Source organism: Anaerobacterium chartisolvens (assembly GCF_003337415.1).
Taxonomy (GTDB): Bacteria; Bacillota; Clostridia; order Acetivibrionales; family DSM-27016; genus Anaerobacterium; species Anaerobacterium chartisolvens.
The window spans coordinates 10,102-60,326 of sequence record NZ_QPJT01000025.1; the positions used below are offsets into that span (position 1 = coordinate 10,102).

38 protein-coding genes are annotated in these 50,225 nt (G+C 45.8%); 29 read left to right on the forward strand and 9 right to left on the reverse strand.

Going from position 1 to position 50,225, the window contains the following annotated elements:
• The 13 genes from DFR58_RS21955 to DFR58_RS17390 form a co-directional block, all read left to right on the forward strand.
• Window positions 1-2,615 (forward strand): hypothetical protein (locus DFR58_RS21955; protein ID WP_170138206.1); only part of this gene is annotated, 2,615 nt, incomplete at its 5' end.
• A 12-nt stretch (window positions 2,616-2,627) separates the two neighbouring features.
• On the forward strand, window positions 2,628-3,314 hold the full coding sequence (locus tag DFR58_RS17335) for a CIS tube protein (protein ID WP_114299120.1): 687 nt from the start codon (window positions 2,628-2,630) through the stop codon (window positions 3,312-3,314).
• A 39-nt stretch (window positions 3,315-3,353) separates the two neighbouring features.
• Window positions 3,354-4,442, forward strand: coding sequence for a phage late control D family protein (locus tag DFR58_RS17340; RefSeq protein ID WP_147273202.1), 1,089 nt, complete (start codon window positions 3,354-3,356; stop codon window positions 4,440-4,442).
• Window positions 4,442-5,233 (forward strand): phage baseplate assembly protein V, encoded by a 792-nt coding sequence (locus DFR58_RS17345; protein ID WP_114299122.1) that lies wholly within the window; start codon window positions 4,442-4,444, stop codon window positions 5,231-5,233. The genes DFR58_RS17340 and DFR58_RS17345 overlap by 1 nt, the downstream gene beginning before the upstream one ends.
• A 24-nt stretch (window positions 5,234-5,257) precedes the next feature.
• A complete protein-coding gene (locus DFR58_RS17350) occupies window positions 5,258-5,671 on the forward strand; it encodes a GPW/gp25 family protein (RefSeq protein ID WP_114299123.1) in 414 nt (137 codons plus the stop codon).
• A gap of 13 nt (window positions 5,672-5,684) precedes the next feature.
• On the forward strand, window positions 5,685-8,702 hold the full coding sequence (locus DFR58_RS17355) for a baseplate J/gp47 family protein (protein WP_114299124.1): 3,018 nt from the start codon (window positions 5,685-5,687) through the stop codon (window positions 8,700-8,702).
• 28 nt (window positions 8,703-8,730) lie between these two features.
• Window positions 8,731-10,893, forward strand: a complete 2,163-nt coding sequence (locus DFR58_RS17360; RefSeq protein WP_170138207.1) for a baseplate J/gp47 family protein — start codon at window positions 8,731-8,733, stop codon at window positions 10,891-10,893.
• 11 nt (window positions 10,894-10,904) lie between these two features.
• On the forward strand, window positions 10,905-12,050 hold the full coding sequence (locus DFR58_RS17365; RefSeq protein WP_114299126.1) for a phage tail protein: 1,146 nt from the start codon (window positions 10,905-10,907) through the stop codon (window positions 12,048-12,050).
• Between the two features lie 290 nt (window positions 12,051-12,340).
• Complete coding sequence (locus tag DFR58_RS17370; protein ID WP_114299127.1) at window positions 12,341-13,171, forward strand: eCIS core domain-containing protein; 831 nt, start codon at window positions 12,341-12,343, stop codon at window positions 13,169-13,171.
• 20 nt (window positions 13,172-13,191) lie between these two features.
• Window positions 13,192-13,437 (forward strand): CPCC family cysteine-rich protein, encoded by a 246-nt coding sequence (locus tag DFR58_RS17375; RefSeq protein WP_114299128.1) that lies wholly within the window; start codon window positions 13,192-13,194, stop codon window positions 13,435-13,437.
• A 22-nt stretch (window positions 13,438-13,459) separates the two neighbouring features.
• Entirely contained in the window at window positions 13,460-15,538 is a 2,079-nt protein-coding gene (locus DFR58_RS22430) for an ATP-binding protein (RefSeq protein ID WP_114299129.1), read from the forward strand.
• 285 nt (window positions 15,539-15,823) lie between these two features.
• A complete protein-coding gene (locus tag DFR58_RS17385; RefSeq protein ID WP_114299130.1) occupies window positions 15,824-17,731 on the forward strand; it encodes a DUF4135 domain-containing protein in 1,908 nt (635 codons plus the stop codon).
• A gap of 297 nt (window positions 17,732-18,028) precedes the next feature.
• A complete protein-coding gene (locus DFR58_RS17390; RefSeq protein ID WP_114299131.1) occupies window positions 18,029-18,895 on the forward strand; it encodes a hypothetical protein in 867 nt (288 codons plus the stop codon).
• Window positions 18,896-18,903: 8 nt separating this feature from the next.
• Here the strand turns inward: DFR58_RS17390 and DFR58_RS17395 are convergent, their stop codons facing one another.
• The 9 genes from DFR58_RS17395 to DFR58_RS17435 form a co-directional block, all read right to left on the reverse strand.
• Window positions 18,904-19,290, reverse strand: a complete 387-nt coding sequence (locus tag DFR58_RS17395) for a DUF4280 domain-containing protein (RefSeq protein ID WP_114299132.1) — start codon at window positions 19,288-19,290, stop codon at window positions 18,904-18,906.
• 29 nt (window positions 19,291-19,319) lie between these two features.
• Window positions 19,320-20,150, reverse strand: coding sequence for a hypothetical protein (locus DFR58_RS17400; protein ID WP_114299133.1), 831 nt, complete (start codon window positions 20,148-20,150; stop codon window positions 19,320-19,322).
• On the reverse strand, window positions 20,110-20,712 hold the full coding sequence (locus tag DFR58_RS17405) for a Pvc16 family protein (RefSeq protein WP_114299134.1): 603 nt from the start codon (window positions 20,710-20,712) through the stop codon (window positions 20,110-20,112). The genes DFR58_RS17400 and DFR58_RS17405 overlap by 41 nt, the downstream gene beginning before the upstream one ends.
• Window positions 20,713-20,737: 25 nt before the next feature.
• The gene (locus DFR58_RS17410) at window positions 20,738-23,593 is read right to left on the reverse strand and encodes a copper amine oxidase N-terminal domain-containing protein (RefSeq protein ID WP_170138208.1); all 2,856 of its coding nucleotides are present in this window, start codon (window positions 23,591-23,593) and stop codon (window positions 20,738-20,740) included.
• A 32-nt stretch (window positions 23,594-23,625) separates the two neighbouring features.
• Window positions 23,626-25,677: a TolC family protein gene (locus DFR58_RS17415; protein WP_114299136.1), complete on the reverse strand. Its 2,052-nt coding sequence runs from the start codon at window positions 25,675-25,677 to the stop codon at window positions 23,626-23,628.
• Window positions 25,678-25,691: 14 nt separating this feature from the next.
• Window positions 25,692-27,260, reverse strand: a complete 1,569-nt coding sequence (locus DFR58_RS17420) for an MORN repeat-containing protein (RefSeq protein WP_114299137.1) — start codon at window positions 27,258-27,260, stop codon at window positions 25,692-25,694.
• A gap of 240 nt (window positions 27,261-27,500) precedes the next feature.
• Window positions 27,501-30,296, reverse strand: a complete 2,796-nt coding sequence (locus tag DFR58_RS17425) for a HAMP domain-containing protein (protein ID WP_114299138.1) — start codon at window positions 30,294-30,296, stop codon at window positions 27,501-27,503.
• 18 nt (window positions 30,297-30,314) lie between these two features.
• On the reverse strand, window positions 30,315-31,220 hold the full coding sequence (locus DFR58_RS17430; protein ID WP_114299139.1) for a hypothetical protein: 906 nt from the start codon (window positions 31,218-31,220) through the stop codon (window positions 30,315-30,317).
• 2 nt (window positions 31,221-31,222) lie between these two features.
• The gene (locus tag DFR58_RS17435; protein ID WP_147273204.1) at window positions 31,223-33,031 is read right to left on the reverse strand and encodes a hypothetical protein; all 1,809 of its coding nucleotides are present in this window, start codon (window positions 33,029-33,031) and stop codon (window positions 31,223-31,225) included.
• Window positions 33,032-33,369: 338 nt separating this feature from the next.
• Here DFR58_RS17435 and rpsB point away from each other — a divergent pair, with 338 nt between their 5' ends.
• The 16 genes from rpsB (at window position 33,370) to DFR58_RS22625 (ending at window position 50,010) form a co-directional block, all read left to right on the forward strand.
• Entirely contained in the window at window positions 33,370-34,203 is an 834-nt protein-coding gene (rpsB, locus tag DFR58_RS17440; RefSeq protein ID WP_114299141.1) for a 30S ribosomal protein S2, read from the forward strand.
• 156 nt (window positions 34,204-34,359) lie between these two features.
• Window positions 34,360-35,007: a translation elongation factor Ts gene (gene tsf, locus DFR58_RS17445; RefSeq protein ID WP_114299142.1), complete on the forward strand. Its 648-nt coding sequence runs from the start codon at window positions 34,360-34,362 to the stop codon at window positions 35,005-35,007.
• Window positions 35,008-35,137: 130 nt separating this feature from the next.
• The gene (gene pyrH / locus DFR58_RS17450; protein ID WP_207659267.1) at window positions 35,138-35,857 is read left to right on the forward strand and encodes a UMP kinase; all 720 of its coding nucleotides are present in this window, start codon (window positions 35,138-35,140) and stop codon (window positions 35,855-35,857) included.
• A 15-nt stretch (window positions 35,858-35,872) separates the two neighbouring features.
• Window positions 35,873-36,430 (forward strand): ribosome recycling factor, encoded by a 558-nt coding sequence (gene frr, locus DFR58_RS17455; protein WP_114299143.1) that lies wholly within the window; start codon window positions 35,873-35,875, stop codon window positions 36,428-36,430.
• A 22-nt stretch (window positions 36,431-36,452) separates the two neighbouring features.
• Window positions 36,453-36,653, forward strand: coding sequence for a hypothetical protein (locus DFR58_RS17460; RefSeq protein WP_114299144.1), 201 nt, complete (start codon window positions 36,453-36,455; stop codon window positions 36,651-36,653).
• A gap of 123 nt (window positions 36,654-36,776) precedes the next feature.
• Window positions 36,777-37,526, forward strand: coding sequence for an isoprenyl transferase (locus DFR58_RS17465; protein ID WP_114299145.1), 750 nt, complete (start codon window positions 36,777-36,779; stop codon window positions 37,524-37,526).
• 1 nt (window position 37,527) lies between these two features.
• Window positions 37,528-38,373 carry a phosphatidate cytidylyltransferase gene (locus tag DFR58_RS17470; protein ID WP_114299146.1) on the forward strand — a complete coding sequence of 282 codons (846 nt, stop codon included), beginning with the start codon at window positions 37,528-37,530 and terminating at the stop codon, window positions 38,371-38,373.
• Window positions 38,374-38,431: 58 nt separating this feature from the next.
• Entirely contained in the window at window positions 38,432-39,580 is a 1,149-nt protein-coding gene (locus tag DFR58_RS17475) for a 1-deoxy-D-xylulose-5-phosphate reductoisomerase (protein WP_114299147.1), read from the forward strand.
• Between the two features lie 17 nt (window positions 39,581-39,597).
• Window positions 39,598-40,887: an RIP metalloprotease RseP gene (gene rseP, locus DFR58_RS17480; RefSeq protein WP_114299148.1), complete on the forward strand. Its 1,290-nt coding sequence runs from the start codon at window positions 39,598-39,600 to the stop codon at window positions 40,885-40,887.
• 70 nt (window positions 40,888-40,957) lie between these two features.
• Entirely contained in the window at window positions 40,958-42,007 is a 1,050-nt protein-coding gene (gene ispG / locus DFR58_RS17485) for a flavodoxin-dependent (E)-4-hydroxy-3-methylbut-2-enyl-diphosphate synthase (RefSeq protein WP_479722750.1), read from the forward strand.
• A gap of 32 nt (window positions 42,008-42,039) precedes the next feature.
• Complete coding sequence (locus DFR58_RS17490; RefSeq protein ID WP_114299150.1) at window positions 42,040-46,368, forward strand: PolC-type DNA polymerase III; 4,329 nt, start codon at window positions 42,040-42,042, stop codon at window positions 46,366-46,368.
• A gap of 242 nt (window positions 46,369-46,610) precedes the next feature.
• Entirely contained in the window at window positions 46,611-47,075 is a 465-nt protein-coding gene (gene rimP, locus DFR58_RS17495) for a ribosome maturation factor RimP (protein ID WP_114299151.1), read from the forward strand.
• Window positions 47,076-47,126: 51 nt separating this feature from the next.
• A complete protein-coding gene (gene nusA, locus DFR58_RS17500; RefSeq protein ID WP_114299152.1) occupies window positions 47,127-48,347 on the forward strand; it encodes a transcription termination factor NusA in 1,221 nt (406 codons plus the stop codon).
• Between the two features lie 41 nt (window positions 48,348-48,388).
• Window positions 48,389-48,664 (forward strand): RNase P modulator RnpM, encoded by a 276-nt coding sequence (gene rnpM, locus DFR58_RS17505; protein WP_114299159.1) that lies wholly within the window; start codon window positions 48,389-48,391, stop codon window positions 48,662-48,664.
• On the forward strand, window positions 48,654-48,980 hold the full coding sequence (locus DFR58_RS17510; protein WP_114299153.1) for a L7Ae/L30e/S12e/Gadd45 family ribosomal protein: 327 nt from the start codon (window positions 48,654-48,656) through the stop codon (window positions 48,978-48,980). The genes rnpM and DFR58_RS17510 overlap by 11 nt, the downstream gene beginning before the upstream one ends.
• A 1-nt stretch (window position 48,981) precedes the next feature.
• Window positions 48,982-50,010 carry a translation initiation factor IF-2 N-terminal domain-containing protein gene (locus DFR58_RS22625; protein WP_423230844.1) on the forward strand — a complete coding sequence of 343 codons (1,029 nt, stop codon included), beginning with the start codon at window positions 48,982-48,984 and terminating at the stop codon, window positions 50,008-50,010.
• Window positions 50,011-50,225 lie beyond the last annotated feature (215 nt).

Here is a 50,225-nt window from a genome sequence, read left to right on the forward strand (position 1 = left end):
GAGGACATTCATATACTCACGAATTGTCGGGTAAGTATTGGACATTTGCACAGCATGACGAAATGCTTTTAAGGCGGCATAATGCAGGTGAAGCATGGGAAGTGTATCAAGCTGGGTACGAGGCCGGGCTCATACGGACGGCAGAGGCGGCTTCGGTTGTTTTTAAGGAGCGTCCCCACTTTGGGGCACGCTCTGGAGTCGGAACGCCACGGGGGGCGTTCCCTACAAATAGAATGGGGATGCTCCTTCATTTGATAACACCACAAGGTAAGGTTGCTGCCAACAAATCAGGCTTTGTAAAGGGCATTTTAAGTAAGATGGTAACCCTTGACGCTTATAAAAAAATCGGCGGAGTGAGTCTGGGGATGCGTTCCTCTGCTGCAATAGTGCAGCGAAAGAACGCAGGTAAAGCAGAGGATGAGAGGTACAGCGTGCTTCCGCAGCAGACGGTGGCCGCAGCCTTAACGGGTACTGTAGATCTGATAGATACCATGGCTCTGACGAGTGACGCAGCTTACCCGGCAGTTCAAGGACATTCATATACTCACGAATTGTCGGGTAAGTATTGGACATTTGCACAGCATGACGAAATGCTTTTAAGGCGGCATAATGCAGGTGAAGCATGGGAAGTGTATCAATCTGGGCACGAGGCCGGGCGCATACGGACGGCAGAGGCGGATTTGGTTGTTGTTGAGGAGCGTCCCCACTTTGTGGGGGACTGTCCCCGCTTTGGGGCACGCTCCGAGGTCGGAACGCCACGGGGGGCGTTCCCTACAAATAGAATGGGGACGCTTCTTCACTTGATAAAACCGCAGGGGGATGTTGCTGCCAATAAATCAGGCCTTGTGAAGGGCATTTTAAGTAAGCTGGTAGCTCTTGGCGCTTATGCAAAAACCAGTGGAGGAAGTCTGGGAATGCACTCCTCTGCTGCAATAGTGCAGAGAAGCACTGCAGGAAAAGCAGAGGCGGAGCGGTACAGCGTGCTTCCGCAGCGGAAGGCAGAGACGGATTTGGTTGTTGTTGAGGACCGTCCCCACTTTGGGGCACGCTCCGAGGTCGGAACGCCACGGGGGGCGTTCCCTACAAATAGAATGGGGACGCTTCTTCACTTGATAACACCACAAGGGGATGTTGCTGCCAACAAATCAGGCTTTGTAAAGCGCATTTTAAGTAAGCTGGTAACCCTTGACACTTACCCCAAAACCAGCGGAGCAAGACTTCGGATGCGTTCCTCTGCTGCAATAGTGCAGCGAAGGAACGCAGGTAAAGCAGATGAGGAGAGGTACAGCGTGCTTCCGCAGCAGACGGTGGCTGCAGCCTTAACGGGTACTGTAGATCTGATAGATACCATGGCTCTGACGAGTGATGCAGCTTACCCGGCAGTTCAAGGACATTTACACACTCAGGCATTGTCTGGTAAGTATTGGCCCTTTGCACGGCATGGCGGAATGCTTTTAAGGCAGCATAACGCAGGTGAAGCATGGAAAATGTACGAATCGGGTCACGAGGACGGGGGCATACGGAAGGCAGAGACGGATTTGGTTGTTGTTGAGGAGCGTCCCCACTTTGTGGGGGACCGTTCCCGCTTTGGGGCACGCTCCGGAGTCGGGACGCCACGGGGGGCGTTCCCTACAAATAGAATGGGGACGCATCTTCACTTGATAACACCGCAAGGGGATGTTGCTGCCAACAAATCAGGCTTTGTGAAGGGCATTTTAAGTAAGCTGGTAACTCTTGACGCTTATAAAAAAATCGACGGAGGAAGTCTGAGGATGGGTTCCTCTGCTGCAATAGCGCAGAGAAGGAACACAGGGAAAGCAGAGGAGAGGTACACCATGCTTCCTCAGCGGACGGCAGCCACGGCTTTAACGGGCACTATAGATCTGACAGATACCATGGCTCTTACGAGTGACGCAGCTCTCCCAGAAGTTCAAGGACATTCACACATTCAGGCATTGTCGGGTAAGTATTGGCCCTTTGTACGGCATGGAGGAATGCTTTTAAGGCAGCATAACGCGGGTGAAGCATGGGAAGTGTACGAATCGGGGCACATGCGGACGGCAGAGGCGGATTTGGTTGTTGTGAAGGAGCGTCCCCACTTTGCCCGCTTTGGGGCACGCTCCGATGTCGGAACGCCACAGGGGGCGTTCCCTGCCAATAAATCAGGCTTTGTGAAGGGCGTTTTAAGTAAGTTCGTAACCCTTGACGCTTATAAAAAAATTGGCGGAGGCAGTGCGGGGACGCGTTCCTCTGCCGCAATAGTGCAGAGGATAAACCAACGCGGGTCAGCTCCCGTTAAAGCTAATGAGCAAGCGCCTTCTGAGCTTGTTTTAAGGAGCAGCCCGCTGCCCATAGAAAAAGCAGGCGCTAAAAATGATAATGCTTTTATAAGCTCAAGGACTGAGGAAAATTCTCCCGGAGAGCTGAAGCATTCCAAAGAGGCAGGTACTACTAAAATAAAGGTTATCAACGAAAGCCGGGAGGATCTTGTAAGAGCAGGCGAAATTGAAATACAGAGTGATAAGCCCGATATTTCAAAATTGGCGGATCAGATTTATAAAAGACTTGAGGAAAGACTGAGAATTGAAAGACAGAGAAGAGGACTGTTCCGATAGGGGGAGGATAAAATGGGGCTGGAAAAGGCGGTTATAAAATACGGTAAGAACCTTAAAGAAGAGGTAAAGGTGCTGTTTAATCCCAGTGAATATGTTATATCCACCAATAACTCGTACCGTGCCCAAATTGCACCGGGAACGGATAATCTTATGCTGCAGTTCATAGGAGGCGGCACAAGCAGCCTTAATATGACGCTGTACTTTGATACTTATACCCAAATTCCCCTTAAAAATACCCAGACAGATTCTATGCAAACAGTAAAGGATTCCATTTCGGGAGACAGAGAGGATGTAAGGCTCTATACCGACAAAATCACAGATCTCATGAAGATAGACTCTGAAACTCATTGCCCTCCAAGAGTGGTGTTCGCCTGGGGCTCCTTGAGCTTTAATGCTGTGATAGAGTCGGTTCAGGAAACCTATACCATGTTTTTGCCCAGTGGCAAGCCTGTGAGGGCAAAGCTTACCGTCAGCTTTAAGGGTATTAAGGAAGCGGCAAATAATGCAAAAAAAACTGTGCTTCATTCTCCCGACAGGACAAAGCAGCGATCCTTGAGAGGAATGGATCAACTGTGGAATATGGCCGGCGAGGAATATGGAGATCCCTCTATGTGGAGGGTCATTGCAAGGGAAAACGGTATTTTAAACCCAAGAAAGGTTGAACACGGCATGGTGCTAAAGGTGCCTTCCATAACTTAAAGGCGGGAGGGTGGAATTTGAATGTCGGGCCAAAGCTTAATGACGAATGATAAATATACCTTTGAAAATCTGTCTTCAAAATATGGTGATTTTAAAGTGCCCACTTATAAGATCAGCATAGACGGAAACGATTTACTGTCTGCCGAGTCACTGGTTGTGAGGGAGCTTAAGATAGATCTTACGTGCGAAAATGAGGCAAGCGGCTGTGTGCTTGAGGTTTTTGGAGCGTATGATATTGCAAACAGACGCTTTAATCCCCAGATTATGGAGAAGTTTTTTCAGCTCGGCAAGAAGGTAAGTATTGATGCGGGATATATTAAAACGGTAAATGTGTTTAAGGGATATATTTCCGGTGTGGTGCTGCGTATGGGGAATGAGGCTGCCGGAATAAGGGTTGAATGCACCGATGTCAAGGGCATAATGATGAATACCAGAACTACCGAGCAGCGTACTGAAAATAAGCTGGATGACGTGGTTTCCAGTATATTGGGAAATCAGGCTTATAATAATTTTTGCGAGGGAACACAGGTTGATTCCATTAGTACACCCGAAAGAAAGATAGAAGTAGCGGGAGAAAGTGATTTCGATTTTCTTGTACGGCTTGCGGCAAGGATAAATTATGAGTTTTTTGTGTGCCAGGGAAAGGTCTATTTCCGTAAGCCCATGCCGTTAAAGGCTGCTGTAATCAGCCTGGAATGGGGATATAATATTTTGAGCTTTGAAAGAAGAGCATCTCTTGAGGGACAGGTGCTGGAGCTGGAGGTAAGAAGCGCTGATGTGGACAAGGGAAAGATGATATCGGGCATTGCGACGTCAAATGTTCAGATGAGCAAGGGGCCGTCTGCAAAGAAAGCCTTGCAGAAGCTGAAAAAGGTTGTTGTCGATTCCTCTGTTGGCTCGGAGCAGGAGGCACAGGAGAGAGCAGAGGTGCTTTTGAAGAAGCTTAACCAGAGCTATGTTACGGCAAATATAGAGTGCATAGGAATTCCCGAGATTGTGCCCGGAAGGTTTATAAATGTTAAAAAGCTGGGAAGCGATCTGGATGGCGATTATTATATTTTACGGGTTACCCATAGCATAAACGAGTCTTTTTTTTCAACGTTAATTGAAGCGAGGTTGGGTGATTAATGGGGATTTATGATTTGCTGGATGATGCAATTGAACGGAGAGATTCCAGAAATGAGGCGGGAGAGCCTGTAATACACGGCGTAATGATAGGCGTGGTTATGGAAAACAACAATAAGGATTTTCCCGGAATGATTAAGGTGGAGCTTCTCGTCAGAGAGGCAAAGCGCAATATATCCGACTGGATGAGGGTTGCCGTTATGTACGGCGGAAGCCAGTGGGGAATGTATGCCCTGCCCGAGGTTGGCGATGAGGTGCTTGTAATATTTGAACAGGGAAATATAAACAGGCCCTATGTCATAGGAAGTATTTACAAGACGGATGATAAATTCCACAAAAAGGCTTTTAATGAGAATAACAATATAAAGGGCTTTAATACCCGTGGGGGACATGAGGTAACCTTTTATGATGAGGATGGCAAGCAGTATATTGATGTAAAAACCCCAAAGGGGCTTAATATACGTATGGATGATGAGAAAAATACAATGACTGTGACCGATAAGGATAAAAAGAATTGTGTTGAGATTGATGTTGAAAAGGGTAAGGTAAGCATTAAAGCGGAAAACGGAGTGCTGCTCACCAGTAATTCTTCCAAAATCAATATTCAGGGGGATTCAAACAGCATAGCTGTAAAGAGTGACGCCATAAAAATTGAGGGAAGCAATTCCATTAAATTAAAGGCTCAGTCGCTGGACATAGAAGCGGGTATGCTGAATGTAAAAGCCTCAAATGTATTGAATCTTAAATCTGACGGTGTGGCGAACCTTAAGGGCTCGCTGGTTAAGATAAATTAGTGCGTGGAGGTGGGTTTTTAAGCTATGGCTGACACTAATGGCTTTTTAGGAAGGGGATGGAAGTTCCCTCCCTCTATAGACAGTATCACAGGCAGATTTAAAACGGTTGAATATGAGGAGGATATTAAGGAGGCCATATATCTTATTCTCATGACAAAATATCATGAGAGGGTTATGATGCCGGAATTTGGCTCCAATATACATGAGTATGTGTTTTCTCAGAAGGATTTTACCGTATTGAACCTTTTAAAGCAGGATGTAAGGGATGCATTAATACAGTGGGAGCCACGTATTATTAATCTGGAAGTGGAGATTTTACAGGACGCGTTGGAAGCGAATAAAATAAATATTCATATAAAGTATGAAGCCAGAGCTACCAATAATCCTTTTAATCTTGTGTACCCTTTTTATATAAATGAAGGAATAGGGGAGAAATAGGGGGTAGGGAGCTTTGAATGTACCGGATATTGATAGAAGGACTAAAAGGGATATTATTGAAAAGATATCCGAGCTGGCCCGCAGCTACCTTCCCGAGTGGAGGTTTACCGAGGAAAACCCCGATATAGGCTCGGTTATTGCCATGATTTTTGCGGATATGTTTGAGGGCACGGTAAAAAGATATAATAATGTGCTTTATAAGCATCATATCGCATTCTTAAACAATCTCGACATAGCAATAAAGCCGTCGGTGCCTGCAAAAGGAGTGGTATGCTTCGAGCAGTCGGCGGATTTTATAACGGGGGTATATGTTCCGTCTAAAACAAAGCTGATTGCCGGCACCGGGGGTGCGGGAGGCAGTGTTATTTTTGAAACTCAGAGGAGCGTATTTGTTACTCCTGCCAAAATTTCAGGTATTATTTATCACTCTCCTGCCAATGACAGCATCGCTGTGGCATATGGCGGAAACGAGGATATAACGGCAAAGAGAATAAGCCTGTTTGATATAAATTGCGGTGAGAATATACAAAAGCATTTTTTTGCTTTTTGTCATAGATTTGTTTTAAACGTAAATGGAAGCTGCGGTATAAGGCTTGCATTCCAGCACAGCGAAGGCGGCATAGGCAATAAGCTTATGGAGTGCATTTCAGACAGCCGCCGAATGAGATGGCTCTACTATTGCTCAGGGGAATGGAAGCCGTTTGATTATGCGGGAATTGAGGAGGATTTTATTGTACTTAAGGGGGACAATGTCTCAATTGCCGAGGAGGAATATGAGGGGTACAGGAGCTGCTGGATTGGCTGTGAAGCAGTCGGCATGAAGGACATGGAGCCTCTGGGAATTAAAAGCCTTAGAATAAAAACCCTTAAGGAGGACATTTCTCCCGAGGTCATTTATGCAGATGATACTGAACAGGCCATAGAAAAATTCCAGCCCTTCGGAGAGGAACTGTCTCTTTACAGAGAATGCTATATCGCGTGCAGAGAGGCGTTTTCAAAGGCCAACGCAAAAGTAACTCTATGCTTTACCCTGTCCTATACCGAATTGGAAAAGGAGTTTATTTTGCCTGTGCCCCCGGTGGAATGGAAGCTGATTATGAAAAAGCCCGAGGAGGCATATTACATCGAAAAGCTTCCCGTGGTATGCGACAGGGTAATATGGGAATATTGGAACGGTCTGGGCTGGGCGAGGCTTGATTTGGACGGAGGCGCGGAAACTGTATTTAATAACAGCCGATCAGGTGAAATCAAGCTTTCCTTCAGGTGCCCCGAAAGTATACGGGCTATTCCTGTGAATGCCTATGATACGCACTGGATAAGAATGAGGCTTGTTTCCTCCAAAAACATATTTCAAACCAACTGCCGCCATTATGCACCTGTTATTTCCGGACTTCGCATTGAGTACTGCTATGAGGGCAGCGGACTTTTGCCTGAAAGAGCGCTTGCGTGGAACAATACTGTTAACCAGGATATAACACAGTCTTTGGCAAGCGGGAGCGGAGCGGTGCTGTTTAGAGGCGGACAGGGTAAAAATGTGCTTTACATTGGGTTTGACCGATATCCCGAGGGGTCTCCCATCAGCATATATTTTAATATAGACGGTAAGTCGGCAAGTGACGGCAAAAGCTCCGGCGAAACCGGAGGCGTGCCCGTGCTGGAATGGGAATATTATTCCTCTGCGGGCAAATGGAAGGAATTTAAATTGTCCGACACAACAGGGGGCTTTTCAGATCCCGGTATTGTGACGCTAATTATACCGGAGGACTTTGCGGATACTGAAATATTCGGGAGAAAATGCTTCTGGCTGCGAATAACAGATGCAGATAATGAGAATGTAAGTTCAAGGAGGGTTCCTTCCGTACAGGGCATTTATATAAATTCCGTCGAGGTTCTTAATGAGGAAACCATGGAAGAGGAGATATTCTTTGTTGAGGAAAAAAAGCCCGGTTTTTCAATAAGGCTTTCACGGAAAAACATTATTAGCCTAAAGGTAATGGTGAATGAGCAGGGGGCTTCCTTAAGCCCATCATCGGACGAATATTTGGATGCTGTGCGCAGACATGATATAGAGATAAAAAAGGATTCTCAGGGAAATGTCAGCGGAGTATGGAGGGCGTGGGATGAGGTGGACAGCTTTATAGGCTCACGGCCCGGTGACAGGCATTACATTGTTGACAGAATAACAGGGGAAATACTCTTTGGAGACGGCAAGAAGGGCATGATTCCGCAGAAACGCTATGATGAGGCAATCAGAGTACTTTACAGTTCGGGCGGAGGAAAAAGCGGAAACCTTTCTCCCGGCAGCATTGACCGAATGGCGGATGCAATGAGGTTTATAGGCAGGGTATATAATCCTGCTTCCACTCATGGAGGAAGCAACTGCGAGGATGTTGACGCCGCTGTGAGGCGCGGAGCAAACATTTTAAAGCACGGAGGCCGTGCGGTGACCGAGGAGGATTTTGAAGCCCTTGCAATGGAAGCCTCAAGAAGTATTGCAAGGGTGAAATGTGTATCCAATATAAATAGAGAAGGGGTATTTAGTCCCGGGCAGGTTACGGTAGCCGTTTTAATGGAGGAGTTTGATAATTGCCACAGCGCGTTTTTGGCACAGAAAGAGAGCATAGAGAGCTTTTTGCGCGACAAGGCAAGCTGCACCCTTTGCAATGGAAGAATCCGGGTAGTTAAGCCTGTATTTCTTAAGGTGTCTGCCAAGCTTTGGTTCAAGGTTAAAACGGCGGAAAATATATATGAAATTCAGCGCAGGGTAAAAGAAAAAATAATGGGGTTTATAGATCCAGTAAAGGGCAATTTTAATAACTGCGGGTGGAATATAGGAGAGCTTCCCAACAGGGCACAGATTTTTTCCTATGTTAAATCAATGGATATCGAGGGGAGTATAGAAAGGCTGATTTTAACTGTTTCGGATGCGGAGGATGCGGCCGGGGTGGAAACCCATATGGCTGATCTTGCGTACAACCCCTTTTATATGGGGATTAACGGACAGCATGAGGTTACAGTTATTTACGGATAAAATTAAGGAAACTGAAAGGAGGGATATAATGCTCCCTTTACCAAGGCTTGATGATGAATCCTTTGAAGAGATTTTTGGAGATGCCAGACGCCAGATTCCCGGTTTGACATTGGAATGGACGGATTTTAACTATCATGATCCGGGAATTACTATTCTGCAGCTTTTATCATGGCTCAAGGAAATGCAGCAGTTTTACCTTGACGGCATTGGGGATGTGCATACCGTTAAGTACCTCAAGCTGTTAAATCACATGCCAAGAAAGGCTCAGAGCGCGCATACCGACGTGTATTTAAGAGATGTTGAAGGGGACATTATTCTCCCGCGAGGAACTAAATTTGACGCACAGGGTGTGGTGTTTGAAACGGAAAGACCGTTCTTCCTCCCGGCAAACACAATTGAATGCCTGCAGTCGTTCCGGGGAGTCAGGTGGGAGGACATTACACATATACTTGCGGAAAGAGACGGCTTATCCGAGTATGCCTTCGGAGAAAAGCCCCAAAATGAAAGTGAGCTTCTCATAGGCTTTAAAAAAGCTCTTCCGGCAAACAGCCCATTGCTTTTGCATATACAGCTGGTTGAAAAAAAGGGGCTAAAACGAAATGCGGAAAACGGAGAGGAAATGTATCCTCTTGCCCGGCTCAAGTGGCGGTATTGGACAGACGGCAGGTGGGAGGATGCCACCGTTATAAGGGACGAAACCCTTGGAATTATAAGGGATGGCTATATTGAGCTTACGATGGATGAGGATATCGAAGCGTCTGTACAGGGAGAATGCCCCCATGAGCTTTACTGGGTAAAGTGTATCCTTAACTCATGCAGCTACGACACAGCTCCAAGGCTTGAAAGAATATCCATTCACTCTGTGCCGGTAATACAACAAAATACATTAAGTGAAGCTGTTTATTTCGATGGGACGGGCACGGACAGGCAGAGTTTGTGGATGGACAGCTTTCTTTCAATTACGTGCAGCCCAGAAATACAGGTGCTTGGGAAGGATGGCCTGTGGTATACGTGGCACAGCTTTTATGTTGAAAACAATGAAGACGGGTGGTTCAGAGCTGTTGTTGTTATGCCGGATGAAAACGGAAGCGTGCCGCCTGCCGGAGTGCGCAACATCCGCGTTATTTACACAAGCAATGAAATGGCTGACAAAAGCATTGTTGCAGGCAGTACTGGCTATCCGGGACAAAAGTATTCAATAGGTGTTGAGGGGATAGTATACGAAAGCTTTGAGCTGCAAATAGGAGTTCCGTCAGGAGACGGAATGCTATGGCAGGATTGGGTAAAAACAGAGGATTTACTGATGCAAGGCTCTGGAGACAGGAGCTATAGTCTGGATGCCGGGAGCGGGCGGATTACTTTTGGAGATGGGGAAAATGGGGCGATTCCATGCAAAGGGATCGACAATATAAGTATTATTTCATGCCGGCAGTCGAGTGGTCTCAGGGGCAATATAAAGGACGGCAGGATAAACCGGGTATGCACCGGCGGAACCGATATGGAGGGTATTCTAAAAGGGGTTGTGGCGACGAATAAAAGATCCGCCGAGGGAGGAATGGATGAAGAATCCACTGAAGAGGCACTTTTAAGGCTTAAGGAAGGGTTTGGAAGGGAGAGCAGAGCCGTGACTGCCGGGGATTATGAGAATATGGTTATGAACACCCCCGGCCTTATCATCTGCAAGGCCAGAGCTATACCGGGCTACAGGCCCGAAATGGGATATCTGGTTAAAGAAGAATCGGGAAGCTGCATAACTATAGCGGTAAAACCCTACTCTGATTACACCCTCAGGCCGGAGCTCAATGAGGCGTATCTTTACAATATAAAAAGACATTTAGACAGGCACAGGCTTATTACTACCGAGGTGCATGTAATTCCCCCAAGGTATATAGGTATTCATGTTTCATGTGTGGTTGAGGTGAAGCCTTATTATAAGGACATACAAAAACGTCTGGAGGATTTTTTAAGGAAGGAGCTGGATGCTGTGCAGGGGGGAAGGGATTTCGGGCAAAGCATTGAGTACGGCGATATATACGGAAGGCTTGAGCTTATGGACTGTGTAAAGCATATTATAGCTCTTTCAATTGAACCCCGTGGGGCAGATGTAATCAAAAAATATGGTGGAGATATTGAAATACCTCCCCATGGACTCATCTACCCCGAGGTGATTGATATTGAAATTAAGGAATAGGGGGAATACATATGGAGGGTGCATATACGGACAACGAACTGAAAAAAATGACTCTTGCGGGCGATTTGTGGAGAGCCGGCTTCCGGGATAACTTTATTGTGGATTCCTCCGGGTGTATGGTATTGGAAAGCAGCATAAGGAAGGGCATTTTTTTCAGCAGGTCGGTGGATATGCTTGAAAGTGAAATGACCTATAACAGAATGGTGATTAACGCGGTATATTCTCAGCACTCAAATATACAAATAAGAATAAGGGCCTCGGATAACGCTTATATGTCTTACAGGGGCGGGCTTATACAGGTGGATGATTTTCTTGCAGAGCCGGAGGTGGACACAGGGGAAAAGCAGGAGCTGTTTGAAGGGAAAGACAGTATACGCTGTGAAAGGCTTTCCGACATCCTTTTGCACAGGCTTAAAGGAAGGTATATCTGGATCTGCCTTAAGGCTATTGATACAGGCGAGGGGGAGGTTGTATTTAAAAGCATACACATTGAATTTCCCCAAAAATCATTTATTGAGTACCTTCCCGAAATATACCAAAAGGACAGCGATTTTTTAACGCGATATCTAGCGGTATTCCAGTCGGTATATACCGATATGGAGAGAAGCATAGACAGGCTTCCCATGCTGCTGGATGCCGATGCGGTGTCGGGCGGATTTTTGGATTACCTTGCCTCATGGCTTGGAGTAAATAATGAAGGGGCTATACTAGACACCACTCAATTTAAGTATATTGTTAAAAACGCTTTGACGCTGAACAAAGCAAAGGGTACCGTATGGAGCATAATTGACATGGTGAGGCTTTATACCGGAGAGGAGCCGTATATTATAGAGTTTTTTGAGCTTAGGGGATATGCCAAAGGCAACAGGGAAAGAGAGCTGCTTTATCACAGGCTGTACACCGACAATCCGCATACCTTTTGCATTGTGCTTAAAAATCAGGAGGTATTTGAACGGGGTGGAAAGCTTGAGGAGCTTTCATGCCTTATAGAGAAGGTAAGACCTTCGCATACTGTTGCGCGGATTATTGTGCTTAAGCAAGGGATAAGACTGGATATGCACAGCTATATGGGCATTAACTCAAGGCTTCATATGCACACCGCCGGTTCTATAGGTGAAAATACAACAATGGACGGAGGGTTTTATCTTAATGCTTAACGTTTATGTTAAGACCTTAACGCTTGCGTTAAGACCTTAACGTTGACGTTATATAGTTTAACCTTTTACATATAGGATAACGGAGGATGTAAAATAATATCCTCCAGAATAATTTCTACTCTAACTATAGAAGCATGTATACATGTAGAAGGCGCTTGTGATTTTGGTTGGATTAAATCATATCCCGGTCACGCATTCCGGGGAAATTATTATTCCGGATATTATTTTACATCCTTTTTAGAGAGTTTGTATCCTAATTTATATAAGGTTAAAAAGAGGGGAGGGTGAATATGTACAAGAAGGCTTCACATGGAGGAAGCGGTAAGCAGCAGGATGATATTTTTCATGATGCCGGGCAGCAGCTTCCTCCGATCCAGAAAAAGAGCGAAGGCAATTCGGGCTTTGCATCGGGGCTGCCTTCGCAGATGATGTCTCAGTATGAGGGCATGTCGGGCATTGCGCTGGATGATGTCAGCGTGCATTACAATTCCGGCAGGCCCGCCGCTATGGGTGCTCTTGCGTATGCGCAGGGGAGCGAAATACACTTAGGGCCGGGGCAGGAGAAGCATCTGTCCCATGAGCTGTCCCATGTTATACAGCAGAGGCAGGGAAGGGTTAATTCGTATACTCAGGTGGGAGGAGTTAACATAAACAGTGACCCGCGGTTGGAGAGTGAGGCAGATAATTTTGCCGCACTGGAATCCAATACCCGGGCCTTAAGGACATCCTTCACACATTTGGAGGGTGATTTGGGGGAGCCCTCTTCAGAAGGGGTACAGAGAAAGCTTGATCCCGACAGTGCCGTTATGGTGCAGCTCTGCGGAAAGGGTAAAACAGGGATCACGACGTCGCCTGTTTTTGCTACCCAGACATTATTTGATTCCCACTACAAAAAGCATGTCGCTGAGTTTGGGAGTGTTACACAGGACCAGTATTTAAGCGGTGCACAGAGCTTGGTCGGCTCAAGCCCGGGAAGCGGTGTTTTATCAAAACAAAGAGCCGATGGGGACACGGTTTTTTACAATCCGACGACTAATGAATTTGCTATATTAAGTGGTTCAAAGGAAATAAGGACTTACTTTAAACCGTCAGGTGGGTTAAACTATTATAATAAACAATAAAACAGGGAGGATTATTCTAAATGGAAAAGTATAAATGTGTTTGTTGCGGAAATCGGACGTTGGGCAGTGAGCCCCCCGGAACATTTGAAATTTGTCCTGTTTGCTATTGGGAAGATGATAATGTACAGTTTGAGGATCCGGATTACCCGGATGGAGCAAATAATATCAGCTTGAAGGAGGCGCGGGAAAATTACAAAAAAATAGGCGCGATTTCGGAAGAATTTTTAGAAGACGTCCGTAAGCCGTCGGAGGACGAGATTTGTTAATAAAGGAAATGGAGCTTTAACAATGCTTTGCTATGAGGACTTTTTTGACGGAAAAAATACGGGTAAGCCTTACAGGGGCTGGGAGGATCAGGCAGGGGACTACATGCTTGCGGTGGATATGGCCTTTCTGGCGGTGCCGGAGTGTGTAAAGGCGGATTCGTCGGCAAGAACTGCCCTGCTTAAGGCCACGGGACATATTGCCGAAAGGGAGGAGGCATCTGCAAGGGAAGGGATCTTTCTTCCCGCGGAGCATATTGCCGAGGCCTTTGGACTGTCGGGCTTTGAAAAATTCTGCATGTTTTTGGCACTTCTGCCCGAGCTGGACGGCAAGTATGAAAGGGCGTATGGACAGCTTCACGACAATACCTCCCAAGCGCTTGCCACAGTGGGGCTCGCTTCAAGGCTGTACCGCCTGCTTTGGGAGCTTCCGGCCGGAGGGGTGCTGATGCCGTCGAGGGTTTTCTTTAAGTACATACTGGAGGATATTAAGGAAAATTCCTCTGTGTCAAGGCTTTCACGCATTATACGTCTGAGTGATAAGGTGTTTGACTTTCTGACCGCAAGGGATTCCGAAAACAGCTTTCCTGAGTATGGCCTCCGGCTTGAGTTTCCCAGCAATCTCCCCACGCTTTATTTAGGGGAGGAGATACAAGACAAAATATGCTCCATTCTTGACAGCTTATCGGAGGACGCTCGGGCTGGGAAAACGGCATTGTGCCTTTACGGGCCTTCGGGAGCGGGCAAGAGGCTTCATGTAAGACATGCCGCCAGACATATTAATATGCCTGTGCTGTGGTGCGATGCCTCAGTGCTGAAAAAGCAAATAAATAATACTGTTGATATTGCTAAAAATATCATTTTTTACAGCATACTGTATAAGGCCATACTGTGCCTGTACAATTTTGAGCTGCTTGAGGGCGGTGATGAGAATGCGGCAAGCCATGTTTTAAGCAGGCTTGCCGATAATGTGGATGCCTTGTTTATACTGTCCTCAAGGGAGTGGAGGCCGGAGTCGGGGAGTACTGCATACACTACGATAGCACTGCCGATTGACATACCCGGAGGGGAAAAAAGGATTGAGCTTTGGAGAAGGCTGGCGGAAGGTGCTATGCTTGATCCTTGTGTTGACCTTACAGAGCTGTCAAACAAATTTAATTTTACTCCCGGTATGATTGAGAGGGCCATAAGAGAGGCAATATCTGAAGCCCGGGCCGCCGGAGAAGCTGTTGGCAGCGGAATGCTTTATAAGGCATGTATACGCCAGTCCTCAAACGGCCTCGAGAGTAAGGCTTCAAGACTTAAGCCCGCCTTTGCATGGGAGGATCTTATACTGCCCATAGAGCAGAAGAACATGCTTTTGGATGCCTGTAACCATATTAAATACAGGCATGTTGTACTTGACCGATGGGGGTTCGATAAAAAGCTTCCTTACGGAAGAGGCTTAAGTATTCTTTTTTATGGGCCTCCGGGAACAGGTAAGACAATGGGAGCGCAGGTGCTGGCCAATGAGCTGGGCCTTGAAATATACAGGATTGACCTGTCTCAGATGGTAAGCAAATACATAGGAGAAACTGAGAAAAATTTAAAGGAGGTTTTCGACGAGGCGTCGAATACAAGCGCTATTCTGTTTTTTGACGAGGCGGACGCACTGTTTGGAAAAAGGGGAGAGGTACGGGATTCCCATGACAGATATGCAAATATGGAAACCTCCTATCTCCTGCAAAAAATGGAGGAGCATGAGGGAATAACCGTGCTTGCAACCAATCTTCTGCAAAATTTTGATGAGGCTTACCGCAGGAGATTTAAGTTTATGATCCATTTTCCCATGCCGGATCAAAGCACCCGAAGGAGGCTTTGGGAGGAGGTATTTCCCAAACGGCTGCCCCTTGGCCCTGATGTTGATCTGGATTTTATGGCGGAGCGCTTTGAAATTTCAGGCAGCAGTGTAAAAAACATTGCGGTAGCGGCGAGCTTTCTTGCCGCCGCAGAAGGCCGGTGTGTTGAAATGAAGCATATGATGAAGGCTCTTAAAAATGAGTTGGCAAAAGCGGGAAAGGTTGTCGTGAGGCAGGATCTGGGCGGATATGGGGATTTGCTTTAGATCACGCAGAAGATAGCCTGCCAAATTTGTAATGGACAGGGACAATGCAGACTGTGTGAAAACTATTTTGAGTGAAATTTCAAGCTATAATTCTTGCAAAAATGTAGCGGAGGAATCTTGGGGACGGATTCGTACGCTTCCTAAAGCGTAGCGAAGGACCGAAGGGAAAGCGGACGAACCGTACCCCATGATGCCGCAGCGGTGGCGGGCTGCAATTTTTCTCGCAGGTTCAGCGTTTTCACACAGTCTGAATGCTCCTTGTCTCAGATGAATGGAGGGTAAGACATGTACGGACAAATTTCAAAGCACTCCCATGATAAATATACAGAAGAAGAGGGGATTTATGCCACGCAGGAGGTGCTTCCGGCTGTTCAGAGGAAGGGAAGGGCGGCTGCCGGCGCAAAAGACGGCGGCATGACGGAGCCTCCGCGGGTTTTGACGCCATCCTTTACTCATTTAAAGGGTGATGCAGGCGTGGTGCAGAGAAAGCCCTTTACACAAGAGGATATCATAAAAATGGCAGGTGACAGGGGCTGCCCTAAAGAAGCAATTACAAAAGAAGTCGTGAGTGCTTTGCTGAAGATAGTAAATCCCATAGAGAATAGCTATTACATTTATACCTCCATGTGGAATATGTTCGGCTCATCGGAGCCGCACAATATTATAAACTCGGTATTGGATATGATAAAGGCCCAGTATGATGCAGGAGTGTCTGAGCCTGGAGATGTTATAAATTCCGTATTGACTATGATGCAGGCCCAGATCGGCAAGGGTGGCGACAACAATATAAAAGGGGCCAAGGATGTGGCAGGGATGTTTTCCGATACCGAGCTGTTTGATATAAGCAAGGGAAAGAAGGAGTTTACCTCACTTGCGGGAATAATGAAGGCTTTGGACGGAAAGCAGAGGGCGGTCGTTTTGGGCTGCATGTTGGAGCTGCAAGCCTGCTGTACTGTTGACGGCGTTGGCAAGGTGGTGGAGGGCGCGCTGGTAAATGTAAATAAGAGCCTTCTGGATAAGGGTGCTCAGAACGGAGAGGATTCACAGGTTTATACAGAGGCATTTGTGGAGCGTATGAAAAAGATGACAATCTTCGTAAAAAAAGCATATATCGACATTGAGTCCAGACACAAGGGGAAGTATGAAATTGAGCCCACAGGCTCGGATCCGCATGAGGGAGGGAAGCATGCTCTGTTCCTTGTCGATAAGGAGAATGGTGAAAAAAGGGTATACAAGCCGAGGTCAATGGCGGTGGACAATGCGCTGACAGGAGCGCACGGGATGCTGGCACTGATAAACGGAAATGAGAAAAATTCCGATTATACTCTTCCGGTAATGGAGATAGACCCCAAGGACAATACCGAGGAGTTTGTAAACAAAAAGGGGAGCTTTACCGAGGAGGAGGCCGGCAGGTATTACTTTAAAATGGGGATGCTGGAGTGTGCCGGCAGCGTTATGGGAGTCACCGACCTGCATCAGGACAATATAATGCCCACTGCCGGCGGGCCTGTAATAATAGATGCGGAATGTGCGTTTGCGTATTTCGGAGGCACGGGATTAAGCGACGCGCTGACAGGCAGCCAGGTTGCGATAGGCCTCCGGGAACCCGTTGCAATGTTTGATATACAGCCCCAAAAGAAAGGGGAACAGCCTGAGAAGTCAACGCAAGCATTTAGTCAGGACGGAGATAAAAATAAATACAGAAAGCAGTATAAAGAAGGATTTAATTTTATGCTCCAAAGACTCAAAAAGCGGTTCGAGGAAAAAGATTTTGTAGATAAGGGTGTTGGAGGTGTGCTGGCAGGGGTGGACAGGGTAAGAGTCGTTCCAGTGTCCACTAAGGATTTTGCGAATATGATGCATACTTATATAGGGGCTGATCTGAAAATCAGACAGCTTGTGATTGAAGATCTTTGCAAGGAGGTATGTGACGATTTAGATAATGGCGAGTATGCATTCAACACAGAGGATAAGGGCGGGGGCATGGAAATAGATAAGAAGCTGCTGGCGGAAGGAATTAAGGCTGCCTTTGATGCACGCACCATACCCGCTTTCGAATTGGATGTAAATAAAGGAATACTGTATATGGACGGTGTGGCAATAGGCAAATCTCCTCTTGGAGGCGACATGAAAAAAGCAATTATGAACAGGATGGGCAAAAAGCTCCAAGGCATGTCCCCCGAGAAAATTTGATGCTTCTGTTGCACTATATATATGTGACGATAAAGATTTTACATAGAGGATATAACTTGCCGGAAGAAATTTTTATTTGACCCATAAGGAATACCTCTAAGAAAAATGCCGATTGACAAACCCAAGAGACTTTTCCCCGCAAGGCACTTTTTCGTTGCTATTAAAAATTTCTGCAGACATTTGTATCCTCTATGATTGTAAAATCTTTATCGCATCCTATATAGAATCAGCCGGTGTAACTGCTTAATTTAACGGAGAATCGGAGCAAAATGCATGGGGAGGAGGTTCAGGCGGTATATGGGAAGTCTTTACAAACGGGATGAGGAAAGGCAAAGAAAGAGAATGGAGGAGCCGGTAAGCTTTTTTGCTCCTCATATCCTGAACAAAAAAAGCCTTTTACAGGAGGATTGCTCACAGAAAAAGGAAATAACCCTTATGAAGCTGTCCGACCGCTTTGGGAGTCAGGAAATAAAAGCCGATTTGGAGGGCAGAAGAACGTCCTTTACGGTAATCTCCTCCAGTCCATGCCAGTCGGGTGAGCTTAAGGGGGATATGCGCGCTTTTAACAGGGCGGCGGCGCAAAAGCAGAGGAGGACGGCAGATGCCGATGTACTTCTTGCAGGAGGACTTGAGGAGGGAGCTGTCTCCGTTGAGGCCGACCCCAGCAGCAAATGGACCGACGCAAGACTTAAGCTTATGCGGGGGGACGGCACAAGCCGTATGCTGGAGCAGGCATGTCCCTATGCCGACGATACGCCGGAAAGAAAAAAGCTTGCCGGAGAAAAAGAGCATCTTCAAGCGGTTAGGTGGGAAATCGCCGAAATACAGAGGAAGGGTGCGGGGGCGGGACAGAATAAAACCGCAGAGGGGCTGAGGAAAAGGGAAAGCAGGCTTGCGGCAAGGGTGGAGGCTCTGACACAGCTTATAGGAAAAAAGGATTATATAAGAAGGCTTATGCTTCAGAGATACAGGTATGCCACAAGCCCTTTAAGCGACGGCAGGTTTTTTGCCAGAATAAGGGCGTTGGGGTGCTCCGGGGATATGCCGGGATATGGTAAATGGAGAGAAGGTTTTAGTGAGCGGCTGGATGAAGCGCAAAATGCTAAAGCAGGCTGCGGTGAAAGCGGTAAGGCTGATTTAGTGCGGGAACAGGCGGGTTTATAACCCGCCCGTCAGGGCATCTGAATAGAGGTCTGGCCGGGTGAGACAAAATCTATTACTCCTCCCCAGGCGCACATCAGCTTTGAGGAATTGTTGAGCGCAGGCTTGTTACCCACCATTACAGTAGGGGCTCCCGGAGCCCATGGAGCGGTGGTAACCGGGATGCAAGGCTGGGGAGTGAGCACGCCCATTGCCGCGGAGGTTGCCGCGGCAACGGCGGGGTTTGCCATGCTGCTGCACATTCCAAAGGGGAGAATATTTACCATAGGCTTATTATCCATAATAGTGGCAATGGGCTGAGAGGTCATTGCCTGATTCTCGGGAAGCACCATTAGAGAACACGGAGCCGCCCCGAAGGTGCATTTCATATTGGCACCACCGCAAACACAAAGTCCCATTTTATATAGCCCTCCTTAAATAATATGTTTTACCAGTCAACAACTTCATTAAAATGCTTTATACAGCCCCGTGAAAGGGAGATGTCTCTAAAATACGAGTTCACTCCGTTAAAGGCATGAAGCTGAACCTCCATGACATCCGGGCTTTCAGGGCTCGCTATGTAATCCACGGGGATGAGAGCACGCCCCAAAAAATCGCAAACGGAGGAGTAAACGCGTTTAACCATACAGCCGCAAGAAGGCACCTTGCGAAGCGGCCTGTCAATCCTGAAGTCAGTACTGTCCTTTCTGGAAGAAAGGCTGAAGACAAGAGGTGAATCGCCTTCGTCAGGAGAAGGCACCGCAAGTGTAAAGCCTGTATAATCAACGCCATAGGGATTCGAGAGTGAAGCGTATGCCTCATTGTCCAAGGTGTTGATGGATTTTAATTTGACAGCTCCGTCCCTAAAGGGTGCATACAGCTCTATGGCAAGGTTTGCGGCGGGGATTCCGCTGCTGTGGGTAAAACAGGCACTGTATGCCGAAGCACCCGGCGGGACAGGATAATTCAGTCCCGGAGTGAGCCTTGCCGTTATAATGCTTTTGCTTTCAGATGGGACGGAAAGGCCGGAAATAACATAATTACAGTAATAGCGGGAACAGATTATGATTTGCAAATCCCGCGACTCTTCCATATCAACAAGTACAAAAAAACCTTCGGGCTTTCTGATGTGAGAAATTCTTTTTCCATTGCTTAAAAAGAAAAAGGAGGCGTCATTCAATACCTTTCCCGTGAAATCGTCTATCAGCCTGAAAACCGCGCTGACAGAGCGAAGCATTTTAATATGGCAAGCCATTTTTAAGCTCCTTTCCATGAACATTTAAGCCTATCTCCGTTACACGGCTTGTATGTGAAACCCGTGTTGAGTCAATCAGAACGGGAGCGGCTTTATAGTACAGTGCAAGCCTTGAGGTGCCACCTGAGCCCGAACTGCTCCACAGCCTGCTTTTATCCTCAAAGGATAAAAAATTGGGAGACAGAGATATAACCTCATCCGATGCATTGGCACCGGGTTGTATATGCGAGATTTCAAACACAGGGCTGTCATGAAGCACCTGCATTACTCTGCCCAGAATACGCTGTTCATCTACCGACTTTGATGATATATGAGACTGGGAATTTACAGTCAGCATATAAAATAATGTGACAGCCATAGGAGGGAAACGCCTTGCATTTTCGCCAAGGCTTATCATTTCAAGCCGGGGGTAATCTCCATCCTCCTGAATGTCATAAAGATGTACGCCCACAACATAATCTCCTTTTTCAAAGGCAGGGCATAACAAAATGGACTCAGGAGCCTGCACCGGCTCGGGGCATAAGCTTTTGCGCAGAAGCTTTACAATGCTGTTTCCTAAATCCGCTATGATTGAGTAATTTGCCATAAGTTTACACCACCCTTTTTGTTTTCTATTTAAAGAGCTTTTCGACTGTTTCGTCCATGCCCTGAGGATAGATGAGCGGCTTGCTCTTTTTCCCTGCCGGAATCCATGAATAGCCCAATTCTGCGGCTACGTAAGAAATGGGGGCATAAATAACGCCTTGTGAGGCAACCGCCTTTCCCGGCAGCTTTTTTGTTTTTCCGTCTATAACTATGTCGGTACTGCCGCTTTTAAACACCATAGAGGCTTTACCCTTTGCTATGGAGGCCGTGCCGGTGCTCCTCTGCCATACATACCTTCGCCCGGTAATTTTCGCCAGCTCCTTAAGGCTGACATAGCCCGTTTTACCTATGAATTTAAAGTCCTCCGCGGTGTAATCATAGCCGGAAGAAGTCAAAAGCGCCAAAGCATCGTCCTGCATGCTTTTAATCCAATCCTTAATTGCGGAATATTCGGTATCCTTCCCAAGCCTATCGAGAAGAAGAATTTTTAAAAGCATCTGTTGGGAGGAGCCCGAAGCGGCGCCTGATTTTGATAACAGGCTGTCAAGCCGGGACAGCAGAGCGTTCTTTAAGGCATCTGTACTGCCCGGCGGCTGCTGGGATATGGAGGCTGCTTCAGCCAGAGCTTCCAGTTGTCCTTCAAGCTTTTGGAGAGACGAGGACGGGGGAGAGCCCAGCTCCTTTGAAATGTCCTTCAGCTTTGACAGTGCGTCGGTGAATTTATTCTCATTTAAATCCTTTTTAAGTGAAGCAGCCGCAGCTTTGACCGCATCATTTTTAACTCCCGACAGGAGGCTGTCAAGGCCGGAGGAAACAGAGTCCTTCAGCTTGGATATATTGGAGCCGGGGCCCGATGCCGATTCCAGAAGGGTGTTTATGAGTAATTCAATGGCTTTCAGGCTGTCACAATCTGTTAATCTTCCTTCGGCTTCCGCTTTCCCCAGCTTGCTCTGCACCTTTGAAAGATCGGACTTTAAAAGGGGAAGAGAGGTGCCGGAGGCGGAAGGGTTACCCTTTAGCATATCCGAGATTTCATTCATTTTAGACAGGGCATCGGGGAGGCTGTTTTTATCCAAATGCTCCTCGAATTCTGAGAATAAATCGGCTATGGCAGCATTAATTGCAGAGGATACCTTATCTGTAGCATTGCTGCGGATGCTGAGGGAGGTATTCACCGATGCCAGAAGATCCAAAAGCTCTCCCGCCAATATGCTGTCACCATTGCCAAGAGCTTCCTCAAGCCGAGCCTCAAGCTCCTCCTTTTGTGCAAGCAGCTTTGCCTGCTCCTGACTTGCAGACTCATACATATCGGATCTACGGGCCGAAAGCTCGTCTATTTCAGACTTTATGGACTGGGCCAGAGAAAGATTACGGCTGTCGAGGGCGGTAAGATAATCCTCAGCCAGATCGGAAATTTTATCGTCGAGGGCTTTGAGCCCTGATGAAAGGCCGGTTGCTATCTCCTGCTCCCTTATAAGCGAAATCTCGTTATTAAACCAGCTTACAAGCTCCTTAACAATAACGAGGGTGTCGTCATGAACGTCATCCTGAGGTATTTTAGGTATGGTATCTAAGCAGCCCTTCATAACGGAAGACAGATCAGCTTGCAGCAAAGCAGAGTCGCTCTCTCTTTCCTTTATATACCATGTAATGGATTTCACATCCGAGATAAGGGATGAAAGCGCCGACATATGCTCCGCCTTTATAGAGCCCAAAACAACAGCGGGCTCCCCTGAAGCTACCGCTGCCCTATAGTCCTCCGGCACCCCTGCCGAGCATATCGAAAAAAGCTCTCCGCAAGCGGCGGTTAAAAGAGGCTTTAATATGGAAAGCTCAAGAGGTATATCAAGCTTAAGCCCTTCTAAAATATTCTGGACAGACATGTATTTTTGGAGGCTTATATCGGCTTTGTCATAGCTTGAATCAATTGCGTGACGGAGCACCTCTTCTGAATATTTAATTTTCTCCCTTCCAAGTGAGTCTGCGGGAAGCGAGCCGGGCTGTCCCGTTTCAAGCTCCGATATTTTTTTGTTCACCGCATCCAGACAGGAATAGTAAGCGGAGGAAAGATCCGATGCGGCAGCTTTTTTACCGTCGGAATCCGTTATTTTTGTCTCGACAAAGCTTATTTCGGAGTTAAGCCTTTCCCCTGCTTCCCGGTAACAAAGAAGTGTTCTCGAGCTGTTCATCAAGCCTTTTAGCTCTGTAACGGTGTTAATCCAGTCCTCACGGGCATTGCTTTCCTTCAGGTGGTTTATATATTTTTCGATTGCGTCCATTTCCTGGGATATTCTTTGCAGCTCCTGTGAATTAAACGGCGCCGCTATAACACGCTCTATTGACTGAAGCTTTTTGCGGTTTTCGCCCGTTTCTTCCTCTTTCAATGCCTCTATAAGCATTTCCCTTCGCGTTTTAAGCTCCGCCAGCTCAGAAAGGGTCGAAAAATCCGAGGGGTCGTTGATTTTATGTATGTCTACCACCCTCCCCGTATCAAGCTCTATTGTTTTTCCGTCCTCCTTGGTCCAATGGGTCAGTGTAAGGGCATCAATAACGGAGTTTTTTACAGGTGTTCCCTCATGTGAAATTTCCGAAAAGCCGGAGGCGTTTGAAATATCAAACCACGCCCCTTGGGCAAACTCCGATTTATAATATACGCTTTGCTGCCCGCCGCCACTGTCTGAGGCTATTGACAGAAGCTCGGAGTTCAGTGCCTTTATATGAATAAGGTGAGTGCCTATAATAAGCGTGCCCGAGGGTATATCGGAGGCGGAGGGGCGAACACCGGCACCATGTGAAGTAAAGGCGCCGGGCGGAAGTATGCCTGCCGCCAACGTAAACAATATAATAAAAGCCGTAAATTTCTTCATTGTCTCTTTAAGCATTTTAAACCCTCCATACAGCCGATTTGACGGCATCATTTCATTTTAACAACCTGCGAACCCATGTCATTTACAATCACAGCGTCACCAAAAGAGCCTTCCTCACTGTCATACAGCCTTAGAATAAGCTTTTCGGGAGAATAAAAAATTATAGATAGATGGGAAAGGGGAGTGTCGATAGGGATTTTAGAATCGCCTATTTTGCTTCCCGAATCTGTTTCCAGCTCATAATATGCCATATCCCATTTTTTATCCATTTGCAGCACAAGACGCGAGGTGTATTTGTCGGCGTTCTCTATGACGGCCCAGCTTCCGATGAGTGAGCCGGAGGCAGGGCGCAAAATATCCTCCTGTCCGGCTTGGGGCGTTACAGGCTGAAGCGCCAGCACACCGCCGTAATCGGCGGCATCAATCTCCGAGGTATATATAAGACTCTCCTGCTTGTACAGCTTAACTATAAGCTTTGTGGTGCCCTGATATGCCAGCGGAAGGTGGGAGATGGTTTTGTCTGTGGAGGTGCGGGAACCTATAAGCTTTCCGTCTTCTGTACACAGCTCATAATGAGTTGCATCAATCCCCATGCCTTCAGGAATGGACACCCCGAAAATAAACTTGTATTCGTCAATAAGAGTGTTAAGATACCATACGGGTTTGCTGCCGCCGGACTCCTCCGTGACCCAGGAAATTCCCGAGGCGTATTGCCCGCCCTCATTCGCCGATACTCCCGACAGCAGTCCCGATACCGCTCCGGCTGTAGTGAAATCAAAGCTTGCCAGTGATTTATTATATGCAATCAGTGACGACAGCACCATGCTTTCAGCCGAAAGCACATCATTTTTTGCACTTTCAACATCTGTGAAGGAAGCATCGCCCGTAAGGTTCAGCTTTTTGATGCGCTCATACTGAAGCCTTACCCTGTCTGTTTCATTTAAAGAGCCGGTATATGCCGACCAAAGCTCAAGGAGGCCGTTAAACTCATCCCCAATCTGCGATGACAGAGCCTTGCGTGCCTGCGCCTCTTCCTTTGCGGCTGCCTCCCTTTCCATAAGCGCAACGTAGAGGGCGTATTTCCGGTCGTCAAAATAACGTATGCCGCTGAGCTCACCCCTTAGCCATTCCTTTGGGATGCTTATTGTTATAAATAAAATTCTTATCTTGAAGGAGCCTTGATAAGGCCTTTCGATGTTGTCTAAAGCAGCCTCATACTTTTCCCTGAACGTTTCAAAGTCGATTGGCCCGTTTTTTGCTATTTCATTTTCAATTGCGCCAACCATTGAGCCCCAGCGGTTGTTGTAAATATTTCTTAGCAGCTCAACATTGGTGCTTGAGATTTTATGGGCAAGCTCGGTCTTGTACACCTTATAGTCATTTTTCAATGCGTGCTCAATGACGCTTCCCAATTGCTTTCTTTGTAATTGAAGCTCGGAAAAGTCCTTGCTGAAGGTGTAGGAGCTTGTGACATCCACGCCTGTAATTTCCGAAAGCTTGTTTTTTGCATTCTCAAAACGGATCAGGCTGGTTTGATACTCCTTTTCAAGCTTACCGATGCCGGACTCAGCCTCTTCCACGTCGGACTTATTTGCGTTTCCCGTGAGGTAGTCCCTGCTTAATCTTGAGTAGGTGCTTTTAGCCGATGCAATGCGGTTTTCCAGCAGGAGGCAGCCTTCCATCAGCTCAACGGTATTAAAATATGCTGTTTTGCACGACATAACGGCAGTTAGCTTAGCTTGTGCCGCCTTCCTCTGAAGATCCTTTAAATCTGACTGTATTTTAGGAACCTTCATTAAAAGATCTATTTCCTTAGGCAGAGCATGCTGCTGAGGGAATTTGATATTAAAAAGGAGAGAAAACTGAATGGTGTTTTCTTTTTTTCTTATATCCCGAATTGCCTGAATGGCTTGTTTAAGCTCTATGTTTTTTAGCTGCGTATCATTTTTTGCTTTACGCACCTCATAGCTTGTGCTTACCGCACAGTCCACTGCCTGAGCAAGCGTAAGCACTCTGGGATAAACGGCGGCTCTGCATGTGCTGCCGGGCATAACAAGCGTCAATATAATTAAAATTGCCGTTAACCGGCTCCTTTTCATAAGCGGTCACACTCCTAATAAATATCCCATCTGTAATAAAGAAATTTACCCCCGTTGCCGTCAAAAAACAGTGTAAGAGAGAAGCCCTGACAGGTATAGCATTCAATATATAATTCCATATTAAGCTCCTCGGAATATACCCCGCGGACATACTCATTATCTATAACACCACGGCTATGCAACGAATACAACGCCGTCAGGTCTTCTGAAAGCATGTCGGTATATCCGCTGTATACGGCATCGCCGAGCAGTGCCTGGCGGTCGGAGGGCGATACTGTGCCTTCAAGAGAGGGAGGCAGGCTGCCATTATATACAACTGCGGAAATTATCTTTGGCCCGGAGGCCTCCTCTGTAAATTCACCATCAAGAATAAAGGATACGTTCATATCCCTATAGCTGAGGTGTGTCCCGCTTGATAAATGGGTAATGTCGGGAGCGTCGGAAAAATACTTTGACAGCTCCTGCGAGGAAGAGCCCAGAAAGTATACATAATCCGGGAAGCCCTTTAAGAACGGCCCTGTAAATATAACCCTTCCCGATAAAGAGTGGAGGCTTCCGCTTCCGTCGAACAGGCTGTCCTTAAATTGGCCTTTATAAATGGGGCGGGTGGTGCCGAAATCAAAAAGAGTTCCCTCCCCAAAAAAGCCGCCGTTCTTGAAGCTGCCTTGATATTGCACGCTGCCGTTTTCATTGTAAAGAGTGCCCTGATCCGAATAGCTATCCTCAAAAAAGCCGCCCTCATATACAAGCTTAAGCCCTGACGAGTCGTAAAGCCTGCCGGTGCCATGTCTCTTTCCATTTGAGAAGCCTCCCTGATATATGACCTTTTTATCGTTATTGTACAGCAGCCCATCTCCTCCGTACAGATCCTCAAAAAAACCGCCTTCATATACAAGCTTAAGTCCCGACGAGTCATACAGCTTGCCTGTGCCATGCTTCTTTCCGTTTAAAAATCCGCCTGAATACAGGATTGTGCTGTTGGCATTGTATAAAATTCCTTCTCCGTTATACAGGTTGGCCTCAAAGCTGCCGTGGTACATAAGCTTTCCCGAAGGGTAAAACATGCGACCCGTTCCACTGTATTCGTTGTCCTTGAAATCCCCTGAGTACACAAGAGATCCGTTTAAATCATAAAGAGTTCCTTTGCCTGTGCAAACACCCTTTTCAATAGAGCCGTCATACACAACAGCCTTGTCTGCCGAAAGAATTTTTGCGTTTCCGCTGAAGGCCTCAAGCTCAGGGTCGTTATAAAACATTTCGTATTGGGTAAGATCTTGTGATGGAGCTGAAACAGGGGAACTAAAAAATTGCAAGTAGGCGACGGGCAGCATACAGATCAGTAAAAGAAGAATGACAAGCAGCTTTTTATATACCCCAAGCCTTCCTATATAGAAATAATCGGCGCTTTTCTGAGGACGCAGTGAAAGCAGTCCTTTTAATCCGGAGGAAATATGAGCCAGTGCTTTAGAGGACAGAGTCTTTAAGTCGGAGGATTTTTTTAATTTGTAAATGCAGTTATAAACCGGAAGCAAGAGAGTATGCTTTGCACGGTCCAGTATATATTTAAAAAGATTATCCTGCATGGGGGACAGCACCTTTCATATATAAATTAGGATACAAACTATCTAAAAAGAATGTAAAATAATATCCGGAATAATAATTTCCCCGGAATGCGTAACCGGGATATAATTTCAGCTAACTAAAATCACAAGCGCCTTCTACAGGTATACATGCTTTTATAGTTAGAGTAGAAATTATTCTGGAGGATATTATTTTACATCCTCCGTTATCCGATATGCAAAAACCTAAACTATATAGTTTTATTAATATTTTGCAATTGCCAGCTCAAGGGTTAATTCGTCTGCCTGCTTGCAAAGCATATCACTTTTGAACATAAACCATCTTGACACAGTGTCTTGGCTGTTTACCTTCAGTATCTTTGCAAAAAGGTTTCTTGCTTTATAAAAATCCCGGCTCATGTAGGCATCCATTGCCGCTTTGAATATTTCCAGGGTTTGTTTTTTCCCCGAAAGCACCTGTGGCTCATCTCCGTCAAAAAACTCGTATAAATCTATTTGTGCTAAGGTGCTTGTATCGGTGATATAGCCTATATACCTATGGCTGTATTTTGAAGGGCTTGAAATTCCGGCATACGCGCTTTGCGTAACGAGAATAGAGCACATCAAATCCTGCTGAAGGCTGTCAAGAGAGTATATGAGATCGTTCCTTTCGGTTACGACGGCGGGAGAATACCTGTTTTCATCTCCAACTATACCGTAAATGCAGTCAGAGGTATGGATATAGAATCCCGCGTCTGTTTTAACGGCATTTTGCGAAAGGGCAAGGTCTTGCTTTGCAATCAGTTCGGCTCTTATGTTTATCACCGACTGAAGCGCATCCTCGGGGCAATTGCGGAACAGCGCCGTTATTTTGTCCACGTTGTAGGAATGAATGGTTCCTAAATGGCTGCCGGTGTTGCTGCTGACAATTTCAAAAATATTGTTTATGAACTTGAAGGTTACTTCAGGGGACAAATCTGAGGTGGCATTTTCAAAGTTTCTGATAGAAACGTTCATCAGAGTCATTTTTATGCTCACCTGATCGCCTAAGCTTATTTCAAGGATGGAATCCTTTTTAAGCAATTTAAAGGTATCGGGAGGAACAAGCTTATAGTAGGCCTCATTTAAGCTTGTCAGTTTTTTAAACTGGCAATCTAATTCCACCGAAAGCTTGTTGAAAACACGGCCGATATCGGCAACCTCGTCATTTGCTTTTATAGGAGCAACCGCGCCGTAATTGCCGTTGTATACCGAGATAACCGCTTCCTTCAAAAGGGCCAGAGGCCGGAGAAGTATCCTCAAAGAGATAAAAAAGGCAAGCAAAACGGCAAAGGATACGGCAATGCCGGAAAGAAGCATGGATTTTGAGAGATCAAACATTAAGGATTCGAGATCCTTTGAGTTTATTCCTGTTTCAAGCATACCGATAATTTTGCCCTCTGAATCAAATACAGGCAGTATGGATACCGTCCATATGCCAAGAGTATCCTGTATTGTTCCCGTAGCCAGCCTCCTGCTGCTTAAGGCCGAACTGTAGAGCTTTATCGACTCCCTTGAATAAAGGCTGTCAAGAGGGACAAAGCACGGCATGTCCGCCGAAACCGCCGTATAAAGCTTATTTCCCTCAACCTTCATCAGTATGCAGTACAGGCGGTTTTCATACTGTGAGGCGGTAACGAATTCACTGAAATCAGATACCTTTGAAATGGATTTAAGCAGCTTATTATAAGCGGGTGTCGTCATGTCCCGCGGAGTGTTCATTTGAGACAGCAGCCCGGTGTCAATATTCTGAGCCACAAAGCTGCCCACACTTTTTACCAGCACCGTGCGCTCGGCAGACATTGAATTGTAAAATATATATGTCGCTACCCTAGAGAACAGAAACATCGACAGCAGGATTATCGGAAGCACAAAGGTTATAAGCTTTACAAGCAAAGTAGGCTTGCGGCTTAATATAAATCGGAACAATACCAAAATTCCGAAGATTAATATCGGAACGGCAACGGTTAAAAGAGCGGTTTTCATTGTATTGTATATAAGAATCTCGCTGGACAGCACAGGCGAAGCAAAAATTCTTTGCTCGCCGTTGTCAAGCACCGCTGGCAAAGAGTGAAGGCTGCCTGAGTCGGCGTCTATAAGAACAGCCCGGATATCATCGTTCAATACCGAAAGATCCGAAATGTCACTTTGCAGATAGCTGCTTCCCTCATATAGAGGCTCATTTCCCTTTATAACAGATACTATGCCGCCGGTATTAACGTCCATGGCAATGGTATCGTGGCTGTATATTTCATTAAAATGAAGGAGTCCCGTGCTGTCAAGGCAAAGGTTTAATGGGAAATATCTCCCGGTATAGCCCTGTGTGGGAAAGAGAAGCTTTTGCGAGCCGTTTAAGTCCATATGGTATATTTTTGAATCCATCGTCTGCACAAGGATAAAATTCTTTGTGCATAATGTTGTGTTTACAGTAGAATTCCCGGGAGCATTAAAGCTTAAAAGAAGCTCCGGACGATTTGCGTTTGGAGAAAGGCCGCCGATGTCTAAGCGGTAAAAAGCAACGCTTTTCAAATTTTCGCTGACGGTTGTGAAGTAAAGGTAATTTTCATTGGGATAAATATATTTTATGTGATGATTCTCCGGCGGATTAGCCGAATCAAATATTTTTTCATAAAGTACTTGAGGCGTAGAGTGCTTTAAGTCGGTGTTAAAATATATAATGCTGCTTGAAACGTAGGAGTTTGATTTGTTATCCATGATATCCTTTATGGAATAGAGCCGTCCGGCATTACCGTCTGAAAATATTTTGCCGAAGCGAAGCATGCTGTCTCCTTTGTTTATACCGACAGAATAGTGATAATCTATGATATTGCTTTTATTTATGCGAATGACATTAAAATTATCACTGTCGTTTCCAAGCATATAAAAACGCCCTTTGGAATCGACGGCTATGCTATCGGGAGATCCTAATACATTCGGGGCGGAAAAGGAATTATACCCATAGGATACGCCTAAGCCTATTAACAATATTGCAACAATTATAATAATACCGATCCTTCTCATTAATAATCCTCCAACTATTTATCTTAAAGAGGTATTGCCGGCATCGGAGCCTGTGTCCTCTACAAGCATTACGGTACCGATTTTTTCAAGTCCCTTGTAAGCGGGCCTTGCATCCGCCATGTTCTGTGCCGCGGCGATGCTTCTGCTTCGCCATTCGGTGATGCTGTATAATATTGAAGCGGCAATCACTAAAATGATGGTAGCTGTCTTAGCCGCCGAGAGTATGCGCGGCTTGTGCTTATCATAAATCCCTTTGATTCTGCCTAAAGAAAGCGGTCCTGTTTCCATATCGGGTGGGATCCTTTTCAAATCAGAATAAATTTCGCCAAAGCTGCCGAAGGATTTGCGAAGCACCTTCACCTTAAACAGCTCCGCTTCGCCTGAGGTTAATCTGAAGTCATGAGCCAAAAATTTAAATATTGTTTCGGCGGCCTTGTTTACAATATCCTGCATATTTATTTTGGCAGGCAGCAGTTCAAAATCCATAAAATAATTAAAATATACCCTTCCATCGGGGCACAGGTTTAAATTGCGTTCCTCAAGCAAAAAATAAAGCATTTCCGCAGGAAGAGGACTGGACATAAGCTCTGCCACAAGATTTTTTGCGGCGTTTAATCTGGAGGAGAAATCCCTGCAATACAGCCTGCGATAATAAAACAGGCCGTTTTCCTTATTATACCGGAAGACTATCACTATTCCCGATTCAATGGCGGACGCCTCAATAAAGTCATAAGAGGAGGAATACTCCGAGCTGAGTGAAAATATTTTTAACAGCCGTGCTTGGGCAGTGCGATCCTTGAGCTTTATCACTGTGTAATAGCCGGAATCGTTTTGGGACAAGCTTCTGCATACCGAAACCTCATTTATGTCGTTTTTGGAGACAGCTCGGATTTCTTCAAAGCTTTTGCCCGGGGTTTGTATCATCTCTAAGAAGCTCCTTTCTCTTTAACCACAACAAATGCCGATGCCTTAAGGTCGGGATTGGAAATGCTTTGTACATTTATTTCATAAACACCCTCCCGGTTGGGAGCGGTATATTCTCCGTTGGGAGCCACCGTGCCTCCGTTTTCCTCCACAACGGTCCAGTTGCAGGGAGTTTCGCCGGTGTTGTAGAAAATGGGCTTAAAGTATGTTGTCTCGCGGGGGGCAACAACAATGGTATTGGGCTTGACAAACAGACAGATATCCTGCCGCGATGCAGGTGAGGCCGAAGGCGCACCGGGTCTTTTAACGGCGTGCCACTTTATTTTAAGGTAAAGCGCAGAAGGCGCTTCAAGCAGCTTAATTCCCACGACAAAGGTGCCTCTTTCCTCATAATTCATGGCGGCGATTTCACAGGAGGGGAGCCCTGAACCGTGCTCGGAGCCTTGAAAAATTTCGGGGTTTCCATATGTGGTAAAATTTCCGCGAAAAAGCATTTCATTTACCGACGAAGACTCAATTCCCATAATAATTGTCACAGGGCCCTTACCCAGTCCATGCATGATTTCCTCTGAATAAAATTTTTGTTTGGGCCGCGGATTAAAGCCAAGGGGAATCTCAACAATACCGGAGGAGCTTGAGGGCTCACCGGCAGGGAGAGAAGCGGCCTCATTTCTTTCGGTGCAGGGCATGGGAGAAGCGTCGGGAGCGGGGCTGTCCTTTGCTAAAGAGGGAAAGAAGCAGCCAAGCCGGGTTTTAAGGTGAGAGATCTGAGGATTATAAACATATTGGTTAAAGGGCATTGGCTTAAGTGACTCTATGATATATGCGGTGCTTGAACGAAAAATTTCTATCCTTGACAGGTAAATGGGAGAGTTCTGTTTGCTGACCGAGGCTTCTTCCATTGAAACCGAAAAATATTTCTGCTCAATCATTTGATACAGATCCTCCTGTGAAACAGCTATATCAAAAGAAATTGCGGCACTTAAAGCAGGCAGGCCCTTTTGAACCTTAAATTTCAGGCTTTGAGGAACAACTGCTATTGACGCCTCCGTCGGGGTGCCGCCGGGAGGCGTGAGGGTATACGTGAGAGTATGCTTTCCAGGCAAGCCCGCCTGCAAATCGTCAAATACCACGCGTATTGTTTCGGAGCCGTCCTGTGTATTAAAATATGGTGTATTGATAATATATTCGAAGGAAAAATCCTGTTCGGGGGTATGCTTTACAATGTCAACATTAACATTAAAAGGGCCTGAGCCCGATATAATGCACGGCACGCTCTGTGTAACGGTTATGTCCTTATTTGAGAATATGACCTTGCGCGTAATAAAATCGTCTATCAGTGAATACGGGAGCGGTTCGGGCTCCTTATCGGTAATAAACAAATGAAAGGATTCCTTTACGCGGTTGAATTCGGAAGAGCTTCCCGTCGCATCTCCTAAGGTATGTGCAATGGAATACACGGGGTCCGACAGCTCTTCGCTGTATTCTACGCAAAGATAAAGAACTGTCCCCGAGGACGCTTCATAGCCGTCGATGCCTGAAAGCTTGCGAATAATTGATTCGTATACCGCTATTTCTCTGCCGGAGCCGTCGATGGCCGCACCCGACTCTATCATGATGGAGCTGTCGTCTACGCTGTAAGTGCTGAGTCCGCATATAACTCCGCTTCCGAAAAGATACCTGTTTAAGAATCTTCTCTTGTCGTTCATGTATTTTTGCTCCAGTTCAAAATCCGCGACGGTAAGAAGCTTTCCGTAAAAAAATTTATTTCTCTCAAAAGGGTAATAGTTCAAGTTTTTCAAGCGTATCATGCCTTTCATAGTAGAATGGTACTAACATGCAAGCCTTGTGAATAATTGTATTATAGAGCATATAAGCGGCTAATCAAATAAAAAAAGGACAAACTGTATCCCACAAGGGATAAAAAGCATAATGATAATGATGAAATGTCATAAGAAATATGAAGGGGGGTGAGTTAGTTATTTTAATTTTTTAAAAAACATTGATAAAAATTTGTTTATATGGTACAATACTTAGCGGAAAAATACACACGCAGCTTGATTTTCAAGCGGGTGCCGGATGCTGTCCGGTGGCTTGTAAAAATGATTGCTGCGGAGGTATAAAACCTAATATTAAGGAGGATTTTTAAATGTCGGTTATTTCTATGAAGCAGTTGTTGGAGGCAGGTGTGCATTTTGGCCACCAGACAAGAAGGTGGAACCCTAAGATGGCGGAATACATCTTTACGGAGAGAAACGGTATATATATCATTGATCTTCAGAAGACCGTAAAGAAGGTGGAGGAAGCATATTACTTCATAAGAGAAGTTGCCATGAACGGAGAGGATGTGCTTTTCATCGGCACCAAGAAGCAGGCTCAGGAGGCTATTAAGGAAGAGGCCGAAAGAAGCTCGCAGTACTTTGTAAATCAGAGATGGCTCGGGGGAATGCTCACAAACTTCAAAACAATTCAAAAGAGGATTAACAGGCTCAAGCAGCTCGACGAAATGGAGAGCACGGGTGTGTTCGATGTTCTTCCCAAAAAGGAAGTCATCAAGCTTAAAAAGGAAATGAATGATCTTGAGAAAAATCTGGGCGGAATAAAGAACATGAAAAGGCTTCCCGGAGCTATGTTCATAGTAGACCCCAGAAAGGAAAGAAACGCTATACTGGAGGCAAGGAAGCTTGGAATACCTGTTGTAGCCATAGTTGATACAAACTGCGATCCTGATGAGGTGGACTATGTAATACCCGGAAACGATGATGCCATAAGAGCGGTTAAGCTCATTGCGGCCAAGATTTCCGATGCTATAATGGAGGGCAGACAGGGAGAACAGATGGATGATCCCGAGGCTTCCGTTAAAGAGGAAGCGGTTAAGGAAGTGGTTAAGGAAGTGGTTAAGGAAGCGGTTAAGGAAGTTGCTGAGGAAGTGGTTGAGGAAGCTGAAAAAGAGGCGGTTAGCGCCGGTGCTATAGATCAATAAGCTTAAATCCGGCATTAAGGGGGGTTTTAGAGGCTTTGCTTAAAAAACATCCCATGCCGGATTTTTTGGTGCTTTTCAAGGATAAAAGACATTGTGAGAGTATATAAGTAATAATAAGGTTAATAATATAAATAATTTTATTACGGAGGTATCGTTATGATTACTGCTGAGATGGTTAAACAGCTTCGCGAGAGGACGGGCGCAGGTATGATGGACTGCAAAAAGGCGCTTTCGGCTTCCGAGGGAGATGTGGAAAAGGCTATAGAGGTATTAAGGGAAAAGGGACTTGCCGCAGCGGCAAAGAAGGCTGGAAGGATAGCTGCCGAGGGTCTTGTGGAGGCATACATACATGGAGACGGGAGAATCGGTGTTCTGGTTGAGGTAAATATTGAAACCGATTTTGCGGCTAAAAACGAAGAATTTAAGACCTTTGTCAGGGATGTCGCAATGCAGATAGCAGCCGCAAAGCCGGAGTATGTCAGGAGAGAGGAAGTGCCTGAGGCCATTATAGAAAAGGAAAAGGAAATTTTAAAGGCACAGGCTCTTAATGAGGGTAAGCCTGAGAAGATAATTGAAAAGATGGTTGAGGGAAGAATAGAAAAATATTATAAGGAAGTATGCCTCTTAGAGCAGCCTTGGATCAAGGACACCGACAAGACCATACAGGTTCTGGTGAAGGAAAAAATAGCGGCTATAGGAGAGAATATAAACATCAGAAGGTTTGTAAGGTTTGAAAGAGGAGAAGGGATAGAAAAGAAAGAGGAAAACTTTGCCGATGAGGTAATGAAGCAAATAGAAGGCTAAAAGTAAGAGAAGGAACATACCGTTATGTTCCTTTTCTTACGAAGCTGTATTTATTAATTTTTAACGGCGGGCAGGATTTTAATATTTTTTGTAGAAAGTATCTTTAAATAGGAGAGCGGGGAACCAATAAATGCAGACAGGCGAAAAAATGCCCGTATATAAAAGGGTAATGCTGAAAATAAGCGGAGAGGCGATTGGAGGGGAAAAGGGGTTTGGAATTGATGCCGACACCCTAGCCGGGATTTCTGACAAAATTTGTGAGGCTTATAACATGGGAGTAGAAATCGCCATTGTTGTGGGCGGAGGTAATTTTTGGAGAGGAAGGAGCGGCAAGGGCATGGATCGTACTACCGCCGATCATATGGGTATGCTTGCCACCGTTATAAATGCTCTGGCTCTTCAGGATGCACTTGAGTCGAGGAATGTCCCCACCAGAGTTCAAACCGCCATAGAGATGAGACAGATTGCCGAGCCGTATATAAGGAGAAAGTCGGTAAGGCATCTGGAGAAAAGAAGGATTGTTATATTTGCCTGTGGGACAGGAAACCCCTATTTTTCCACAGACACAACATCTGCTCTGAGAGCGGCTGAAATTGATGCCGAGGTAATATTGCTTGCAAAAAAGGTGGACGGAGTTTATGACAGTGACCCTTCAGTCAATCCAGGTGCTGTTAAATATGACAGGCTGTCGTTTATAGATGTGCTGAACAAGGGACTGGGTGTTATGGATTCCACAGCGGCGTCTCTTTGCATGGATAATAAAATACCCATTGTTGTGTTTGGACTGGACAGACCGGAAAACATTATAAAGGTATTGACGGGCGAACAGATCGGAACTTCTATAACATAATGAAGGAGGATTTTTATGGGTAAGGAAGCTTATAAAGGCATTGAGGAAAAAATGAAAAAAACTATCGGCGTTCTGAAGGATGAGCTGGGAGGCTTGAGAGCCGGCAGGGCAAATCCGGCTGTTCTGGATAAGATTACCATAGATTATTACGGCACTGCCACACCTATTAACCAATTAGGAAATATATCGGTACCCGAGGCAAGGGTTATTGTAATTCAGCCTTGGGAGTCCCAGCTTTTAAAGGAAATAGAAAAGTCTATCCAGAAATCCGACATAGGAATTAATCCCAGCAATGACGGCAAGGTAATAAGGCTTGTATTCCCCTCGCTTACCGAGGAAAGAAGAAAAGAGCTTACAAAGGTTGCAAAGAAATACGGTGAGGATTCAAAGGTGGCATTGAGGTCCATAAGGAGAGATGCCATAGAAACCTCAAAAAGCCAAAAAAAGAGCGGAGAAATTACAGAGGACGATCTTAAGGATATTGAGAAGGACATTCAAAACCTTACCGATAAATATATGGGTGAGGTTGACAAGACGGTAGACGGAAAGTGCAAGGAAATATTAGAGGTGTAGGTGTTTTTTAGAGGTAGGAATTATGAATATACCTGATGTGCCGGGGCTTGTCTTAAAGGACGCTCTGGAGCTTTTGAAGATAGGCGGGATAAGTGTTAAAAAAATTTCCCCTGTTTGCCCTCCCAGACAGAGAACGGGAGAATACCATGATTTTTATAGGGTGGTAAGAGTTAAAAAAAATGATGATGAGACAGTAGAATTATTAGTGTGCAAACCCCTCTGATGAAGAGGGGTTTGCTGTATAGCAGCACGAGATTTTAATTATGCATTGTTTTTTTTATGAATTTTCTATATTATATTGTTTAGATGTAGGAGCTTTGTGATACAGCAATTTTTGGAGGAGTCAATGTCTGTGTTTAGCAGGATATTTAATAAAAAAAGCCTTGAAATAGATAAAAGCGGGCTTCCGAAGCATATAGCGATAATAATGGACGGCAATGGGAGATGGGCAAAAAAAAGGGGATTGTCAAGAAGCCTTGGGCACAGGGAGGGCTCTAATGCTCTTAAAAGAATTACAGAAATTTGCAGTGATATAGGTATTAAATACCTTACCGTTTATGCGTTTTCTACCGACAACTGGAAGAGGCCGCAGAGTGAGGTTGATAATCTTATGCAGCTTCTTATGGAATACTTAAAAAAGGCAGAAACAGAGCTGGCGGGGAAAAATAACAGGATAAGGGTTTTGGGAAATAAAAGGGCGTTGTCTCACGATATGCAGAATGAGATAAAGAGGGTTGAAAGACTAACTGAGAGAAATACCGGGCTGTGCCTTAATATAGCATTGAACTATGGAGGCAGAGAGGAAATATTTTTTGCCGTAAAGGAAATTTTAAAAGAGGTTGGCCGAGGGAAGCTGAAGCCCGAAAATGTTACTCAGGAGGATCTTGCAGAAAGACTGTATACCGCAGGGATTCCTGATCCGGATTTAATGATCAGGTCAAGCGGAGAGAAGAGAATAAGCAACTTTCTTTTATGGCAGGCTGCTTATACCGAGTTTTGGTATACTGACGTGCTGTGGCCGGATTTCAGGAAGGAGCATATTTTAGAGGCCATTGCCGAATACCAAAGAAGAAACAGAAGGTTTGGAGGAGTTTAACTTGAATAAGACACGAATTAGAATTATAAGCTCTATAGTCGGAATAATCCTTTTGCTTGCGGTAGTGCTGGCAGGCAATCTGGTCTTGGCGGTTTTTGTGACGCTTTTGGCCTTGATAGGGATTCATGAGTTCTATAACGCCGCTTCAAATAAAGGAATCAAGCCCATAAGGCCGGTAGGGTACATATGGTGCTTTATTATTTTTTTTGCCGGCCTTCATACGGGAAGTGCTGCATTAAGCCTCCCCGCAAGTGTACATAGCTTTGCTCTGGCCTTGTTTGTCACCATTATTGTTCTGTTTTCGGCAGTGGTATTCTCTCAAAACAAATTTAATATAAATGACATCTCAGTGACTTTGTTCGGAATAGTTTATATTGTTTTTTTGCTGTCCTTTATTGTTCTTACGAGAAATCTTGCGGGAGGCGCGTTTTTTATATGGATGATATTTATAGGGGCATGGGCGACAGACACCTTTGCTTATTTTTCAGGCATACTTCTTGGCAAAACCAAAATTCTGCCGGTGATTAGTCCTAAAAAGTCTTTGGAGGGCTCGATAGGAGGAGCAGCGGGGTGTATCGCTGTTATGCTGCTGTACGGAGTCATTATAAATAAAAACGGTTGGGTGGGAGATGGAATTGCTCTGTACCACTTTGTAATAATAGGGGCTGTTTGCGGGGTGATATCACAGATAGGGGATTGGGCTGCTTCGGCGGTAAAGAGGTTTGTGGGAGTGAAGGACTACGGAAGCATAATGCCGGGGCACGGGGGAGTGCTGGACAGGTTTGACAGCATACTGTTTGTAGCTCCGGTTGTATATTTTTATTTAAAGACAATAATTCATTTGTAATTTTATATAGGACACGATAAAGATTTTACAAACATAATTTACAGGGAGTTTTACATAAATGGTTAAAAAAATTTCTATTTTAGGTTCGACAGGGTCTGTGGGAATACAAAGCCTTGATGTGGCGCGCAATCTTGCGCTGGAGGTACTGGGGATAAGCGGATGGTCAAATATTGATTTGCTGGAGAGCCAGATAAGGGAGTTTAGGCCGAGGGTTGCGTCGGTAGAAGGCCCGGAGCTTGCTAAGGAGCTGGAAGTAAGGGTCAGGGGCATAGGAACAGAGATCTTTTACGGAACTGAAGGCATGAGGGCTGTTGCCTCGGTTGATGAGGCGCAGATGGTAATAAATTCTGTTGTGGGAATTGCGGGGCTTATACCCACCATGGAGGCAATAAAAAACCGAAAGGATGTGGCTCTGGCAAATAAGGAGACTCTCGTTACGGCGGGAGGGCTTGTCATGTCGGCAGCTAAAGATAATAACGTGAGGATACTTCCCGTTGACAGTGAGCATTGCGCTATTTTCCAATGCCTTATGGGAAACAGTGATAAAAATATACGCAAGGTTATACTTACGGCTTCGGGAGGTCCATTTAAGGGAAGAAGCCTTGAGGAGCTTAAGGCGGTTACTGTCCAGCAGGCTCTGAGGCACCCCAACTGGACCATGGGAAAGAAAATCACAATTGATTCGGCGACTCTTATGAATAAGGGGCTGGAGGTGATAGAGGCAAGATGGCTTTTTGATCTTAGGCCCGATCAGATAGAGGTGATAGTTCATCCCCAGAGCATAGTGCATTCAATGGTGGAGTATATTGACGGAGCTGTAATGGCGCAGCTTGGGTCCCCCGATATGAGGCTTCCGATACAGTTTGCGCTTACATACCCCGGGAGGGCGGGAAATGAGTTCCCCAGGCTTGACTTCTCAAGTCTTGGGGCATTAACCTTTGAAAAGCCCGATTATGAAGCCTTTCCATGTCTGGAGTATGCATTCCGGGCATTGGATTTGGGAGGAACAATGCCCGCTGTTTTGAACGCCGCCAATGAGGTGGCTGTAAAGGCCTTTCTTGACGAAAGGGCGAGGTTTGCCGATATACCTGAAATTATAGGGATGGCTATGGATAAACATACGGTGAATAATAATCCATGCCTTGGCGATATAATAGAAGTAGATACTTGGGCTAGGGAAGAGGCTGCAGCGTATTTGCAGCGGTGAAATGGAGGATAATATTTATGAGCATTCTGGTTGCTATTCTTGCTTTGAGCTTTTTAATTGTTGTGCATGAGTTCGGACACTTTATTGTGGCAAAGCTGTCAGGGATAAAGGTGCTTGACTTCTCACTTTTTATGGGCCCCAAGCTTTTCAGCTTTCGTCGGGGGGAGACGCTGTACTCTGTAAGGCTTATTCCTTTGGGGGGATACGTGAGAATGGAGGGCGAGGAGCAGAAATCTGATGATTTGAGGGCATACAACAACAAGCCTGTGCTTGTAAGGGCTGCCGTTATAGCGGCAGGGCCTGTTATGAATATAATTACCGCAATAATTCTTATTACAATAATAACCTCCGTTGCAGGCTACAGCACAAACGAGGTGTCCTTTGTAGCCCCCACGACGGCTGCTGCCGAGGCGCAGATACAGGCTGGGGACAGGATTGTTTCTTATGACAATAAAAGAGTATACCATCCCAATGACATAGGGCTGTTTGTTTACGGAACCAAGGGAAAGATTGTGAATGTTGAGATAGAAAGAGGCAATGAGAAAATGACTGTTGAGGTAAAGCCCGAAACAATCCCTGCGGAAAGATACATTTTGGGGTTCGGCCCTCAAAAGGGATATGGGGAAGGCTCCAATGCCGTAAAGACGGTGCAGGAGAACTCAAATGCCTTTAAGGCGGGGCTTAAGCCCGGGGATGTTATAACTGGGTTAAATGGCGTGGCTATAGAAAACAACAGGCAGATAAGGGATTTCATGACGGTAAACAAGGATAATCCCGTAGATGTTACCGTTAACCGAGGGGGAGAGGAGGTAGCTCTTAAAATCACTCCTATTGTCACAAAAGGACAGGAGATGTATGAGGTGGGCATGGATTTTAAGAGGACAAAAAGCGGGCTTGCAAGCACTGTGAAAAATTCAGCCATTTATGCGTACACATTGTCACGCAATGTTTACTACTCACTTACCTGGCTGGTGACAGGAAAGGTTTCCTTAAACCAGATGTCGGGACCCGTCGGAATAGTAAATGCAATAGGTGATGTCGTTGAAATGAGCCCCACTCTCTCGGACAGGATATTGAACCTTCTAAGTGTAGTTGCGTTTATAAGCATAAATCTGGGGCTGTTTAACCTTATTCCTTTCCCTGCCCTTGACGGAAGCAAGCTGATACTTCTTGCGGTAGAGGGAATAAGGAGAAAGGCAATTCCGCCTGAAAAGGAGGCGTTTATATCTCTCATAGGGCTTGTACTGCTGGTAATGCTCATGATATTTGCCACGTATAATGATATTCTGCGCCTGAGCGGAGGATGAGCAGAAGGGGTTAGGGGTGAGTTTCATAACGAATGAGGGTGAATATGGTTCTATGGCGGGCAATAATTATATAATGCGAAAGCGTACCGAAAAAATCAGGATTGGGGATTTGCATATAGGAGGGGATGCTCCCGTAAGCATACAGTCGATGACTAACACCGATACCAGAGACAGCAGGGCTACGATAGATCAAATAAAGAGGCTGGAGGAGGCGGGCTGTGACATTGTAAGGGTTGCAGTGCCTGACAATGAAGCGGCCGTGGCTATTCGGGAAATAAAAAGAGGGATACGGATTCCTCTTGTGGCGGATATACACTTTGACTACAGGCTTGCCTTAGAAAGCATAGAAAGCGGTGCGGATAAAATAAGGCTGAATCCCGGAAACATAGGCGGCAGCGAAAGGGTAAGAGCTGTGGTTGAGAAGGCCCGGGAAAGGGAAATTCCCATACGCATAGGTGTCAATTCGGGATCTGTAGAAAGGCATATAACAGAAAAGTACGGCGGGGTTACACCGCAGGGAATGGTTGAGAGTGCCATTGGACACGCGGCAATACTTGAGGCTTTGGGCTTTTATGACATTCTTTTTTCAATAAAGGCGTCTAGTGTTCCTGTTACAATTGCCGCATACAGGCTGATGTCGGAGAGATCACAGTACCCGCTTCATATAGGTGTTACCGAGGCGGGTACTGTGTACAGGGGAACCATAAAATCCTCTGTGGGCTTAGGATGTCTTCTTGCCGAGGGGATAGGAGATACAGTGAGGGTGTCCCTCACGGGGGACCCTGTTCAGGAGATTCATGTGGCAAAGGAAATATTAAAGAGCCTTGGTATAAGGCGGGGAGGTATTGAGTTTATCTCATGCCCCACCTGCGGACGCTGCCGCATTGATCTCATAAGCATAGCAAATGAGGTTGAAGAAAGGCTTCAATACATAGACAGGGATGTGAAGGTGGCAATTATGGGATGTGCCGTTAACGGACCGGGCGAGGCGAGAGAGGCCGATATAGGTATTGCGGGAGGGGACGGAGAGGCGCTGCTGTTTAAAAAGGGGACGATTGTGAGAAAAATTCCACGCGAAAGAATTGTGGAGGAGCTTATTTCAGAGATAGAGAAGCTGTAAAAAAGCATTCGACGGAAAGGGTATGAGGGATTGTGCAAAATGCGGTAGCGGAGGAAAAGGGCTTTATAGATTTATTTCCTGAAATTCTTGGTTCGGTGGCGAAAGCAGATGCAGAAGCATCTGAGCTTTTCAGAAATGTAAAAATTCTAAGCATAAATGTATATAAAAAATCCAGAAGGCTTGAGATTAATATATTGTCGGACAGGCTTATCCCTGCGGAGCTTCTGACCGGCACGGAGGAATGCATTGTTAAGCGTTTTAATGCAGATTCGGTGTCTATAAGGCCTAAGTTTGACGTAGGCATGACAATAGAGGAAATATTGCGGCAATATTGGGATAGCATTCTTTTTTATGTCAACAAAAGAGTGGCAATAAGCAGGGGAATACTTCATGGCTGCAAATGGGAGCTTGATGGAAAGAAGCTTGTTGTGAGCATAAAAACACAGGGCTCCCAGATACTTAAGTCAAAAGCCTGTGACAGCCTGATGGAAAGCATGATTGACCACCTTTTTTCGTGCAGGCTTAAGGTGGAATTTTTAGATTGCCGGACAGACTGTGCCACAAATGATGAATACATTAAAAAGAAGAGGGCTGAGGAATCGGTTGTAATAAATATGGCAATGGCAGGCATCGGGACTTCGGGCGGTTCGGAGGATTCCAAAAGGCAGCAGGGAAAAAGGAGCTCCTCTGCTTCGGCAAGCGGTGCTAATGTAATACTCGGGAAGGGCTTTGGAGACGCGGTAATGAAAATGTCTGAGGTAACGGAGGAATCAGGAAAAACTGCCATCGCCGGAGACGTTTTCAGGGTTGAGTTTCGGGAAATAAGGGGAGAAAGGTATATATGCACCTTTGACATAACGGATTATACAAGCTCTTTAACCGGAAAGTTTTTTATCGAAAAGGGAGATATAGATATTTTCCGAGAGAATGTCAAGGAGGGCATATCGGTAAAAGTCAGAGGAGAAGCGCAGTATGACAAATTTTCAAAAGAGCTTGCCATTATGGTATCCGATATAGTACAGGTTGAAAAGGAATTAAAAATGGATACCGCAGAGGTGAAGAGAGTTGAGCTTCACCTTCATACTCAAATGAGCGCAATGGATGGAGTGACACCTGTAAAGGAGCTGGTAAAGAGGGCGGCATTATGGGGCCATAAGGCTGTGGCAATTACCGATCATGGCGTTGTGCAGGCATATCCTGATGCCTTTGACGCGGCTAAGAAAAATAAGATAAAAATATTATACGGAGTGGAATGCTATATGCTTGACGACAGCGTCCCTGTGGTTTATAACGCCAAGGGGCAGGGCGTTGACGCAGAGTTTACGGTGTTTGATCTGGAAACCACCGGCTTAAATGCCGAAAGGGACGGCATAACGGAAATAGGAGCCGTTAAAATAAAAAACGGAGAGATAACCGAAAGCTTCAGCACCTTTATAAACCCTGGAATTCCAATTCCCGGCTTCATAACCAAGCTTACGGGAATTACCGATGACATGGTGCGGGATGCCCCGGCAATAGAAAACGCGCTGCCGGAGTTTATGGAGTTTATAGGCGATTCGGTGCTGGTAGCGCACAACGCCTCTTTTGACATGGGTTTTATAAGGCACTCTGCGCGAAGCCTCGGAAAAGTCATAGACAACTCTGTTATAGATACCCTGCAGCTTTGCAGGAATATGTTCCCAGGGCTTGGAAGGTATAAGCTCAATAATGTCGCAAAGCATCTGGGGATAAGTCTGGAAAATCATCACAGGGCGGTAGACGATTCGAGGGCAACCGCCGGAATATTTGTCAAATGCCTGCAAATACTTAAGGCTAAGGGAGTGGCCACTGTTAATGAAATAGAAAATGCCTTTGATAAAAATGAGGATTTTAAAAAGGCCGCGTCCTACCATGCGGTAATTCTTGCAAAAAATTATACCGGGCTTAAAAACCTGTACAGGATAATATCCGAATCTCATCTTAAGTATTACTATAAAAGGCCGCGCGTGCCTAAAAAGCTTTTTATGAATTACCGTGACGGGCTGATATTAGGAACCGCGTGTGAGGCGGGAGAGCTTTATACCGCAATATTGGAGAACAAGGGCGATGAAGTGATAAACAAGATTGTCAGCTTTTATGATTATCTTGAAATACAGCCTCTGGGAAATAACCAGTTTATGATAAATAACGGAAAGGTGGCAAGCCAGGAGGATCTCAAAAACATAAACAGGAAGATTGTAGCTCTGGGGGAGAGGTTTAAAAAGCCTGTGGTGGCTACCTGCGACGTACACTTTATGGACCCTAAGGATGAAGCCTTCAGGCGTATACTGATGGCGGGCAAGGGCTTCAGCGATGCCGATAATCAAGCCCCCCTGCATTTTCGGACGACGGAGGAGATGCTGGAGGAGTTTTCATATCTCGGGAGTGAAAAGGCATATGAGGTGGTGGTTAAAAACACCAACCTTATTGCCGATCAAATAGAAGAAATTGCTCCTGTGCCCTCGGGTACGTTTCCCCCTAAAATGGAGGGGGCAGAGGAGGAAATAAAGAGCCTTGCAGAAAAAACGGCCAAGGAGATATACGGCGTTCCGCTTCCCGAGGTGGTGGAGCAGAGGCTTGAAAAGGAGCTTAATTCAATAATAAAGAACGGCTTTGCCGTCATGTACTTAATAGCCCAGAAGCTGGTGCACAAGTCGCTCGGTGACGGGTATCTGGTAGGCTCAAGGGGGTCGGTCGGGTCATCCTTTGTAGCCAATATGGCGGGCATTACAGAGGTTAATTCCTTGCAGCCCCATTATGTCTGCCCCCAGTGCAAGTATTCCGAGTTTATACTTGACGGAAGCGTTGAATGCGGGTTTGACCTCCCCGACAAAAGCTGCCCCAAATGCAGAGGAGAGTTAAAGAAGGACGGCTATGACATACCCTTTGAGACCTTTTTGGGCTTTGACGGAGATAAGGAGCCCGATATAGACTTGAACTTTTCGGGGGAATACCAGCCGGTTGCCCACAAATACACAGAGGAGCTTTTCGGAGAAGGGCATGTGTTCAGAGCGGGAACCATAGCGTCGGTTGCCGACAAGACGGCTTACGGGTATGTTAAGAATTATCTGGACGAAAGGGGAATAGTAGTTACCAGTGCCGAAATGAACAGGCTGGTAAAGGGGTGTACCGGCATTAAGAGGACTACGGGACAGCATCCCGGAGGGATTATGATAGTTCCGCAGGACAAGGAAATATTCGATTTCTCTCCTATACAGCGTCCTGCCGACGACACCCAGTCCAATACAATAACAACGCACTTTGACTACCATTTTCTCCACGGCAGCATACTTAAGCTGGACATACTGGGGCATGACGATCCTACCGCCATAAGAATGCTTGAGGATTTGACGGGGGTTGACGCAAAGAGCATTCCCATAGGTGAAAAAAGCACTATGGGCATTTTCAGCAGTACCGGGCCTATCGGTGTTGTGCCGGAGGACATTAACAGCCAGACAGGCACCTTTGCCATACCTGAATTCGGGACAAAATTTGTAAGGCAAATGCTTGTAGATACAAAGCCCATGACCTTTTCAGAGCTTATAAGAATATCAGGCCTTTCCCATGGCACCGACGTATGGCTGAACAATGCACAGGAGCTTATAAAGAACGGCACTGCCGTGCTTTCGCAGGCGATATGCTGCAGAGACGACATAATGATATATTTAATACACAAGGGGCTGGAGCCAAAAACAGCCTTTAAAATAATGGAGGATGTGAGAAAGGGAAAGGGGCTGAAGGAGGAATACAGGCAGGCCATGCAGCAAAACAATGTGCCGGGCTGGTATATAGACTCGTGCAATAAAATAAAGTACATGTTTCCTAAGGCCCATGCCGCAGCATATGTAATGATGGCGTTCAGGATTGCGTGGTTTAAGGTGCATTACCCCGAGGCGTTCTATGTAACGTATTTTACCGTAAGGGCGGATGATTTTGACGCACAGCTCATGACTCACGGACAGGATATGGTAAGGAATAAAATAAGGGAGCTGGAGCAGAAGGGAAACAATATTACCCAGAAGGAGAAAAATGTTTTAACCATACTTGAGGTAGCCAATGAAATGTATGCAAGGCAAATAAAATTTCTTCCGGTTGACCTTTATAAGTCCGATCCCGTAAAATTTAAAATTGAAGAAAAGGGGATAAGGCCGCCTTTAAATGCGCTTCAGGGCCTGGGGGGAGCGGCTGCGCAAAACATAGCCGAGGCTAGGGGCGAGGGTGAGTTTTTATCTGTTGACGACCTGCGCGTAAGAGCCAAAATAAGCAAGTCGGTCATAGAGATACTGCAGCAGCACGGATGCCTTGAGGGGATGCCCGAAAGCAACCAGCTAAGCTTGTTTTGAAGTAAAAATATAAAAATATAAATAAATGTAATATTCTTATTGATAATTACAAATAATAGTGATATAATACTACTGGACTTTAAGAAAATATATTTTTCTAAATGTAAAGAGTGGGCACATCCCACTCTTTCGTATTGTTGCCGCAATTGTAGCCAGAGAATTGGCATTTGGCCGATATTTAAGCATACCGGGCTTTTTACAAGGGCGCACAATGCGAAGGGCTGTTTTTTTAAGGAGGATGCATGGCTAAAAAGAAGATTGAGGAAATAGTTACAGAGCTTGTGACGCCTATTGTGGAGAAGCTATCATATGAGCTGGTTGATGTTGAGTTTGTTAAGGAGGGTGCCAACTGGTACCTTCGTGTATACATAGATAAGCCGGAAGGCATAGGTATTGACGATTGCCAGGCTGTAAGCGAGGAACTGAGCGACAGGCTGGATGAAACAGACCCTATTGTTCAGAGCTATTTTTTAGAGGTGTCATCTCCAGGTCTGGAAAGGCCTCTTAAAAAACCAGGTGACTTTGAAAAGTACAAGGGGGAGCTGGTTGAGGTGAGCCTGTACAGTCCTTTAAACGGAAAGAAGACATATGAGGGAGTTCTTTTGGGACTGAAGGACGGCAGGATTTGTATAAATCAGGAAAAGGCAGGGGATTTGGAGTTTGACACAAAGGAAGTATCAATAGTGAAGAGGGTTATTAAGTTTTAATGCTTTTAGTGTTAGAAGCTCTATTATTTAAAAGGAGGCAGTGAGAGCAAAATGGGTGCTGAGTTAATACATGCTTTAGAGCAATTGGAGAGAGAAAAGGGAATTAATAAGGAGGTTTTGATAGAGGCTATTGAGGCTGCGCTTATATCTGCATATAAAAGGAATTTCAATTCTACTCAGAATGTAAAGATTGCTTTTAATACCGAGACGGGGGACGTAAGGGTTTACGCCTTGAAAAAGGTTACTGAAAGGCCGATGAACGATCTCCTCGAAATTTCCGTCGAGGAGGCAAAAAAGATAAGCAAAAAGCTGGAAGAGGACGACACCGCCGAGGTGGAGGTTACTCCCAGAAAATTCGGCAGGATTGCCGCGCAGACGGCAAAGCAGGTTGTAGTGCAAAGGATAAGGGAAGCGGAGAGAGGGATTATATTTGACGAATATTACAGCAAGGAAAGTGATATTGTCACCGGCATAATACAGAGGATTGAAAAGAAGAATGTTATAATAGACCTTGGTAAAACAGAGGCTGTATTGCCTCCTGCCGAGCAGACTCCCGGCGAGGAGTATAAATTTAACTCCAGAATAAAGGTTTATGTCATTGAGGTAAAGAAAACCACCAAGGGGCCTCAGATAGTGCTTTCAAGAACTCATCCCGGCTTGGTCAAGAGGCTGTTTGAGCTGGAGGTGCCGGAGATTCACGACGGCACGGTGGAGATCAAGGGAATAGCGAGAGAGCCCGGCTCCAGAACTAAAATAGCTGTTTTTTCAAGGGACGGCAATGTAGACCCGGTAGGTGCGTGCGTAGGACAAAAGGGAACGAGGGTTCAGGCTATTGTAGATGAGCTCCGGGGAGAAAAAATAGATATAATAAAATGGAGCAATAACCCCGAGGAGCTTATAGCGGCAAGCTTAAGCCCCGCAAAGGTGGTCAGGGTGGAGGCTAATGAGGATGAAAAGTCGGCAAAGGCTACTGTGCCCGATTACCAGCTTTCTCTTGCGATAGGAAAGGAAGGCCAGAATGCAAGGCTGGCTGCCAAGCTTACCGGCTGGAAAATAGACATTAAAAGTGAGTCCCAGCTCAGAGCATCTATTGAACAGCAGATGTTCAGCACCGGATTAAATTTCAGTGCAGACGATGACATTGACGATGAAGAAACTGATATCGAAGAAACCTATATCGATGAAGAGACTTATATTGATGAAGGAACCGATATCGAGGAAGAGATTGGGAATGGCGAAGAAATTGATAAGGATGAATTTGACAGGCTGTAAGCCAATAGGGCAAAATGCCTTTAGAATAGGACGTGGTTATCATTAAGCAAAGGAAAATACCTATGCGGATGTGCCTGGGATGCCAGGAGATGAAACCTAAAAAGGAGCTTATACGGATAGTTAAGAATAAGGAAAATGAGATAAGTGTAGATTTTACGGGAAAGAAGCCCGGAAGGGGAGCATATATGTGTAAAGAGCTTTCGTGCTTTGAGAAGGCAAGGAAGGCAAAAAGACTGGAAAAGGCATTTGAATGTGCCATAAGCCAGGAGATATATGAAACGCTTAAGAGTCAATTGGAGGAAGAGGATGGTAGATAAAATATACTCCTTTCTTGGTCTGGCAACAAAGGCTGGTAAGCTTCTGTCAGGCGAGGATGCGTGCGAGAGGGCCTTGAAATCCGAAAAGGCTTGTCTGATAATAGTTTCAGAGGAGGCTTCGGAAAATACAAAAAAGAAGTTTTCAGACTCGTGTGCGTATAAGGGTGTTGATATAAGATTTTTTGGACGTAAGGAATTGCTTGGAAGGTATATCGGAAAAGAAATGAGAGTGGTTATTGCAATATTAGAAAGGGGTTTTGCCGGGCATTTAATGGAAATGATAGATGGTATGTACCTACAAAACGGGGGTGAATAGTTTGGAAAAAGCTAGAGTATATGAACTTGCAAAAGAGTTGAACACTACCAGTAAAAGGTTGATGGAAAAGTTATCGGAAATTAATATAACCGTTAAAAATCACATGAGCCTTTTGGAGGAGAATGAACTTAAGGCACTATATAAACATATAGGTGTAATAAAGCATGATGATGGCAAAAAGGAAGCAGAGGACAGAAAGATTCCCCCTGCAAATTCTTCCAAATCCGATGTGAAAAAGGAAACAAAACATGCACCGAGAATAATAAGAACAACTGAAATAATTATTGACACAAAAGGTGATTCGGGAGAAGAGGTTAAAGTTTCCAATAAACCTGAGCATATGGCCAATAATGCAAAGAGGGACGGTCATGGAGAAAGCAAGGGCGGAGCGAGAAAGGGTCACAAGCCTGAAATGGTAAGAATAGCCGATTCCAATTCGGGACTGAGACCGGGATATATAAGAGATCCTAAGCCGGAATATTTAAAAGAGCCAAAGCCCTTTGCAAAGGCAGTGCAAAAAAGTGACGCGCCTAAGGAGCATCCGAAGCAGGAGCTGTATCATGAACCTCCCGACAGCGTAAAGGATTCTGATAAAAAGACCCATAAGGAAGAGCTTGGAAGAGGCTCTGCCGTACAGGAGCTAAAGCCGGCGGAAGCTATGAAGAAGGATGATAATAAGCCCGAGGATAAGATAAGTGAGGCGAAGCAGACAGAAATGAAAAGTGTACAATTGGGATTGGAAGAAAAAAAAGGAGAACAATTAAGCGGCTTCCATGCAGAGGGCAATGCAGATACGGCAAAGCCTGATGAGACTAATGAAAAAGCACCGCACAACGCGGAAGGCGAAGAAAAGCCTCATCCGAAGAGTCAGGGTGCGCCTGAACACAGAGCCCACAGAGACGGTAATCAGGCGGGAGGCTATAACAGGCCGCAGGGAGATCGCCCGCAGGGGGGCTACAACAGGCCGCAGGGAGACCGCCCGCAGGGAGGCTATAACAGGCCGCAGGGAGACCGCCCGCAGGGAGGCTAGAACAGGCCGCAGGGAGACCGCCCGCAGGGAGGCTAGAACAGGCCGCAGGGAGACCGCCCGCAGGGAGGCTACAACAGGCCGCAGGGAGACCGCCCGCAGGGAGGCTATAACAGGCCGCAGGGAGACCGCCCGCAGGGAGGCTATAACAGGCCGCAGGGAGACCGCCCGCAGGGAGGCTATAACAGGCCGCAGGGAGACCGCCCGCAGGGAGGCTA

What these genes read in the sequence shown, in the direction of transcription:
- DFR58_RS17335 (WP_114299120.1), top strand. Translation starts at nt 2,628, where the DNA reads ATGGGGCTGGAAAAGGCGGTTATAAAATACGGTAAGAACCTTAAAGAA.
- DFR58_RS17340 (WP_147273202.1), top strand. Translation starts at nt 3,354, where the DNA reads ATGACGAATGATAAATATACCTTTGAAAATCTGTCTTCAAAATATGGT.
- DFR58_RS17345 (WP_114299122.1), top strand. Translation starts at nt 4,442, where the DNA reads ATGGGGATTTATGATTTGCTGGATGATGCAATTGAACGGAGAGATTCC.
- DFR58_RS17350 (WP_114299123.1), top strand. Translation starts at nt 5,258, where the DNA reads ATGGCTGACACTAATGGCTTTTTAGGAAGGGGATGGAAGTTCCCTCCC.
- DFR58_RS17360 (WP_170138207.1), top strand. Translation starts at nt 8,731, where the DNA reads ATGCTCCCTTTACCAAGGCTTGATGATGAATCCTTTGAAGAGATTTTT.
- DFR58_RS17365 (WP_114299126.1), top strand. Translation starts at nt 10,905, where the DNA reads ATGGAGGGTGCATATACGGACAACGAACTGAAAAAAATGACTCTTGCG.
- DFR58_RS17370 (WP_114299127.1), top strand. Translation starts at nt 12,341, where the DNA reads ATGTACAAGAAGGCTTCACATGGAGGAAGCGGTAAGCAGCAGGATGAT.
- DFR58_RS17375 (WP_114299128.1), top strand. Translation starts at nt 13,192, where the DNA reads ATGGAAAAGTATAAATGTGTTTGTTGCGGAAATCGGACGTTGGGCAGT.
- DFR58_RS22430 (WP_114299129.1), top strand. Translation starts at nt 13,460, where the DNA reads ATGCTTTGCTATGAGGACTTTTTTGACGGAAAAAATACGGGTAAGCCT.
- DFR58_RS17385 (WP_114299130.1), top strand. Translation starts at nt 15,824, where the DNA reads ATGTACGGACAAATTTCAAAGCACTCCCATGATAAATATACAGAAGAA.
- DFR58_RS17390 (WP_114299131.1), top strand. Translation starts at nt 18,029, where the DNA reads ATGGGAAGTCTTTACAAACGGGATGAGGAAAGGCAAAGAAAGAGAATG.
- DFR58_RS17395 (WP_114299132.1), bottom strand. Translation starts at nt 19,290, where the DNA reads ATGGGACTTTGTGTTTGCGGTGGTGCCAATATGAAATGCACCTTCGGG.
- DFR58_RS17400 (WP_114299133.1), bottom strand. Translation starts at nt 20,150, where the DNA reads ATGTTCATGGAAAGGAGCTTAAAAATGGCTTGCCATATTAAAATGCTT.
- DFR58_RS17405 (WP_114299134.1), bottom strand. Translation starts at nt 20,712, where the DNA reads ATGGCAAATTACTCAATCATAGCGGATTTAGGAAACAGCATTGTAAAG.
- DFR58_RS17410 (WP_170138208.1), bottom strand. Translation starts at nt 23,593, where the DNA reads ATGCTTAAAGAGACAATGAAGAAATTTACGGCTTTTATTATATTGTTT.
- DFR58_RS17415 (WP_114299136.1), bottom strand. Translation starts at nt 25,677, where the DNA reads ATGAAAAGGAGCCGGTTAACGGCAATTTTAATTATATTGACGCTTGTT.
- DFR58_RS17420 (WP_114299137.1), bottom strand. Translation starts at nt 27,260, where the DNA reads ATGCAGGATAATCTTTTTAAATATATACTGGACCGTGCAAAGCATACT.
- DFR58_RS17425 (WP_114299138.1), bottom strand. Translation starts at nt 30,296, where the DNA reads ATGAGAAGGATCGGTATTATTATAATTGTTGCAATATTGTTAATAGGC.
- DFR58_RS17430 (WP_114299139.1), bottom strand. Translation starts at nt 31,220, where the DNA reads ATGATACAAACCCCGGGCAAAAGCTTTGAAGAAATCCGAGCTGTCTCC.
- DFR58_RS17435 (WP_147273204.1), bottom strand. Translation starts at nt 33,031, where the DNA reads ATGATACGCTTGAAAAACTTGAACTATTACCCTTTTGAGAGAAATAAA.
- rpsB (WP_114299141.1), top strand. Translation starts at nt 33,370, where the DNA reads ATGTCGGTTATTTCTATGAAGCAGTTGTTGGAGGCAGGTGTGCATTTT.
- tsf (WP_114299142.1), top strand. Translation starts at nt 34,360, where the DNA reads ATGATTACTGCTGAGATGGTTAAACAGCTTCGCGAGAGGACGGGCGCA.
- pyrH (WP_207659267.1), top strand. Translation starts at nt 35,138, where the DNA reads ATGCAGACAGGCGAAAAAATGCCCGTATATAAAAGGGTAATGCTGAAA.
- frr (WP_114299143.1), top strand. Translation starts at nt 35,873, where the DNA reads ATGGGTAAGGAAGCTTATAAAGGCATTGAGGAAAAAATGAAAAAAACT.
- DFR58_RS17460 (WP_114299144.1), top strand. Translation starts at nt 36,453, where the DNA reads ATGAATATACCTGATGTGCCGGGGCTTGTCTTAAAGGACGCTCTGGAG.
- DFR58_RS17465 (WP_114299145.1), top strand. Translation starts at nt 36,777, where the DNA reads ATGTCTGTGTTTAGCAGGATATTTAATAAAAAAAGCCTTGAAATAGAT.
- DFR58_RS17475 (WP_114299147.1), top strand. Translation starts at nt 38,432, where the DNA reads ATGGTTAAAAAAATTTCTATTTTAGGTTCGACAGGGTCTGTGGGAATA.
- rseP (WP_114299148.1), top strand. Translation starts at nt 39,598, where the DNA reads ATGAGCATTCTGGTTGCTATTCTTGCTTTGAGCTTTTTAATTGTTGTG.
- rimP (WP_114299151.1), top strand. Translation starts at nt 46,611, where the DNA reads ATGGCTAAAAAGAAGATTGAGGAAATAGTTACAGAGCTTGTGACGCCT.
- nusA (WP_114299152.1), top strand. Translation starts at nt 47,127, where the DNA reads ATGGGTGCTGAGTTAATACATGCTTTAGAGCAATTGGAGAGAGAAAAG.
- DFR58_RS17510 (WP_114299153.1), top strand. Translation starts at nt 48,654, where the DNA reads ATGGTAGATAAAATATACTCCTTTCTTGGTCTGGCAACAAAGGCTGGT.